The following is a 55,846-nucleotide window of genomic DNA, read 5'->3' as shown; positions in this document are numbered from 1 at the left end:
GAGGCGGTCGGCCAGCTCACCGGCGGCATCGCCCACGATTTCAACAACCTGCTCACGGTCATCGTCGGCAACCTGGAGGCCGCCGAGCGGCGCATCGGCGCCGACAATGCGCAGGCGCGCACCTTCCTGGACAATTGCCGCCAGGGCGCCATGCGCGCCGCCACCCTCACCCAGCGCCTGCTCGCCTTCTCGCGCCGCCAGCCGCTCGATCCCAAGCCGACCGACGTGAACCGCCTGGTGGTGGGCATGTCGCAGATGCTGCGCAGCGCGCTCGGCGAGCGCGTGACCTTGGAGACGGTGCTGTCGGGCGGGCTGTGGCCGACCGAGATCGACCGCAACCAGCTGGAGAATGGCATACTCAACCTCGCGGTGAACGCGCGCGACGCGATGCCGGACGGCGGCAAGCTGACCATCGAGACCGCCAACGCCTATCTCGATGACGCCTACGCCGAGGCCCACGACGCGGCGGCGGGACAATATGTGGCGATCTGCGTCAGCGACACCGGAACCGGCATGAGCGAGGCGGTGATGGCCCGGGTGTTCGAGCCGTTCTTCTCCACCAAGGGCCCGCGCGACGGCACCGGGCTCGGCCTCAGCCAGGTGTATGGCTTCGTCAAGCAGTCCGGCGGCCACGTGAAGATCTACAGCGAGGTCGGGGAGGGCACCACGGTCAAGCTCTATCTGCCCCGCCTCGAGCGGCCGGTGGACGAGACCGAGCACGCCGAGCGCCCGGCCGTCGCCGGCATCCGCACGGCCCGTGTCCTGGTGGTGGAGGACGATCCCCAGGCCCGCAGCCTCGCTGTCGCGGTCCTGCGGGAGGCGGGCCACGACGTGACGGAGGCGGAGACCGCCACGGCGGCGCTCGAGCTGCTGGGGGCGCGTGACCCGGCGCAGCGGCCCGAGGTCTTGTTCACCGACATTCGGCTTGGCGCGGGCATCGACGGCCCGGCCCTGGCCGAGCGCGCGCGGACCCTGGCGCCGCAAATTCGAGTGCTCTTCACCACCGGTTATGCGAGAAATGCGGTGCTGCGCCAGGGGCGCCTGGAGCGGGGGGTCAACCTGCTCACCAAGCCCTACACGCAGACGGAGCTGGTACGGAAGGTGACGAGCATCCTGGAGCAGACCACCGATCGGAAGGGCGCGGCGCTCCTGGTCGAGGACGAGCCCTACGTCGCCATGGTGGCGCAGCAGATCCTCGAGGACCACGGCTTCGAGGTGACGGTCGCCTCGCACGGTGCCGCGGCGCTCAGCCACGCCCGCGCCGCCCTCGACATGCCCGAGCGCGGGGCCTTCCGGCTGGCGGTGGTGGACCTCGGCCTGCCCGACATGCGCGGCGACGAGGTGGTGCGGGCGCTGCGCGCGCTGGTCCCGGACCTGGCCATCATGATCGCCACCGGCTACGGCACCGACGATCTGCAGGCCGAGTTCGGCGGGGTGGAGGGCGTGGCGCTGGTCGGCAAGCCCTATGACGGGGCAACCCTGCGCGCCGCCTTGCGCGGGCTCGGCTTCAACATTTCCGACTGAGGGGCGCGAGCGGCCTCACCGGAGGGCTTATGGGGGGAGGGGTGCCTCCGGAGCAGCCGCTCGCGAAGGCTCAACGCGCGCCGCGGCGCCGGGTTCCCGCGGCACGGCTTCCGCGCTGCGCGGATCCTGCCGCCGCTCCCGAGGGGACCGGCGACAGGATGGCCGAAGCGAAGGCCGCGGCGAATCAGCGCCGCAGCAGGACCTGCCCCAGCACCAGCCCGAGGCAGGCGGCGACGGCGCACGCGGTCAGGGGCTGGTCGCGGATGGTGCAGCGCAGCTGGAGGTACTGGTCCTCCGCCCAGTCGGACACCTCGCCCGCCGCCGCCTCGGCGCCGCCGGCCGCGTCCTTGGCACTGCGCTTCGCGGTCTTGCCGATGGTTTCGGCGAGGCGCGCGAAGTCCTGCTTCAGCGCATCGAGATCCTTGCGGATGTCCTCGATGGAGGGGTCGGCATTGAGGGTCATGGGCTTGTCGGCCATCGGCGCATCTCCGAATTCTTGTTTGCAACCTCAGGGAACGGCCACCCCTTTCGGGGCGCGCCGGCGCGGCACATTCCGCAGAAACCTAGAGCGCGGTCCGAGCAAAATGACTCAATTCGCGCGGTGAATCGCCTCTCATTTCGCGAATTAGGACGCGGCGGCCCGGGGTGCGGAAGCGCCCCGCGCGGCACTTTGCCTGCCGCGTCCGCCTGATCAACGCGCGAGAGCGCCTTCGTGATCCCTGCCGGCGTGCCGTTCCCGAAGGGAATGCCGCCGGGCCTCACGCCGCCGTGGGTTCGCTGCGGGCCTCGTGGAAGAACAGCGCCTGCGCCACCGTCGCCTTCACGGTCTCGCTCAGGAACGGCTTGGTGATGAGGTAGGTGGGCTCCGGCCGCTCGCCGGTCAAAAGGCGGTCCGGGAAGGCGGTGATGAAGATCACCGGCACGTTGAAGTGGGTGAGGATGTCGGTGACGGCGTCGATGCCCGAGGAGCCGTCGGCGAGCTGGATGTCCGCCAAGACCAGGCCGAAATCCCCGCCCCGGGCGAGCTCCACCGCCTTCTTGTGGGTGGGGGCGACGCCGATCACCTCGTGCCCCATCTCCGAGACCAGGGTCTTGAGGTCGAGCGCGATCACCCATTCGTCTTCGATGATGAGCACGCGCGTCGCGATCTGGCGGTCGATCTCCCGCTGCGCGGCGACCACCTGGGCCTCCACGTCGTCGACGGAGGTGGCGAGGATCGAGGCCACCTCCGCATAGGAGAAGCCCTCCATCGCGGTCAGCAGCAGCGCCACGCGCGCGCCCACGCCGAGCGCCTGGAGGCGCTCGTCGGCGCGCGAGGCGGCATCGCCGCCGGCGCCGGCGCGGCGCGTCCACACGCCGTGGAACGCCCGGTAGAGGGCGACCCGCGGCGAAACGCCGGGATCGATGCCGATCTTGCCGTCGAGGATGGCCTGGAGCGTCTCCTGCACCAGAAGATCGCCCGCCTTCTGGCTCCCGGAAAGGGCGCGCGCGTAGCGGCGCAGGAACGGCAGCTGCTTGACGATCGACTGATGGGGCATGCGCAATTTCCTCGCTTGCGGCGGGGCTGAGGTCCGACCGCGTGAAACGCCATCAGGAAGCGAAAGTTCCCGACTTTAGAGGGAACTTGCTGGCGAACGCTGGCATTATAGGGGGAACCGGCGCGCGCCGCATCGGCCCACGGCAGGGCCGCCGGCGGCTGCCGGGCGCAAGGGCAGGTCGGAGCAGGGGATGGAGCTGGTGCCAGAGGAAGCGGCGCGCGTCGATCCCCAGAAGCGTGCCGCCATTTTCGCGCTTGCCGCCGGGCAGCCGCGCGATCTGCTGGACAGCGTGCGCCGGCGCCTGCTGCTGGTGGCGCTGCTCGCCATCGCGCCGGTGGCTACCCTCAGCATGGTGCAGGGGCTGATGCACCTCAGCGGCGCCCAGGACGAGGCGCGCCAGCGCCTGCTGCAGCTCGCGGTCTCCGCCGCCTCCAGCCAGGCCAACATCATCGCCTCCGCCGAGAGCGTGCTCCAGACCCTCCAGACGGTGGAGGGCGTGCGCAGCGCGGGTCCCGCCTGCCAGGCGACATTGTACGGCGCCACGCTGAGCCTGCCCTTCGTGTCCAACATGGGGGTGATCGACCGCGAGGGGACCGTGGTCTGCAGCGCCATCGCCGGACCGCGCTCGGTGGCCGGCGAGGCCTGGTGGCGCAGCTTGAGCACGGGCCCGATGCGCCTCACCTTGAGCGATCGCATGGTGAGCCCGGCCACCCGGACCCAGATCATCGCCGTCCTGGAGCCGCTGCGCACCCCCGACGGCCGTTTCGACGGGGCGATGGCGCTCGGGCTCGACGCCGCCCGGCTCGACACCATGCTGCGGCAAGCGACGCTGGAGCCGGGTGGCGTCGCCGCGATCTTCGATGCCTCGGGCCGGGAACTGGTCTCCAATGCCCGCGCTCTGAGCGCCGATCTGTTCGACCCGCGGCGCATCGCCGGGTCGGGCAGCGAGCTGCGCGAGGTGGTCGACCCCTCGGGCCGCAGCTGGACCTATACCGTCGCGCCCCTCGACCGGCAGGGTCTGGTCGCCGCCTATGCGCTGCCGACCCAGGACCTGTTCGGCTGGACCCCCCTCGCCGTCGCGGCGAGCTTTGCCCTGCCGGGCCTCGTGGCGGTGCTGAGCCTTGTCGGCCTGTGGTTCGCCGTCGACCGCATGGTGCTGCGATGGCTGCATTATCTGCGCCGTGTCGCCTCGGTCTACGCGCAGGGCCATTACGGTTTCCGCCCGACCCGGCTCGAGACCGCGCCCAGCGAGTTCCGGGTGCTCGGGGCCGCGGTCGAGAACATGGCGCTCGCGGTGCGCCTGCGCGACGCCAAGCTGCGCGAGAACCTCGCCGAGAAGACCGCCTTGGTGCGCGAGATCCATCATCGCATCAAGAACTCGCTGCAGGTGGTGGTGAGCCTACTTAGCCTCTACGGGCTGGGCATCGGCCACGGCGAGGACCGCCGCCGCTTCGAGGAGCTGCGCACGCGCGTCAACACCCTCGCCGTGGTCCACCGCATCCTGCATGAGGCGAGCGAGGGGTCCGCGGTGAAGCTGCGCGAGCTGCTGCGCGAGCTCGCGGCGCTGCTCGAGGGCGTGCCCGACCGCAACCTGGCGGTGCGCATCAATGCCCCGGACCTGCTGCTGCCGGTCGACATGGCGGTGCCGTTCGCGCTCATGGTGGTGGAGATCGTGCACGGCCTCGCGATCCCCGACGCCCCCAGGCTCCTGCCCGTGACCGTGGGATGCGAGCAGGGGGACGGGCGCCTCAGCATCTGCATCGCGGCCGGGCCGGCGGCCCGCACCGGTGCCACCTACGGCCGGTTCGATCTCGACCAGGGGTTCGCGAACCAGCTCGGCGGGCAGCTCACCCGCACCGAGGAGGGCGATAATGTCCGCGTGACCGGGGACTTTCCGTTGCGCACGGGCGCCGCCCCGGGCGCGCCGCGCCAAGGCCAGGCGTAATCCGCGGCGCAAAATGGGGAACCGTAGCGGTTCTGCCTCGTTGTCCCCCGGTGAGTCCCTCAGTGCGACTCGACGGGCGTTCCGAGACTCGAGGATGAATCATGGACAAAGCGCGTTCGAAGGGCACCTCCAACCGCGGCTTCGCCGCCATGGACGCGGAGAAGCAGCGCGCCATCGCCCGCAAGGGGGGCGAGAGCGTTCCCGCCGAGAAGCGCAGCTTCTTCCAGAACCGAGCACTCGCCGCCGAGGCCGGCCGCAAGGGCGGCCAGAGCGTGGCGGACGAGGACCGTAGCTTCTCCCGCAACCGGGCGCTCGCCTCCCAGGCCGGCCAGAAGGGTGGCCAGAAGAGCGGCGCGCCGGCGGGCGGGCGGTCGTGACACCGGCGCGGCGATCCTAGGGGCCAAGCCCAGATTATCGTGGAGCGCTGGAGGCTTTGCGCCGACACTGGTCGGTTTCAGAGGGCCGCGGACGGCGGAGCGCAGGCCGCCGCGCGGTTTCGGCGCCAAGCGCGGCGGCGAGACCGGGAAGGCTCCAGCCCGCGGGCGTCCCGGGGGGCCGGGCCCGAGGCCGCGGAGCGCCGCCCACGGACGCTGCGCGGGGAGGACCAAGCGGGAGCGGATCAGGCTCGGGCGTTTGCCCCGGGGGCCGGTCCGGTCCGGAAGCAGGACGAGGCCGCTTAACGCGGGCTCATGGCCAGAGGTCGCGCGCCCCGCGCGCCCGCAAGAAGGTGCCCATGGATCTGCCGGACAAGTCCTCAGCAATGGACGCCGCCGCCCTCCAGCGGGAGGTGCTCGAATTCCTTCCGGCGCTACGGGCCTTCGCGCGCTCGCTGACGCGCGATCGCACCGAAGCCGACGACCTGGTGCAGGAGACCCTGCTCAAGGCGCTCTCCAACATCGACAAGTTCGACCCCGGCACCAATCTGCGCGCCTGGCTGTTCACCATCCTGCGCAACACCTACTACACCGAGATCCGCAAGCGGCGCCGCGAGAGCGACGGCCTCTCGGTGCTGGCCCAGCAGGATTCCAACATGGGTCCGGGCCAGGAATGGTCGGTGACGCTCAGCTCGCTGAAAGAGGCGCTCGCCCACCTGCCCGACGACCAGCGCGAGGCGCTGGTCCTGGTGGGGGCGGCGGGACTTTCCTACGAGGAGGCGGCGGAGGTGTGCGGCTGCGCGCTCGGCACCATCAAGAGCCGCGTCAATCGCGCTCGCACCAAGCTGCTCGCCCTCATGGGCGCGGAAGCCACCGCCGACGTGGTGGAGGGCGACGCGGTGGCGATCTCGGCCGCCCGCAGCTGATCCCGCCCCTTGCCGCAAGGCGCGGGGCGCGGCCTCACTCGGGCTCCCAGCCCGCCGGCGCCAGCTCGAACCCCGCGAACTCGAAGGCCGGTGCCACCGTGCAGCCCACGAGCGTCCACGCGCCGAGGCTCTCGGCCGCCTGCCACGCATGGGCCGGCACCACGCCCTGCGGGCGATGGCCCGCCGCGAGGTCCGGCCCCAGCACCTGATCGCGCGGTGCGGTGCCCGCCGCGGCGATGCGCAGCACCAGCGGCGCGCCGGCGTGCCAGTGCCACATCTCCACCGCGTCCACCTTGTGCCAGTGCGAGCGCTCGCCGGCACGCAGCAGGAAATAGATCGCCGTGGAGGCGCCGCGCCCGCCCGCCGTCCCCGGATCGCGGAAGGTCTCGCGGAAATGCCCGCCCTCCGGGTGCGGCGCGAGGCCGAGGAGGGCGATCACCGCCTCGGCCGCGAGGTCGTCGGCCACCGCGCCCATGGTCAGCCCCGGAACGCGCTCTTGCGGGCGCGCAGCTCGGTGAAGACCGCGCCCGGGTCGGCGCCGTCCACCCCGAGCATTTCGGCCATGGCGGGGTCGTCCGCGCGCAGGAAGGGATTGGCCGCCAGCTCGTCTTCCATGGCGGAGGGGATGGTCGGCGCGCCCCTGGCGCGCTTGTCCTGCGCCGCCGCCGCCTGGTCCTTCAGCGCCGCATTGTCCGGGTCCACGGAGAGCGCGAAGCGGGCGTTGGCAAGCGTGTATTCGTGGCCGCTATAGACCTGGAGGTCGCCCGGCAGCGCCTTCAGGCGCTGGAGCGAGGCCCACAGCACCGGCGGGTCGCATTCCAGCGGGCGCCCGCAGCCGAGCGTGAAGAGGGTGTCGCCCGCGAACAGCAGGCGCTCGGCCTCGAACAGATACGAGACATGGCCCGCGGTGTGGCCCGGCGTCTCCAGCACCCGTCCCACCAGCGAGCCGACCGCCACGGGATCGCCGTCCACCACGGCCACGTCGAGCCCCGGTATGGAATCGGCCTCCGCCTTGGGGCCGACCACGGTCGCCCCGTAGCGCGCCTTCAGCGCCGGCACGCCCTGCACGTGATCCTGGTGGTGATGGGTGACGAGGATGTGGGTGAGGTTCCAGCCCTCCTTCTCCAGCGCCGCGATGACCGGGGTCGGCTCGGGGACGTCCACCACGGCGGTCGCCTCGGTGACCGGATCGTGCAGCAGCACGGCGTAATTGTCCTCGAGGCACGGAATGATGCGGATCTCGGCCGGCAAGGTGGTCCTCCTGTCGCGCCTTTGACGAGCGTCGCGCGCAGTATGGCGCGATCCCATGTCGGAGAAATGAGGGCGGCGGCGAAGTCCCCCGTTTCCTTAGCGCCGCCCGGGACCCCAATCATAGCCCGATACCGCGCAGACGCCAGCGCGCGGCCGGCCTCGGCCGGGACGGCGCGCGCGGGCGGGTTGCACTGGGCGCGCGCCTGCCCCAAGAGAAGGCCGAGAGGGGACGCCTTCAAGGCGCCACCGGCTTCAGGCATTGGGCTCCCATGTTCCTCGACGTCGTCGACCTCCGCAACTTCTACGCCCAGCCGGTGGGCATCATGACGCGGCGCCTCCTGGGCCGGGCCATCCGCGGCCGCTTCGCCGATGTGACCGGCATGGCCGTGCTCGGCCTCGGCTATGCGACGCCCTATCTCGGCGTGTTCCGGGAGGAGGCGGAGCGCTGCCTCGCGGTCATGCCCGCGGCCCAGGGCGTGGTGCGCTGGCCCTCCGCCGCGCCGACGCTGGCGGCGCTCGCGGACGAGACCATGCTGCCGTTCCCGAGCGGCCGGTTCGACCGGGTGGTGGCGGTGCATGCGCTCGAGATGACGTCCAACGCCGCCGAGCTGCTCGGCGAGGTCTGGCGCGTGCTGGCGCCCGGCGGGCGGCTCCTGGCGGTGGTGCCCAACCGGCGCGGCGTGTGGGCCCGGCTCGACACCACGCCGTTCGGCAACGGGCGGCCGTTCTCGCGCGGGCAGGTGGTGTCGCTGCTGCGCGAGGCGCTGTTCACGCCGGTGGGCTGGAGCGAGGCGCTCTATGCGCCGCCCAGCCGCTGGTTCCTGCAGACCGCGGTGGCGTGGGAGCGGGTGGGCTCGCGGCTGTCTTTGCCGTTCTCGGGCGTGCTGGTGGTGGAGGCCACCAAGCAGCTCCACCGTCCGGCCCAGGTGCGTCGCCGCGCGGCGGTGATCGAGCCGGCGATGGAGCCGGTGCTGGTGCCCGGCGGGGTGCCGGCGGGCTGAGCCGCCGCGTGCCTCCCAAGCGAACACCCGAGCGACGCGGGCAGAACCACGTCCCGCGGCGACCGGGCCTGCGCCCGGCGGAACAGGACGCCAACCGCGCCGGTGCGCCGATTCGCGCCGGCTTTGTTCCGGCCCCGTTCGCGCCCGGCCCTTTCGCCGTCGCGCATCCGTCCCAATATGCTACACAGCCCTCCTCGAACGAGCGGATCCCCCACAGCCGATGGACGATGTGACGCAATGGGCCGTGCTGCCGCGCTCCGTCCGGGCGCGGGGGGTGAGCGCGGTCCTCGGCCCCACCAATACCGGCAAGACCCATCTCGCCATCGAGCGCATGCTCGGCCACGAGAGCGGCATCATCGGCTTGCCCCTGCGGCTGCTGGCGCGCGAGGTGTACCAGCGCATCGTCGAGCGCATCGGCCCGGACGAGGTCGCCCTCGTCACCGGCGAGGAGAAGATCAAGCCGAAGAATCCGCGCTACTGGGTGGCGACGGTGGAGGCCATGCCGCGCGACGTGGCCGCGTCCTTCGTCGCCATCGACGAGATCCAGCTCGCGAGCGACCTCGACCGCGGCCACGTCTTCACCGACCGCATCCTCAACCGGCGCGGCCGCCACGAGACCCTGCTGCTCGGCTCGGGCACCATGCGCCCGGTGGTGGAAAAGCTCATTCCCGGCGTCCACGTGCAGGTGCGCCCGCGCCTGTCCACGCTCGCCTTCGCCGGCGAGAAGAAGATCTCGCGCCTGCCGCGCCGCTCGGCGGTGGTCGCCTTCTCGGCCGAGGAGGTCTACGCCATCGCCGAGTTCATCCGCCGCCAGCGCGGCGGGGCGGCGGTGGTGATGGGCGCGCTCTCGCCGCGCACCCGCAACGCCCAGGTGGAGCTCTACCAGTCCGGCGACGTGGACTATCTGGTGGCCACCGACGCCATCGGCATGGGCCTCAACCTCGACGTGGACCATGTGGCGTTCGCCTCGGACCGCAAGTTTGACGGCTGGCAGTTCCGCCGCCTCAACCCTTCGGAGATGGCGCAGATCGCCGGGCGCGCCGGCCGGGCGACGCGCGACGGCACGTTCGGCTCCACCGGGCGCTGCGCGCCGTTCGAGCAGGAACTTGTGGAGCGGCTGGAGGCCCACGCCTTCGATGCCGTCAAGGTGTTGCAATGGCGCAACGGCACCCTGGACTTCGCCTCCATCCGGGCTCTGGTGGCGAGCCTCGCGGCGCCGCCGCGCGAGGAGGGCCTCACCCGCGCGCCCACGGCGGACGACGTCAAGGTGCTGGAGATCATGGGCGCGGACGGCGCCGTCACAGGCCGCGTCGGCTCTCCCGCCGAGGTGGAGCGGCTCTGGCAGGTGTGCCAGGTGCCGGACTATCGCAAGATCTCCCCGGGGGCCCATGCCGAGCTCGTGGCCACCCTTTTTGGCCATGTGGGGGCAGGTGGTCGCATCCCCGATGATTGGTTCGCGCGTCAAATCGCCTTGACCGATCGCCAAGAAGGCGACATCGACACGTTGTCGAGACGGATCGCGCAGGTGAGGACCCTCACCTTCGTGGCCAACCGGCCCGACTGGCTTGAGGACCCGCAGTACTGGCAAGGCGTCACGAGGGGGGTCGAGGACAAGCTGTCCGACGCACTGCACGAGAGGCTGGCGCAGCGTTTCGTGGACCGACGGACCAGCGTGCTCATGCGGCGCCTGCGAGAGAACACGATGCTTGAGACCGAGATCAGCAAGACCGGTGACGTGACCGTCGAAGGACATGTCATCGGCCACCTCCACGGCTTCCAGTTCGCCCCCGACCCCGCCGCCGGCGGCGAGGAGGCGAAGGCCCTGCGCGCGGCTGCGCAGAAGGCGCTGGCGGGCGAGATCGAGGCGCGCGCTTTGCGCGTCTCGCAGGCGGTGGACGAGGCGTTCGTCCTCACCAACGACGGCACCATCCGCTGGACCGGCGAGGCGGTGGCCAAGCTCATTCCCGGCGAGGAGGTCCTGAAGCCGCGCTTCAAGATCATCGCCGACGAGCATCTCACCGGCCCCGCCCGCGACCAGGTGGAGGCGCGCCTCACCTTGTGGGTCGCGGCCCATATCGACAAGCTGCTGGGCCCGCTGAACAAGCTCGCCGCCGCCGAGGACATCGCCGGGATCGCCCGCGGCATCGCCTTCCAGATCGTCGAGAGCCTCGGCGTGCTGGAGCGCGCCAAGGTGGCCGAGGAGATGAAGAGCCTCGACCAGGCGGCGCGCGCCACGCTGCGCGGCTACGGCGTGCGCTTCGGCGCCCACCACATCTATCTGCCCGGACTGCTGAAGCCCGCCCCGCGTTCGCTCGCGGCCGAGCTCTACGCGCTCAAGCACGGCGGCCTCGCCCAGAAGGGGCTCGACGAGCTGCCGCACCTCGCGGCGTCCGGACGCACCTCGATCCCGGTGGACCACGAGGTCCAGAAGGGGCTCTACCGCGCCGTGGGCTTCCGCGTGTGCGGCGAGCGGGCGGTGCGCGTGGACATCCTGGAGCGGCTCGCCGACCTGATCCGCCCGGCGCTCGCCTGGCGGCCCAATTCGCCCGGCCCCAAGCCGCCGGGCGCGGTGGACGGGCGCGGCTTCACCGTCACCGTGGGCATGACCTCGCTCGCCGGCTGCTCGGGCGAGGATTTCTCCTCGATCCTGAAGTCGCTCGGCTACCGCATGGAGCGCCGCGCGCCGCCGCCGCCCGAGCCGGTGGAAGCCGCCGCGGCTCCGGTTGTGGAAGCGGCACCCGCGCCCGCCTTCGCCCCGGTGCCGGAAGGCGCCATCGAGGCGGACCTGCTGTTCGACGCCCCCGCCGAGAGCGCCGGCGCGCCGGCCCAGGAAGCCCCTGCCGAAGAAGCCTCTGGCGAGGCTGACGGGATCGCGGCGTCCGAGGCTCCGGCTGCCGAAGCTGTGTCCCCCGAGGCCGCGGCGCCCGAGGCCGGCGCTGCCGACCACGCGGCCGCCGAGATTGCGGCGTCCGAAAGCCCCGTCGCCGAAATCCCCGCCGCCGACGAAGGCGAGGTCGACGCCCCCGCGGGCGATGACGCCGCCGATGCCGAAGCGGCCATCGAGGCCTTGGAGGCGACCGGCGATCCCACCGCCGCCGAGGTGGCGGCGGAGGTGGATGCCCCGGCCGCGCCCGGCGGTCCGGAAATGGTGGAGGGCGCGCCCGCCGAGCCCGAGATGATCGAAGTCTGGCGTCCCGGCCGCCCGCCGGGCGCGCCGCGCCGCGAGCGGCCGCAAGGCCACCGCCAAGGCGAGCGTCACGGGGAGCGGCCGCACGGCGAGCGCCCCGCCGACCGGTTCCAGGGCGACAGACCTCAAGGCGACAGGCCCCAGGGCGATCGCCGGCGCGACGGCCGCCCGCCGTTCCGCCGCAGCGAGGGCGCGCCGGAGGCCGGCGCCGAGGCCGAGCGCGGCCCGCGTCCGCCGCGTCCCGACCGTCCGCCGCGTGGTCCGCGCGAGGGCGGCGATCCGCCGCGCCCGCACCGCGCCGAGCACCGCCCGGTTCACCAGGACCGGCGGCGCGACAAGCCGGTGGACCCCGACAGCCCCTTCGCCGCCCTTGCGGCGCTGAAGGCGCGCATGGAGGCGGAGAAGAAGGGCTCCTGAGGCGTGAACCCGCCGGACGCGCGCCAGCGCATCGACCTGTGGCTCTGGCACGCGCGGGTGGTGCGCACCCGCAGCGCCGCCGCCGCTCTGGTGCGCGGCGGCCACGTGCGGGTCGACGGCCGCAAGGTGGACGCGGCGGGCCACGGCATACGGGCCGGGCAGGTGCTCACCGTCGCCCTTGAGCATCACGTCCGGTTGTTGCGAATCGTTGGCTTTTCGGAACGCCGCAAGGATGCTACTGCTGCTTCCGAGCTTTTCGAAGAAATCACAGACGAATGAAGTTTAATTCCGGGGCGCGATCCGAGCGAAAGGTCTCAATCTGCTCGGTGAATCGCTCTCCAACTCCGGTATGGAGAACGCGTTTTCCGATCTGCCGGCACCGCAGGCCGATCGGCGCGTGCTCCGAGCGCGTCGCCGTATCGCCTTGCCTGCGCCATTCCGGTGCGCTAGGCCGACGCGCGAAAGGGAACCCGCAATGACCTATGTCGTCACCGAGAACTGCATCCGCTGCAAGTACATGGACTGCGTGTCCGTGTGCCCGGTGGACTGTTTCTACGAGGGCGAGAACATGCTCGTCATCCACCCCGACGAATGCATCGACTGCGGGGTGTGCGAATCCGAGTGCCCGGCCGAGGCGATCAGCCCCGATTCCACGCCCGGCCTCGAGAAATGGCTCGCTTTGAACGCCGAATACGCGAAGGTTTGGCCCAACATCACCCTCAAGCGGGACGCGCCGTCGGACGCCAAGGAGTGGGACGGCAAGCCGGGCAAGGAAGAGCTGTTCTCCCCCGAGCCTGGCCAGGGCGACTGAACCCGCCGCGCGGTGCGCGCGATGGCGCCCCGCTTGGCGGGACCGTCGAGCCAAGGGCCGCGGGCGCTGATCGCCCCCCAGTTCGCGTCTGCCCCTCACGACCCTTAAGACCCGCCGACCCGTGGGCGATGCGCGCCGGTCGGCGCGCGCCTCACGGCACGGCGGCGAGCTGCTCGTACTGGGACAGGACCACCTTGCCGACCGCGTCCAGATAGGCCCGGCCGAATTTCGAGGCTTTCAGGTCCGGCAGGTTCTGGTAGATGGTGCCGCCGATGGGCGGATAGGCGTCGGGCGCCGCGCACGGCACTTCGAGGGACACCTTCTGACCCGGCTGGTAGGTGGTTCCGCGCTCCACCTTGGCGATCGTGCCGTCCACGGTGCAATTGCCGAACACCCGCTTCGGCGCCTTGACGGCCTCCACCGCGATCACGATCACGCTCGCCGCGTCGTCCCGCGCGGTCTGGTACACATAAGGCGGCATCAGCGCCAACGCCGCGCCAGGATGAAGCATCGCCGCTGCGAGCGCGGCCGAGAGGACGAGACCTGCGCCCCTGAAACGTGTCATGCCGAGCGGGCCCATGCGATTCTCCCTTCTCCCGTTCCGTGCGGAACGCTTTTTCTCTATATAGCCGCCATGCTCGAAACCACCCAGCCCATGCCGGCGGCTGCCGCCGAACTGCCCGATTTCGCCCGCCGGCGCACCTTCGCCATCATCTCCCATCCGGACGCCGGCAAGACGACGCTCACGGAAAAGCTCCTGCTCGCCTCCGGCGCCATCCGCATGGCCGGCCACGTGAAGGCGCGCGGCGAGCGGCGCCGCACCCGCTCCGACTGGATGGAGATCGAGCAGCAGCGCGGCATTTCGGTCACCTCGTCGGTGATGACCTTCGAGCGCGACGGCATCGTCTACAATCTGCTCGACACGCCCGGCCACTCCGATTTCTCGGAAGACACCTACCGCACGCTGTCCGCCGTGGACGCGGCGGTGATGGTGATCGACGCCGCCAAGGGCATCGAGAGCCAGACCCGCAAGCTGTTCGAGGTCTGCCGCCTGCGCGACATCCCCATCTTCACCTTCGTCAACAAGGTGGACCGGGAAAGCCTCGACCCCATCGCGCTGATGGACGAGGTGTCCTCCACCTTGGCGCTGGACCTCACCCCGCTCACCTGGCCCATCGGCATGGGCGTGGATTTCCGCGGCCTCATCGACATCGCCAACAAGCGCGCCTTGCTCGCCACCGAGCGCGGCGGCCCGCTGGTGCGCGAGGTGCCGTTCGAGACACCGGAGGATCTCATCGGCCTCGACGGGGTGGAGGAGCGCATCCTCAACGAGGCGGTGGAGAGCCTGACGCTGGCGCTGGGCGTGCTGCCGCCGTTCGATCTCGCCGCCTTCCGCGAGGGCCATCTGTCGCCGGTCTATTTCGGCTCGGCGCTGAAGGAGGCGGGGGTGGCGGAACTGCTGTTCGGCCTCGGCTCGGTCGGCCCGAGCCCGCTGCCGCGCGCCGCCGCCGGCGCGCGCATCGTGGCGCCGGCCGAGGATCTCGTCTCCGGCTTCGTCTTCAAGGTGCAGGCCAACATGGACCCCAACCACCGGGACCGCGTGGCCTTCGTGCGCCTGTGCTCGGGGCGCTTCAAGCGCGGCATGAAGCTGTTCAACCCGCGCGAGAAGCGCAACATGGCCATCGCCAACCCCATCTTCTTCTTCGCCCAGGAGCGCGAGACGGTGGACGAGGCGGTGGCCGGCGACATCATCGGCATTCCCAACCACGGCATGCTGCGCGTGGGCGATACGCTCTCCGAGGGCGAGAGCATCAAGTTCGAGGGCCTGCCGGACTTCGCCCCCGAAATCCTGCGCCGGGTGCTGCTCTCCGATCCCATGAAGGCCAAGCAGCTGCAGAAGGCGCTGCAGGACATGGCGGAAGAGGGCGTGGTCCAGGTGCTGAAGCCGGTCTCCGATCCCTCCCCCATCGTCGGCGTGGTCGGCACCCTCCAACTCGACGTGCTGGCGGCGCGGCTGGAGAAGGAATACGGCGTGCCGATCCGCTACGAGACCACCTCCTACGTCACGGCCCGGTGGATCATCGGCGAGCGCGCCGAGGTGGATCGTTTCCTGGAGGCCAACCGCTCCTCCACCGCGCGCGACCGCGACGACGCGCCGGTCTATCTCGCCCGCAGCCAGTGGGTGCTGGACCGCGCCATCGAGGAATGGCCCAAGCTGAAATTCGTCGCCGTGAAGGAACGCGGCTGACCGCGATCCCCGCCCATTTCGACAATGCCAGGGCCGCCCCGGAGCCGGCCCCAACGGAGGACCCGATGGCCGACCCCGCCCGCCTTGCCGAACTCTCCCGCATCATCGACGCCGCCTTCGAAAAGCGCGCCGAGATCGGCTTTTCCACCATGGGCGAGGTGCGCCTGGCGGTGGACGAGGCGCTCTCGCTGCTGGATTGCGGCAAGGCGCGGGTCGCCGAGAAGGGCGCCGACGGCGCCTGGGTGGTTCACCAGTGGCTCAAGAAGGCGGTGCTGCTCTCCTTCCGCCTCAACGACATGGAAGCCATCCCCGGCGGTCCGGGCGGTGCCCAATGGTGGGACAAGGTGCCCTCGAAGTTCCTGTCCTGGGGCGAGGCCGACTTCCGCGCCGCCGGCTTCCGCGCCGTGCCGGGGGCGATCGTGCGCCGCTCGGCCTACATCGCGCCGAACGTGGTGCTGATGCCCTCGTTCGTGAATCTCGGCGCCCATGTGGGCGAAGGCACCATGGTGGACACCTGGGTGACGGTGGGCTCCTGCGCGCAGATCGGCCGGAACGTGCATCTGTCGGGCGGGGTGGGCATCGGCGGCGTGCTGGAGCCGCTGCAGGCCGGCCCGGTCATCATCGAGGACGACTGCTTCATCGGCGCCCGCTCCGAGGTGGTGGAGGGCGTGGTGGTGCGGCGCGGCTGCGTGCTCTCCATGGGCGTGTTCATCTCCGCCTCCACCAAGATCGTCGACCGGCAGACCGGCGAAGTGTTCGTCGGCGAGGTGCCGGCCTATTCGGTGGTGGTGCCCGGCGCGCTCCCCGGCAAGCCGCTGCCCGACGGCACGCCCGGCCCCGCGCTCTATTGCGCGGTGATCGTGAAGCGCGTCGACGAGCAGACCCGCTCGAAGACCTCCATCAACGATTTGCTGCGCGACTGAGGCGCGCGGCGCCCGGGCGCCGGCGGCTGGCGGGCGCACCGCCCCGGCGGATGCGGGCGGCGGCCCGGCGCGGCGCGGGCGCCGTTTCCGGCGGGGCTTGTTCGGCGCCGGGCTCGGGGCGCCCGCGGGGGCCGAGAAAGCGGCTTGCGCGGCGGCGATCAGCTTGTATATTCCGCCGCCTCGCCTCGGGTGCGGCGCAAGTTCCGGCGCGGCACGATTTCTGACACCATCGGAAGCGACCGGGCGGGCCCTGTCCCAGACGGGACGGAGGGCAGAGCGAGTGGTTGAAGGCGCACAGACCGCCTTCGGCGGTCGTCTCTAGAAGTTCTGCGTGCGCCCTGCGCGCGCTGGGAGAGGGGCCGAGTGGTTGAAGGCGTACAGACCGCCTTCGGCGGTCGCCTTTTCTGAAGTTCTGCGTGCGCCCTGCGCGCGCTGGGAGAGGGGACCGAGTTGTTGAAGGCGCACAGACCGCCTTCGGCGGTCGCCTTTTCTGAAGTTCTGCGTGCGCCCTGCGCGCGCTGGGAGAGGTGGCCGAGTGGTTGAAGGCGCACAGACCGCCTTCGGCGGTCGCCTTTTCTGAAGTTCTGCGTGCGCCCTGCGCGCGCTGGGAGAGGTGGCCGAGTGGTTGAAGGCGCACGCCTGGAACGCGTGTATACGGGAAACCGTATCGAGGGTTCGAATCCCTCTCTCTCCGCCAGCCCTCAATCTCACCCCACCTCAGATCCTATCAGAAGCCTTGCCAGCGTTTGATTCGCACGCCATATCGGCTGCAGGGCGCCTCACGATATCGCGCTAAATCGCAGTCGATCCCGGGTAAAAACCGGGTAAGGCCGCCTCCGGAAACCGGGTAAAGGGGGAGGTCGCCCAATGTCGCTCACAGACATGCAGATCCGCAAAGCCAAGGCGGCCGAAAAGCCCTACAAGCTGACCGACGGCGGAGGTCTCCACCTCGCCATCTCTCCGGCAGGAGGCAAGGTCTGGCGCCTGCGTTAGGAGATCGCCGGCAAGGAGAAGCTCCTCACGATCGGGCCATATCCGGACATCAGCCTTCAGGAGGCCCGGGAGGCCCGCACAGCTCAGAAGAAGCGGCTTCGCGAAGGCAAGGACCCCTCTGCCGAGAAGGCCGATCGAAGGCGGGTGGCGACCGTACCGGCGAACGTAACTTTCGAGCACCTCGCCCGCGAATGGTACGGCCTGAACCAGCCACATTGGACATCGACCCATGCCTACGACGTGATCCACACGCTGGAGCGGGACGTGTTTCCGAAGCTGGGCGGCCGGGACATTCGCACAATCACCGTTCCGGAGGTCTTGGCCGTCCTGCGCGCGATCGAGAACCGCCCCGCTATTGAGACGGCCAAGCGCGTTCGCCAACGCATGTCGGCGGTGTTCGTCCATGCCATCGCATGCGGCATTGCGGACAACGATCCGGCAGCCATTGTCCAAAAGGCGCTGAAGCCCCTTAAGAAGGGACGCCAGCCTGCGATCACTGATCTGGATCAGGCCCGCGACATCATCAGGCGCGTGGACGAGACGCCCGCGAACCCCGCCACCAAGCTTGCCTTGCGCCTTCTCGCATTGACCGCCGTACGGCCCGGCACCCTCATCACGACGCCATGGTCCGAGTTCGCCGATCTGGACGCTGACAAGCCCATCTGGCGGATTCCTGCCGCGCGCATGAAACTCAAGCTCGCCTACAAGGACGACACCTCCCGGGACCACTTCGTGCCGCTGGCCAAGCAGGCCATTGAGACAATCGAGCTGCTGCGCTCACTTTCCGGCCGCGGGCCATACGTGCTCCCGAATGGGCGAAACGCCCACAAGCCTGCGAGCGAAAATGCTCTCGGGTATCTGCTGAACCGCGCCGGCTATCACCGGCAGCACGTCCCACACGGATGGCGCGCGACCTTCTCCTCGGTGATGAACGAGCGCTTCACGGCGGATCGCCAGATCATCGATCTCATGCTCGCCCATACCCCTAAGGACCGGGTGGAGAGCGCCTACAACCGCGCGGAACATCTGGAGAGACGGATCGAGCTCGCTCAGCTTTGGGCCGACCTCATCATGGAAGGGCAGATACCGGCTGCCGACCTCCTGGGCCGCCGCAGACGATCCGTGCCCGTCATGCCTGCCGCCAGCAACGGAACGACTGACGCCGATCCCGGGAAAGTTCCTCACGCGGCTCGCCGGTGAGACAGGGCGTATCAAATGAGCGAGTGGAAGCCTCTCTTCGATCAACGACGGTGGGATGAGATCGATGATCTCTGGCCCGCCCTTTCTCAGGCCGAACAACGCGACCTGTTTGCGGCTCTGCTTGAAGGCGTACCGAAAACGACCGTGATCGACGGATTGGAAAAAATGGAAAGGCACGTCCGACCGAAAGAGGCACCATCCGAGTGGAAGGGCGCCGCAAAAATCCTTGCGCTCGGCGAACTGGCGGCGGCAATCGAAGAAGATCCTCCTATCGCAAGCGCCTCATGGTCGTCGCTGCGAACGGAAGCGGAAAGCTATCTGCGTGAGACCGTTGCCGAGTGCGAAAAGAAGCCAAAGGCAGATCATGCCCCTGGCGAGCTGTCCCAAGAGCAGCATTGCCGCGATTCGCTTGAGCTGCTGGCGGCCATCGATAGAGCCACGAAGCTGATGTGTACCGAAATGGACAGCGACGCGGATCGAGAATGGCTTGAAGAGGTCATCGCCGAGATTGCGGAATATGCATTCGTCGCCGGCCGTCACATGCAGGAAGCCTGGGCTAAGCCGTTTGAAGGCCACGCTGTGCGCGGGATCAAGACCATCCAGTCCGCAGCCGAAGGTGGCCGGCAGAGGAAGGGCAAGCAGGCGCCGGAGACCGCTCAGATCATCTCGTACATGCGTGAATTGATGCAATCGGGCCATTCGAAGGCCCGGGCAGCGGAGCTCACCCATAAGAAGGGATTGGGTGTGTCTGCAGAGGCCAACAGCAAGTTATTCTATCGCATCACGAAACCATAAAAGTCAGGACATCCCCGGCCAAATGTCCTGACCTAGGGGTCCATGTCTCAGCGCGTTGCATGCCAGACGTGAGTTGAGCAGCCATGGACAAGTCGTCGCAAATCGGTCGGGAGACCGTCGCGGTGGTCGAGACCGATCACCTCGTTTCCGTGGATGTGGGAGCGGCGCTCCTGGGGATGAGTGTCGCCAGTTTCTGGCGTCGCGTTGCGGATGGCACCATCCCGGAGCCGTTGAAGCTGGGCCGTCTGTCACGCTGGCCTCGCTCAGAGCTCATTGCCGTCATCGAGAACGCGAAGGCCGCTCGTGCCTCGGGGGGCCGCCATGACTGAGCACCTCATGCTCCGCGGCGGGCTCGATGCCCGCCAGATGGTTGAAGCTCTCGGCGGGCGCTGGACTGGCCGTGGCGGCCTCTGCTTCTGCCCGGCCCATCCCAACAGCCGTACACCGGCCCTTTCGGTGTCTGTCGGCAAGTTCGGCACAGCGGTGTTCCATTGTCATGCCGGCTGCTCCTACGCGGACATCATGACGGCATTGCGTGATAGCGGCATCGTACATGGTGATGGGGCGGAGCCGCGCCGGCGCAATCCGGAGGCCACCGCGCAGGCCGTCCGCGAAGCGGAGCATCGGCGCATCAAGAACGCCCAGCGTGCCGTCTCGAAGTGGCATGCCGCTCGTCGCTGCGAGGGCAGCCCTGTTGAGATGTATCTCGTCAAGCGTGGCCTGCGCGGCCGCATCCCACAGAGCCTACGCTACCTTCCCCATGAATGGCATCCGCAGGGTACGTTCGGTGCCATGGTCGCTTGCGTGCAAGGCGTCTCCAGCCCGGCCCTCCATCTCACGTTCATCGACACGAACGGCGAGAAGGCTCCGGTCCAGCCCCAACGCCTCTTCATCGGCTCTGCCAATGGCGGCGGTGTTTGCCTCGCTTCTGGCCCGGGCCTTCTGGTCGTCGGCGAGGGCATCGAAAGTACCCTGAGCGCCGCCACAAAGCTGCCCGATCACGGCCCGGTCTGGGCATCTCTCAGCGCCTCAGGCATGGCCGCATTCGAACTCCCGCCGCAGCCCGGCGAACTGGTGATCGCCATTGATGCCGACCGGGCTGGGCGCAACGCCGGCCGGGCACTCGGACAACGCGCCACCTCGCAGGGATGGCGCGTCTTCTGGGCAGAACCGCCAGATGGTCTCGATTGGAACGATGTTCTGCAAGGCCAGCGGGAGGGCAGCCGATGAACACCGACATCATCACTGCGGTGCCGTTCGTCGGAACCTCCGCCCCATTGCTTGATCCCCAACCGATCGCCGCGGCCCTACCGGCGGTGGAGCTGTTGGTGCCCCAGATGTTGCCTCCGGTGGTCGGGGACTACGTCTTCGATGTTTCCGACCGCACCCAATGCCCTCCAGATTTTGTGGCGGTGGGTGCCCTGGTCGCTTGTTCAACCTTGATCGGCAACCGGGTTCGCATCCTTCCGAAGCAATTCGACAACTGGACGGTGGTCCCGAACCTGTGGGGCGCTGTCGTCGGGCCGCCCTCGGCGATGAAGAGCCCGGCCTTGAAATATGCGCTCTCGCCGCTCAACAAGATCGAGCGGGAGTGGCGAAAGGAATGGGAGAGCGAAAGCGCTCAGGCTGAGGCGGATGCCGAGGTCACAAAGCTCGCGCTTGAGGAAGCGCGGAAGGAGGCCAAGAAGAAGCTCAAGGATCATGACCGTGACGCCGCGAGGGAGATCATCGCTGAAGCGCAGGAGGCGGCTCTGGTTATCCCAAAGCGCAAACGGCTGACGGTCAACGACGCGACCGTTGAGAAGCTGGGTGAGCTCCTAAACCAGAACCCGCGCGGCTTGCTCGTCGTTCGCGATGAGTTGCCGGGCCTTCTTGCGAAGCTTGAGGATGAGGCGTTCCAGATCGACCGGGCCTTTTACCTTGAGGCGTTCAATGGCGATGCCAGCTTCAAGTATGACCGCATCGGTCGCGGCACTGTCGAAATCGAGATGGCCACCCTGTCCCTCGTGGGCGGTGTCCAGCCGGCGCGCATCGCGCCCATCGTCCGCGGCGCCGTCTCCGGCTCATCAGCGGACGGGCTCGTGCAGCGTCTTCAGCTGGCGGTGTGGCCGGACCTCTCCAAGGATTGGGAATGGCGCGACCGCCGTCCCGATCCCAATGCGGAGCGCGACTACGAGGCCGCCTTCCTCCGCCTCGAATGTCTGAACCTTGGCACGACGGAGGCGCCGGCTCTACGTCGCTTCACGAAGGACGCCCAAGGCCTCTTCATCGACTGGATGACCGACCTCCAACGCGAGGCCCGCGCAGGCGCCCAATCGGAGGCACTGGAGGCGCACCTGCTGAAGATGCCAAAGACCGTCGCTTCGCTCGCGCTGATTTTCCAGTTCCTATCGGGGGACAATGAAGCGATCGGCGATAGCGCCCTGCTCCACGCCCTCACTTGGGCGGACTATCTCCGCAGCCATGCCATCCGGCTATATGCAGCCGGCACCTACGCGGCGGAGGCGGGAGCCCACCTGATCCTCAATCGCCGAGAGGCCCTGCCTTCTCCTTTCCGCGCACGTGATGTTCACCAGAAGGGTTGGGCTGGCCTCTCGGACCGTGATGCGGTTGAGGCCGCACTCCAAATCCTGGTTTCAACTCACAACCTGGCTCTTCGAGAGGTCCCGACCGGCGCTGCCGGCGGTCGTCCCACCTTTGAGTATCTCTGGCACCCCAAGATCGCGGAGGGCGGACGATGAGCAGCAAGTGGCTTCAGCGACTCCTCGCCCACAAACAAGGCTTCCAAGCCGGTGAGGGCCCCACCCTCAAAACCCTCGAAACTACCGACGCCGAGGTTTTGAAGGTTTTGGAGGTTGCCGATCTGCCCGCGCGGCCAATTTTTCATCGCACTTCCCGCGTCACCGAACAGGCCCCACCGCTTCTTGCGGCCTACACTGATGCCCGGCAGCAGATGGAAGCCGAGATTCCGATGGGCGTCTCTACCCTTCATTGGGACCAAGCGCTGACGGACATAGACCGCTTTCTCGCCATCTGGGGCTCCGCTGCGGCCCACCTCGGCTGGCCGGTGGCAGACATCTTCGAACCGCCAAAGAACTGGGTTGGGGGCTTGGCCTGGGAACTGCGAGGCGGGGAAGTTGTCGCGTTCGCACGATCGAAAGCCACAATTGAACGGGAGGGGCAGCTGAGTTGGTTCTGCATTGCGAGCCACCAGCCTGTCTCGACCACCGAACTGTCTGCCTTTCGGCCCACGATGAAGCCTGCCCCGTGGCGTCGTCGCACCGGCTCAGACCGCCTCCTTTCTGATCGACGTTGCGCAAAAGGAGTGCCGTCGTGACCGGACTCACACGCAAGCAGCAGACGTTCGTCGCGGAGTATTTGCGCGATATGAACGCGACCGCCGCCGCCATTCGTGCCGGCTACAGCCGACACACCGCGCGCCAGATCGGTGCCGAGAACCTGTCAAAACCGTACATCGCAAAGGCAATCGCCGAGTCGATGGAGCGCCGGGCGGAGAAGACGGGGGTGGAAGCGGCGCGTGTCCTAAAGGAACTGGCCCTCATCGCCTTCGCGGATATCGGCCAGCTCTTTGACGCGGCAGGCAAGCTCAAGCCGTTGAACCAGCTCAATCCCGACGACCGGGCGGCTATTCGCTTTCTGCAAATCACCACCCGCGAACTGGGGGACGGAACGCTGGAGCGAAAGGTCGCATTGCAGATCTGGGACAAGCTCTCCGCCCTCGAAAAACTCGCGCGGCACTTGGGATTGTTTTCGGTTCATGCGCCGAAAGACGATAACTCAGCCGATCCGATGCAGAAACTGCTCGCAGAATTTCAGGAGCATCACCAATAAGGTTGGCTTCAGATGGTGTCGTCACACAATTCGATGCCACCCCGCGTGGCCCTTCGGCTGGCCCACGCCTCCATCCTTCGGCCGCGTCGGCAAACGTCAGCAGCCAGTGGGAGTTCAGGCATTCACTCCGAAAGCGCCGATTGCAGGCCTCGGTGGAGGAGTTGTCGGCGCGCAAGGGGGTGACAGCGCGGCGATTTCGAACTCCAATCCAGTTTGCGAGGATCAGATCAATTATCTACTCTCGTCTGCCAGAAACGATTGGGGCGCAGCTTTGTCGGTGAACTTCGACCATCTCCGGGAGATCAGCCCAGAGCTGCATCGCCTCGGCATTCTGGCCGAGCGTTTTTTTGCTGAAGACGCCAACACATCCCTGATCAAAAGCCGCCAGTTCGGCGAGTACATGGCCAAGGAGATTGCGGCCCTTTCCGGCGTTTATGATCCGGCCGCGCGCGAGACCACGCATGATCTCCTGCGGCGACTGGCAGCACAGCAGGTCTTGCCGCGGGAAGTCACGGACGTTTTCCATGCTGTCCGCAAAAGTGGCAACGCGGCAACCCATAGCTTGGCGGGCTCACCGGCGGAGGCTCTGGCGGCGCTTAAATTCTGCTGCGCCCTTGGCGTCTGGTATCGTCGCACCTACGGGCGTGATCCGAATTTCAAGCCAGGCCCGTTCGTGCCGCCCAAAGCCTCTGCGGAGATTGACCAGGGGACGCTGGCGGAGCTCGCGGCGCTGCGCGCTCAGGTCCGGGAAGCGGAAGAAAAGCTCGCTGCCGCTCATGCCTCAGCCGACGAACTCGCCAGGGCCCGGGCCGCGGCCGAAGAACTCGCCCGACAGGCCGCTTCCGACAGTGCCGTGTGGGAACAGACCGCGGTCGAAATGGAGGCCAATCAGGCCGCGCTCTCTCGCAAGCTCGCCGAGTTGCAGAAGGCTGCCGAGGCTCAGCCCGAGCAGCTGCAGATGCAGCTCAAACAGGCCGGCCAGCAGGCCGCACGCCGCCTGGAACTCGACGAACGGCAGACCCGCCGTCTGATCGACGTCCAGCTCGGTGATGCCGGCTGGGAGGCCGATAGCGACGGTTTGACCTACCAGAAGGGAGCACGGCCGGAAGAAGGCCGCAACCTAGCGATCGCCGAGTGGCCCTCCGAAGGTGGTCGCGCGGATTACGCGCTCTTCGTCGGCCTCGCCTGCGTCGGCGTCATCGAAGCGAAGCGCGAGAGTGTAGATGTGCCGTCCACGCTCCAGCAGGCCGAACGATACGCCCGCACACTTCTGCTGGCCCCGGAGCTAGCCTGCCCGCATGGCCCCTGGCAACATGGCCTGGATGATCCGTTCCGCGTGCCGTTCGTCTTCGCCACCAATGGACGACCCTACGTCCGCCAGTGGCTGACCAAATCCGGCATCTGGTATCGAGATGTGCGGCGGCAGATAAACCACGCCATTGCCATGACCAGCTGGTTCGCACCGAAGGACCTGCTGGACAAGCTCGCGACTGATGTCGACACCGCCGTACAAGGCCTTGCCGAGGAAAGCTTCGGCAAGGGAAAGATGCGTCCCTACCAGGAAGATGCGATCGCGGCGATCGAAAATGCCGTGGTCGCGGGGCAGCGGGACATTCTGGTGTCCATGGCGACCGGCACCGGAAAGACGCGCACGGCGATTGCGCTGATGTATCGCCTGCTCAAGCACAAGCGCTTCCGCCGTATCCTCTTCCTCGTCGACCGCAAAGCGCTCGGCAAGCAGACGAGCGACGCCCTGGAGACCACTGAGATCGAGGGCATGCTGAACTTCGCCCAGATCTACAAGGTGGCCGGGCTGGAGCAGAAGCTGCCGGAGGATGAGGACCAGGTGCAGGTCGCGACCGTCCAGTCGCTCATTGCCCGCATACTGAACGAGCCGGACCCGGCCAAGCGGCCCACGCCCGGCACCTTCGACTGCATCATCGTGGACGAGGCCCATCGCGGCTACACGCTGGATGCGGAGCTGCGCGAAAGTGACATCGGCTTCCGCAGCATCGACGATTATCAGTCCGCCTACCGCCAGGTCCTCGACTACTTCGATGCCGTGAAGGTGGCGCTGACGGCGACGCCCGCGCTGCACACCCGCGAGATCTTCGGCCATCCGGTCTTCCACTACGGCTATCGTCAGGCCGTCGTCGAAGGCTATCTCAACGACCACCTACCACCGAAGCGCATAACCACGGCACTCTCGGAGGCCGGCATCCACTTCGATGGCGGCGAGGAAGTCGAGATCATCGATCGCCGAACGGGCCAGATCGATCTCTTCGAGCTGCCGGACGATGTCTCGCTGGATTACGACCTCGCCGACTTCAACAAGCGCGTCTATTCGGAAGCCTTCAACCGCATCGTCTGCCGGGCCATCGCGACCGAGATCCCGCCGTCGAAGCCGGGCAAGACGCTGATCTTCGCCGCCCGCGACGCCCATGCCAACGACATCGTGCACCTCCTGGAGAAGGAGCTGCGGGAGGAGTACGGCAAGGAGGCCGTGCCCCACGGCATGGTCGTGAAGATCACCGGCACCGTCGAAAAGGCCGACGACCTGATCCTGAAGTTCAAGAACGACCCATATCCGAAATATGTCGTCACCGTGGATCTGCTCACCACCGGGGTCGACATCCCCTCCATCTGCAATCTCGTTTTCGTCCGTCGGGTGAAAAGCCGCATTCTCTATGACCAGATGATCGGCCGCGCCACGCGCCTCTGCCCGGAGATCGGCAAGGAGCATTTCCGCATCTTCGATGCCGTCGATCTTTATGCCGAGCTCCAGGAGATGACGGATATGCGCCCCGTCGTCGTGAAGCCGGACATCTCGCTCGGCCAATTGGTGACCGACCTGCAGAAGGCGGAAACGGTGGAGGACAAGAATTGGGTCGCCGGTCAGGTGATCGTGCGCATGCGCGCCATGGTCAAGCGCATGGATGCCGAGACCCGCGAAAGCTTCGAGCGCCACACGGGCGAGAGCCCGGACATGGCCCTGCAGCGGCTTGCCACCCGCTCCGGCGCCGAGCTTCAGGAGTGGCTCGGCGCCCATCCGCGCGCCGTGGAGCTATTGGAGCGCCGCCCGCTCAGCACGGGCAGGAACGATGGCGTTATCATCTCCAGCCACGAGGACGAGTTGCTCCGCATCGAGGAGATCTTCGGCAATAACACGACGCCGGAGGACTACATCACCGGCTTCGAGCGTTTCGTGCGCGAGAACATGAACCAGGTGCCGGCGCTGATCGCGGTCACCCAGCGCCCGCGCGATCTCACCCGCAAGGAGCTGTCCGAGCTGGCGGGCCTGCTGGACGAGAGGAACTATTCCGAAGCCATGTTGCGCGCCGCCTATGGCCGCGCCCGCAACGCGGATATCGCCGCCCATATCATCGGCTTCGTCCGCCAGGCCGCGCTGGGCGATCCGCTGATCCCCTATGCCACCCGCGTCGACAACGCGATCCGCAAGATCGAGGCCTCGCGCCCCTGGACGCCAAAACAGAAGGAGTGGCTGCGCCGCATCGGCCGGGCGCTCAAGGACAAGCCTGTGGCCGACCCGACCCTGCTCGACCAGGGCGTGTTCGCCGACAAGGGCGGCTTCCAACGCATCTCGCAGGAGTTTGATGGCGCGCTCGACGAGGTCCTGCATGCTTTTAACGAGGCCATCTGGGCGCCGCCCGCCGCCTGACGGGCCGACGCACGTTGACCAAGACCCCACGCCCGCTACAAGCGCAATCACGACCCCTGACCCTTAGAGACTCATGCCATGAACGCCAACGCCATCGTCCAGAAACTCTGGCGCCTCTGCACGGTCTTGCGCAAGGATGGCATCACCTATCAGCAATATGTCACCGAGCTGACCTATCTGCTGTTCCTCAAGATGATGGCCGAGCGTAACCGCGAGACGGGCACCCTGCCGAAAAGCATGCGCTGGGCGGATCTGGTGGCGGCGAACGGCCTCGCCAAGCTGGAGCATTATCGCAACGTCCTGGTCACCCTCGGTGCCACCAGCACCCGCCTCGGCAAGGATGATGCGCTCGTGCGCCCGCCAAGCGAGAATGCGACGCCCGAGGAGCGCAAGCGCTATGCGGATGCGCGGCCTCTGCCGGACATGGTGCAGAAGATCTTCGACAGCGCCTCCACCATCATCCGCGAGCCGCAGAATCTCGCCACGCTGGTCACCGCCATCGATGAATTGGACTGGTTCTCCGAGGAGCGCGACCAGTTCGGCGATCTCTATGAAGGCCTGCTGCAGAAGAACGCCGAGGAGACCAAGCGCGGTGCCGGGCAGTATTTCACGCCCCGCGTGCTGATCGACGTGATGGTGCGCCTTATGCAGCCCAAGCCCGGCGAGGTGATTCAGGACCCCGCCGCCGGCACCGGCGGCTTTCTGATTGCCGCCGACCGCTACATGAAGGCGCGCACGGACGGCTATTTCGATCTGCCCGACAGCGGTGCCTGGCAGAAGCGCAACGCCTTCCACGGCATGGAGAATGTGGCGGGTACGCTGCGCCTGCTGCTGATGAACCTTTATCTGCACGATCTGGAGAACGACCACGTCGATCTTGGCGACACGCTCTCCGACAAGGGCAAGGGGCTCGGCCGCGCCGACCTCATCCTCACCAACCCGCCCTTCGGCCCAGCCGGCGGGGCGCCGACGCGCGATGACCTCTCCGTCACCGCCGCCGTCTCCTCCTACCAGCTTCCCTTTGTGGAGCACTGCATCCGGGCGCTTCAGCCGGGCGGCCGCGCCGCCATCGTCGTGCCGGACAATGTGCTGTTCGAGGACGGGCGCGGAAAACAGCTGCGCCAGTTGATGATGGACTGGTGCGACCTGCATACCATTTTGCGCCTGCCCACCGGCATTTTCTATGCGCAGGGGGTCAAGACCAACGTCATCTTCCTGACCCGCGGCAAGACAGTGGCGGGTAACACCAAGGCCGTCTGGATCTATGACCTGCGCGCCCAGATGCCGAAATTCGGCAAGACCACGCCGCTGACGGCGGCCCATTTCGAAGGCTTCGAGCAGGCCTTCGGCAAGGATCGCTACGGCGCCGAGCGCGGCCCGGACGAAGGCGAGGCCGGCCGCTGGCGCAAATTCACCCGCGCGGAGATCGCCAAGCGCGGCGACAATCTCGACATCACCTGGCTACGCGAGGCGGAGGAAGAGGCGGAAGAGGGCCTCACCGAACCCGACGACATCGCCGCCGCCATCCTCGGCCATCTGCAGGCCGCCACGCTGGAGATCGAGGCGCTGATGGCCGAGCTGGGGGATGAGATGCCGGAGGCGGCGGAATGAGCGGGCTGCCGAAGGGGTGGATTGAGGCGATGCTGGGTCAAGTCACGACAAAAATCGGGAGCGGCGCCACTCCAACAGGAGGTGAACAATCCTATAGAGCTTCAGGCATCCCGCTTGTCCGCTCCCTCAACGTTCACTTTGATGGAGTTCGATCGGAAGGTCTGGCTTTCCTAGACGAACGGCAGGCTGCAAGGCTGGATAATGTTATCGTTGAGACAGAGGATGTTCTGCTCAACATCACGGGCGCCTCCATCGGACGCGTGGCGGTTGCGCCGAAGGCATATGCCGGTGCAAGGGTCAATCAACACGTCAGCATTGTTCGCCTCGCTCAAGGCGTCCTGCCGCAATACGTCCGTGGTTTCTTGGCATCCCCTGTCGCTCAAGAATTCATAAGGCGCGAAAATTACGGTGCTACACGGCAGGCACTTACCAAGTCGATGATTGAGAATTTCGCGTTTCCCCTTCCACCCCTGGCCGAGCAAAAGCGCATCGTGGCCAAGCTGGATGCGCTGAACGCGAAATCCGCCCGCGCCCGCACCGAACTCGCCCGCATCGAAACCCTCGTCTCCCGCTACAAGCAGGCCGTCCTCAGCAAGGCGTTCAGCGGGGATTTGACGCGGGAGTGGAGGGCTCGCGTGCAAGTCGCCGAGCCACGGACAGGCCAACTGGAAGAGCTGCTCTCTGTACCTGTCAGAAACGGCCTTTCCATCAAGGGTTCGGACACCCCACCGGGTTTTCCCGCCCTGAGACTAAGCGCTTTAAGAGAGCGCGAAGTTCGTCTCGACGATGTCCGTTACATTCCCGTCAATGATGACAAGGCGCGCCGCTTTTTGTTGGAGACCGGAGATGTTCTTGTCAGCCGTGGGAATGGAACGAGATCACTCGTCGGAATCGCATCGATTGTTCCGGCCATACCTCGCCCCACGATCTTTCCGGACACGGCTTTCCGTATCCGAGTAGATGGCACGAAAGCCCTGCCCTTGTGGCTGACCAGTCTCTGGAATGCGCCACAAGTCCGGTCTCAGATCGAAATCGTCGCAAAGACGACTGCTGGGATATGGAAGATCTCGCAGAAGGACCTGGCGACAATCCAACTTCCCATCCCATCAACCCTCGAAGAACAACACGAAATCGTCCGCCGCATCGAAGCCGCCTTCGCCAAGATCGACCGGCTCGCGGCGCAAGCCAGGCGCGCGCTGGAGCTGGTGGGCAAGCTGGACGAGGCGATCCTCGCCAAGGCCTTCCGCGGCGAGTTGGTACCCCAGGACGAAAACGACGAGCCCGCCGAACACCTGCTGATCCGCATCCGCGCCGAGCGGCAGGCGGCGCCGAAGGCCCGGCGCGGGCGGAGAGCCAAGGCATGACGACCTATGAAAGCCAACTGACCTCCGGCAATTTCGGCAAAGAGGGACAGTCGACGCACATCTACATCACGCCCTTCTACCGGAAGCTTCCGCTTGATGTGTTCGGCGGCACGAATGTCCACGCGCCGGCGCCGCGCCTGGTGCGCCTGGAGTTCGGAACCCTATGCACCGACACCTTCGTCCCGACGGACAAGAAGGGCCAGCCGCGGACCTTCTTCCAAGACCGGGCCTTCGTGCGCGAGGTCTTCGAGCGCACCGGGGCAAAGCCGGGCGATGTCGTACTGTTCGAGGAAGTCACGCCCTACCATTTCCGCCTGTCGCTCAGGACGGCGGCAGGAAAGGTGATTGCGGCATGAGCCCTATACCCGACTACCAGACCCTCATGCTCCCTGTCCTGCGCTTCGCCGCCGAGGGCGAGACACGCGTGGCCGACGTGGCGGAGCGGATTGCCGACGCTTTCGGGCTGAGTGAGGCCGACCGTGAGAAGCTCCTGCCGAGCGGACGCCAGCGTGTGCTGCACAATCGCATCCATTGGGCAAAATTCTACATGAGCAAGGCGGGGTTGATCACCTCGCCCGCGCGAGGCCGCTTTCTGGCGAGCGAAAAAGGCAAGGCGTTGCTGGCAACATCACCGGAACGCATCGACGTGGCTCTCCTGATGCAGGAGCCGGAGTTCCGCGAGTTCTACAGAAATGAGAGCACCGCGGCCGAACAGGACGCCGTCGATAGCAAGCCGGCCGACACGGGCTCCTCCCGGACCACACCGGAGGAGCAGATCGATGCGGCCCACGCAGCGCTTCAGGCGGCGCTCCGCGATGAACTGCTTCAGCGCATCCTCGCCAACAGCCCGGCCTTCTTCGAACAGCTGATCGTCGATCTCCTGGTGGCCATGGGCTATGGCGGCAGCCACAAGGACGCCGCCGCGCAGCTCGGCCGCTCCGGCGACGGCGGTGTCGATGGCATCGTCAACGAGGATCGCCTCGGCCTCGACCGGATCTATGTACAGGCCAAGCGCTACGCTCCCGGCAGCTCCGTCAGCCGCCCGGATGTGAATGGCTTCGTCGGAAGCCTCGTCGGCCTCGGCGCCACCAAGGGCGTCTTCGTCACCACCTCCACCTTCAGCCAGCCCGCGCGCGACTACGTCAAGCATCTGGCCCAACGGGTTATCCTGATCGACGGGCAGGAGCTGGCCGACCTGATGATCGAACACGGCGTCGGCGTCCGCAACTATCGCACTGTCGATTTCAAGCGGTTGGACGAGGACTTCTTCGGCGAGGAATAGGCCAGCCGCCTGTTAAAAGGTGATCTATCCGAAGCAACGCAAGTCATGGACGCAATCATTCGGAACGGCTGGTGGCGTCGCCCCCAGTTTGTATCCAGTGGTCGAGAGCTCCGGAACGCTGAAACGGATACTCCGGCGTCAACTCGCTTTCGCCGAATGTGGTCCATTCGTCCCGGAAGCGCTGCGGATCATCATCGTGGCAGGAGAGCCAGGCCCGATAGATCGAGCGCACCAGGGTGAGCCGGGGAAGAAGGACATCGAGTTCCCGTGTCGATGCGCTCGGCCAGCGCCTGACAATGCAGAAGCGAACGAACTCCGGCTCTGGATATTCCAAATGTTCGCGCTCTTTTAGGCGATCGCCGGAGAGCACCAGGAACTCTCTCCAAGAACACTCCTTCGCGAAGGTGATGCGGGGATATCCTCCGCGCGCGATCTCCTCCAACCACGGCACGATATGGGGTTCGGGGCCATAGAGGTTACTGATCCAGAAGCAGGCCATCCCGCCCGGACAAGCGACAGCAACAGCTCCTTTGATCCAGCCTGATTCCGGTGGCGCGAAGGACACCGCCAAGCCTTCGCAGACTTCTGGGCTGGAGGGCTCCCAAAAATCGGAGAACCGGCGCTCGTGCCAGACCCCGGTATTGAGATCCTTAAGCCAGCCCAGGTCCTGCGCCCGCCACTCGGCAACAAGGGTGCTCGCTTGGGCAAGAGGCTCACCGAGCTGGCGCACCTCTAGAACGACGTCGCCAGCCTGCGCGTGCCAGCGCTTTACGTCTTCGATCTGCCCTTGCAGAGCTCCGACATGCCAGCCGGGTCTCCCGCGGAGACGAGCGGCATAGATGATGAAAGGACGGCGTGTTAAGTTGTTGAGGATGGTCGCGAAGGTGGCTTCTCCTGAGAGAGCTGAACTACCTAACACAGGCGACGAGGGAGCTACATCGGCATTTTCCCGCACCGACAGGTTCGAATTCCGGGAACAAATGTGGCCGATTTCCGGGTATAATCCCGGGTACAACACCCCACACATACGCTGAAAAAGCATTATATTTCAATTATATAATACAAATAGATCGAACTCCTCTCTCTCCGCCACTTCAGTCCCTGAGTGGGCACTGAGTTTACGCCGTTTTTCGCGGTGAGCGCCTGAAGCAGCCGGGTCTTCGATCCCATGATCCGAACCTCGCCGTCTGCGACCTCGACGCGCTGGGCGAGCGCGCGGAGGTGGTCGCGGCGGTAGCCGCCGCCTTCAAGCCGGATGCGCTGGCGCGCGGTCTTGGCGAAGGTGCGGACCATCTGCGGCGTAATGGCCCTAGCGCCGGAATTATCAAGCATGGCTTGGGCGCGTTCGGCATCGACCTTGGCCTGATCGCGGATGGCTTTCAGGCCGTCAATGCGGTCCTTGAGCGCCGGGTCGTCAATGTCGGCGACGCCCGCCTCGATGGCATCGTAGAGGCGCTTGAGCCGTAGTTCCGATTCGGCTGCGCGTTTGTTCAGTTCGGCGATGTGCTCGCGGCGGCGTTCGGATTGCTCCTGCCTACGGTCGAGAACGCTGGCAAGAATCATTTCCAGCCGCTCGGGCTGGAGAAGCTGGTCTTCGAGGTGGCTGGCGACCAGATCGTCCAGCTTGTCCATCGGCACGGCCATGCCCTCGCAGGCGGTCGGCCCCTGCCGGGCTTTCATCGAGCAGGCATAATAGCGGTAGCGCCCGCCCTTGCCGGTGCGGATGGTCATGGCCCCGCCGCACTTGGCGCAATGGATCAGGCCGGTGAGCATGGTCGGGCCGCTGATGACGGCGGATGGCATGACTTTGGGGTTACGGGCCTTGAGCAACGCCTGCACGGTGTCGAACGTCTCGCGGTCGATGATCGGCGGGACCGGAACCGTGACGATCTCGCTGACCGGCTTCAACTCCTTGGTCTTGGATCGCTTGTTGAACTCGTGCTCGCCCATATAGGTGCGGCGCGTCAGGATGCGATGAACCTGCCCGATGCCCCAGCGCCCGCCGTCGCGGGTGAAGATGCGGCGGCTGTTGAGATAGGAGACGATATTCTTCACACCCATCTGGCCGGTGGTCCCGTCGCCTTCCAGCGCGAGGCGATAGATCAGCCGCACCGTGTCGGCGTGGAGCGGGTCGATCTCCAGCTTCTTCTTGGTCTTGGCCCCGCGCTGCTCGGCCGCGACGACACGGTAGCCGATAGGAGGAAGCGAGCCGTTCCAGAAGCCTTGGCGGGCGTTCTCCTTCAAGGCCCGCATGACGTGCTTGGCGTTTTCCTTCGACTGGTATTCGTCGAACAGCGCCATGATCTGCCGCATCATCTGATGCACCGGATCGTCGCCCATCTCCTGGGTGATGGAGACCAGCTTGACGCCGTTCTTCGCCAGCCTGCGGACGTAGAACTCCATATCGAAGGCGTCGCGAAAGAAGCGCGAGAAGCTGTGAACCACGACGACATCGAACGGCGCGGGCTTGGACGTGCCCGCTTCGATCATGCGCTGAAACTCTGGCCGGCGGTCATTAGTCGCCGACGCGCCGGGCTCCACATAGGTCTCGACCAATTGCAGGCCGCGCGCCTCGCAATAGGCTTCGCCCTGCCGCTTCTGGTCGGGGATGGAAACATCATGCTCGGCCTGCCGCGCCGTCGAGACGCGCAGGTAAAGGGCGGCGCGCAGGGGGATTGTGGAAGAGGCAGCGCTCATGCCGGGTCTCCTTGGGCAGCTGCCTCGTTCGGCGACAACACGGCGATACCGAATGGCACAAAATGCTTCGTGTTGCGGGTGATGATGACGAGTTCATGCGCCGCTGCGATGCCGGCGATCACGGCATCGGCCATGCCAGGATCATGGCCGGCCGTGAGCGCCTTCGCTTCCAATCGCCCACCGATCGCGGCAGCCTGCGCGTCGAAGCCAATGATCTTGTCATCGTATGTGGAGACGAGACCACCGAGCCATGCTTTCAGGCTCGCGGCCTTCGCCGTTGCCCCCTTGTGGTCGAGAAGCGCAATTCCCTTCTCGATTTCATGGATGGAGACAACCGACAAGAATAACCGGCCGTCGCCGTCCATGCGATCCAACCAGTCGAGAAAATCAGCTGACGCTTCCACCCTCGACGGCGCCAACATGGAGACGACGTTGGTGTCGAGAAGGAAGCCGCTCAAAGCTCGACATCCCGCGATGGTTTGCGGTTACGCGGGAACTCTCCGCCTGGGAATGTCCTGAGATAGCTGACAAGACCCGCCCGTTTGCGTTCGAGCGCCTTGCGCGCGATCTCCGCCGCCTCGACCGAAACCAGGGCCGCAACGGGCTTACCATGACGGGTAATGGTCACGATCTCTCCTTTGACGGCTTCATCGACAAGGCTGGAAAATCCAGCCTTGGCGTCTCTGAGGTTGATGGTCAGCATGTTGCGCCCTCACATATGTAGCCATATGTGACTACAAGTAATCTATTGGAAGGCGGATTTCAACGCCGATTTCAAATCCCCGAAGTGTCAGCCCTCGGGGCCGAACAGTTCATCGAACAGGTCGCCGAACCATTGCTCGAACACCTCGATCTCGGCGTGCGTGACCGGAACGGGGCGCGGCCAATCATCGGTGACGGTCCATGTGGACAGGTCGTGTTTGGGCGGTCGGCCCATAGGGACATGGTATCCCAACAACTCGTCCAACTGCTCCGACGCCGTGGGCGGCCTGATGCGCCGGGCGCGGGCGCGGGAGCGCGCGCTACGATCAGACGCCATCGAGGTCGCGCCCGCTTCCGGGCCGCCACGCCACGGGGTTGGCCACCCATCGGTTGATGTTGGATTCCCGCCATCCCGCGCCGTTGACGCTGATCCTGATCTGGGGCGGGAACGTGCCCTCGGCGATCTTGCGGTAGATGGTGGACCGCGACAGGCCGGTGCGATCGAGTACGGTGTTCAGGCGGATGATACGGTCTGGTTGGCGCACGGCCGCGATGCCTCCTGCTGGCTGTTTCCGGGAACTGCCAGGACAGGCAAAGGCAAGGATTTGTTGTTGTGCAATAGATTGTTAGGTTTCGTAGGGCTGTGGCGAAGAGGCGGCGGCAAATAGGATGGTTCTACAGCCCGAGACCCCGGCCCCGGCCGAGGCCGAACGTGAGGGTGAGGTCGCGGCCGACGCCCATCCCCGAATCAAATGAGATGCCGAGTTCGCGCTTGCGACCCGCCAGAAGGGACTCCATCTGCGGGTCGCGTTCCAGGCTGTGCGCCATGTTCCCCATTTCCGCCCGCGCGGCCCTGTGACCGGCATAGTCGCCCGCCGCATACCGTTCGTCGCTGGCCCTATGGAGATTTTGCCAGCGTTCCACGAAACGGTCGGTGCGCAGGCCGGGATCGGTGCGCAGCTCGGTTTCCAGTTGCAGGGCACGGATTGCGCGCCGGGCGTCGCCGGATGCTGCCTCCGCCGCAAGCTCCGGGTTTTTCTTGTAGGCTGCTTCGGCGTCATGCGAGCCGTAAGGGCGCACCTCCTCGAACCGCTGGCGCGCCTCCTGCAATTCCCTGATCTGATCGGGGCTGGCCCTGCCGTCCTGGTCCTGCGCCGTGAAGATCGCATCGACGGCGCGGGCATGGCGGACGAGCGCCCGGCCACGGGCGTGGCGCAACGCCGCCTCCGGGTCTTCCGCCACCTTCCTTTCCGGCCCCTGTCCGCCCTCGGCGGGCAGCCGCAGCCCGTCGAAGATGCCGCGCACCTTTTCGGGAACTTGGCGGACGATCTCGACAACCCGTTCCACCCGCTCGCGGAAGGTGATGCCGCGCCGTTCGGCATAGTCACGGGCGGGTTGGTAGTCGCTCGCCATGTCCTTGGCCCGGTCGCGCGACAGGGTGTTGATGAGTTTGTCCTGACTGGCGAAGTCGTCGCGGCCATAGTGCAGGTCCAGACGCGAGCGGTGGCGCGAGAGGGCGACATAGCTGCCGTGGGCGTCCATGCCCGGCGTCGCCAGCACACGGGTGCGGTCCACGGTCATGCCCTGCGCCTTGTGGATCGTGGCGGCATAGCCGTGGTCGATCTTGTTGTAGTCCTTCAAGTCGAATGCGACATCGCGGCCATCATCGGTGCGCACGATCATGCTATGCGCGCTGACCTGCTCGACGGTTCCGAGCGTGCCGTTCTTCACGCCAAGGCTGCGCTCGTTTTGCAGGAACATGATGCGGTCGCCGGGTGCGAAGGTCCGCGCGCCCCGTTCGGCGGCGACATGCACGTCCGCGCCAAGTTCGCCTGCGCCACGCATCCGGTCGCGGGCCGCCTCGTTCAATTCCCGCACCTCGGCATTGGTGTGGGTGAGGATGATGCGGGTTGCATCCGGGTTCGCCTGCCGGTCGCGGTTCCAACGGTCGATCAATTCGCCACGCGCCTGTTCTCGCGTCGGGGCGGCATGGACCATGCCGTGACGTTCATAGACATGGATCGCATCGCCAGTTCGGCCGGTCGCCAGGTCGCGCGTGGCGTCGCGCTGCCAGTCCTCGCGCTGGCGGCGCACCTCGCTGATCTCAGCGCCGCCGTGGCGCTCGTGGATCGAGCGGAACGCCGCGCCGGCCTCGATGGATTGCAACTGCTGCGGATCGCCGACCAGCACCACTTTGGCCCCGGCCTCGGCGGCATGGGACAGCACGCGCTCCAACTGCCGCGTGCCGACCATGCCCGCCTCGTCGATCACGAGAACGTCGCGCGACGTGAGCATGTCGCGGCCCTGCGCCCAACCGTGTTCCATGCTGGCGATGGTGCGGGACGCGATACCCGATCCGCCTTCGAGATTTTCCGCCGAGATGCCGGAAAGAGCAACGCCCCGGACCTCGTAGCCCGCAGCTTCCCAGGCTTCGCGCGCCACACCCAGCATCGCGCTCTTCCCCGTCCCGGCATAGCCGACGACAATGCCAAGATCGCGCCGGTCCGTGACATGCGCCAGCGCGTCCGCCTGCTCGCCGGACAGGACAAGGCCGTGCGCTTCCGCACGCGCCAGCGCCGCCCGTCTGTCCACGTCGTTCATCTCATGGCGTTCCCGTTCCGCCATCAGTTCGGCGGCGCGATGCAGGCGCTGTTCCGCCTCGATCATGTCGCGGGTGGTGAAGCGATCCTGCCCGGCATCGTCCTTGCCGAGTTCGACCAGATCGGGCGCGCTGCGCATCGCGTCCATGACCTCGTTGAACTGGTCGATTCCGTCGCTGTGCCGGTGCGCGAACATCGCCATGTCGCGGCGCGTGAAGGTCGATTGCTGCTGCGTGATCGCGTCCAGGGCGGAAGATGGATCGGCGACGATCCGCGCGCCATTCTCTCGGGCGATGCGCCGGTGATCCTCGGCGCGGTCGGCCTCGATCCCGGCAGCCTCGATGCGCTGCGCCGGTGCGCCGATCTTCGTCTGCGGCTCCAGCGCGACGCCCTGCGCCTCAAGGCTGCGATGGTCGATCCGCGCGTCGATGTCGAGTTCCGCCAGCCGCTCGTTGACGTGATCGGCCCAGCGTTCGCGCCAACGCTCCACCATCTCCGTGCGGTTCCACTCCCGCGCCTTCGGGCCGAAACCGTTCTCATCAACCGACCGCATGGTGAGCATGACATGGGCATGGGGCTTGGGCAGTCCGTCAGCGCCAGCGTCCCAATGCACATTGAGGTCGGCGATCATGCCCTGATCGACGAACTCCGCCTGCACGAAGTCCCGGGCGAGTTCGATGCCCTGCGCCTGTGTCATCTCGCGCGGAATGGCAAACTCCACCTCGCGGCAAAGCTGCGCATCCTTCCGCTTCTCGAACGCCTCGACAGCGTTCCAAAGGTGCTCGCGGTCGGACCATTCCTCGGGCGCGTTCTCCGGCAGCATGACCTCGGAGTGGACAACGCCCGGTTTGTTGGAGAAGTCCTGATCGCGGCCCAGCCGGTCGTCATGCAGCCGCGAGGCCGAACGGTAGGCGGCGGCAGCGACCGCGCTGCGGCCCGCCGCGCGTCCGATGACCTGAACGGAGAAATGGTAGATCGCCACGGCGATCGACCAGATACTGCCCTCAAGCGCACGTCGGAACGACGTATAAGCGCGCCATCGAAACTAATTTCTCGGGACCTCTCGCGCCGTTTCAGCCCGTCCCGGCAACCTTACAGCATTGCGGTAGGCGCTCAACTATCATCGTTCCATCGACAGCTTATGGAGACGACGATGCGCAAGCCACGAGACTTCGATGCGGAACTGAAGTCACTGGAAGACAAGGCGCGGGACCTGAAAACTCGCAAGGTGCAGCAACTCGGCGAACTGGTCATCTCGACCGGCGCCGACGCGCTCACCGCCGACGAACTGGCGGGTGCGCTGGTCGTGCTGGCGGAAACGACCGATGCCGGAAAGAAGGAGGCGTGGGCCAAGCGCGGCGCTGCGTTCTTTCGCGGCAGATCGCGGCGATCTGCGCCAGCGCCTGACCGCAACACTGGCGGCACTCCGACGCAACCGGGCGGCGCGCAATCGGCATCAGGCGGCACGGACGCGTCATGACATGCGCATCTGGCAGGTCGAGCGCCGCAAGCGCACGCGGCATCTGATCGAACTCGGCGGGTTCGTCGTCAAGGCCGGGGTCGTGGACCTGACCGGCGATGATCGCGCCACCATCCTCGGCGCGCTGCTCTGGATGGCCGACAAGCTTCGAAGCGATCAGAGTGTACAGGCCCGCACGCTCTGGTCCGAAAAAGGGAAAGAGGCGTTCGCAGCGGAACGGAAAGAAGAGACGCCCATCGTCTCGTAGGCCCAACGCGATCAGGCATGACCGATGGCGGGCGGCGCGGAGACCCCAAATATTGCAGCGCTGCCCGCCATCGCGCGGCTTGCCGCGCAAATGCTTGCCGCTGCTTCATAAAATATTGGTCGCAAAACTTTGTCGGGGGTTCGGGAGTTTCGTGGCGAGATTATTTCGGCTCATGACACATAATTGTCGAAGAGGTAGACAACAAAGTATGGCTTGGAGGACGCGCCGTAGCCGCGCAGGTCGGAACAAACCACGGTGAAATTGGCTGCGAGTCTTGGAGCGACTCTCGCCCACATCTCCTTTGATTGCGGGAATCCGTGCAACAGAAGAGCTGGAGGGCCGTCGCCGCCAATCACGCAGGCAATGTCAACGCCGTCCACGCGCACGACTTCATTCTGAAATCCCTCAAACATGTCATGCCCCTTGGCGGTTTCCTGCCAGCGACCCGGTCCAATCGCGGATGCTGAACGTCAAATTGAACGTGTGGCTTTCGCGTGTTTCCAGCGTTCGCGCTTTTCGTTCGCGCGCTGAGCGAAGCGCTGAAGGTCTATAATGGCGCGGGTGTGGGTCCCCTCACCGATCAAGCCGGCCTCGTCTCGGCAAGAGACCGTGAAAAGCAGCGAGTTGCCTTTGATCTCCACGAGTTTGACATCAGCTTCAAAACTCATGCCAACGGGCGTGGGCGCGAGGTGACTGACGTTGACGTGCGTGCCGACGGTTCGTTGCTGAGACCGGAGATAAGGACGAAGCGCTTCGATACAGGTTTGTTCAACGAAGCCGATCATCATCGCGGTGGCAAGAACCGGAGGCATGTCGCGGAAGCCGGGCCAGGTGTCATCCAACTCCGGTACGGTGTGGAAAGGAGCAACGGTGAGGCTCTCTCGTGCTCCTATCCCCACTTCAAGTGGCAGGCACTCATTGAACTCGTTCATATGATCCCCACGCGCATGTTTATGGGCCAGAGCACGGGCCGCCTCTTTTCAGGATCTCCCCAGATCAGGTGAAGATCGTGCACGAAGGCTTCGAGAATATCGTCTCGACCAGCTTCGTTGACCCGGCGCACGGCGGACCATGTCGAGAGATAGCTGAGAAAATCACTCTGATCCCAGGCGCGGTCGATCTCCATTCCGGGAGTCGGTCGTTCCTCAAACGGGAATTCGAGATCGGCGTAGCCTGACTCGACCAGCTTGCGCTCCGGCGGCCAGTAGCAACCAATTTCCTCCCAGTAGAAGCGCCTAAAACGGGCGTCCAGGTCGGACGGCGCCAAGCGCGGGACGCCGTAGCTTACCAACGCAATCACGGCGCCGCTCACGGCCACCCGGCGGACCTCGTCGTAGAAGGCCGCGAGATCAAACCAATGGGCGGATTGCGCAGCGGTAACAAGGCTGACGCTGCGATCGGGCAGCGGTAGATTTTCGGCCGGTGCGCAAACATACTCGACACGCTCATGCGGCAGGGCGTTGCCAATCTGTTCGGCGCTCGGATCCACACCCATCACGGATTGGAAGAAGTCGGCGAGCTGATGGGTGAGCTGTCCTGTGCCGCAGCCGACGTCTACGGCTCTCTGCGTATCGGGTGCCGCCTCCGCCAAGAAACGGGACAAGGAGGCGGGATACACAGGTCGGAAGGAAGCATAGCTGCGGCCGTCGCGATCAAACCAGTTTCTTGCGGATTTCTGTTCAGCTTTCATTGGCGTCCTTCCGGTGGCTGGCAGCCTCCTTGAGTCGCTCTCCAAAACCCTGTCGCTCGAGTGCCTGAGCGGTGTCGGTGAGAATTTGAAGAAGCGGATGCCCAACTTCCGCCTCCAAGCCTCTAATGGCCGAAAACGTGACCGCCCAGTGGGGCTCAAGTCTCTTCAGCAGGTCCTTCCCTTTTCGGGTCAGGTGCAGTCCGGTCTTGCGCCCGTCCTCCAATTGGTGACGTGCCAGAATGCCATCCTTCAGCATCAGTGAAACGGTCTGGCTGATCGCTCCCTGCGTCAGGGTACTGCGCACTGTTATGTCGGTCACGGTTTCGGCGCCCGCTCCGAGCGCGCGCAGGACCGGGGTGTACCGTGGGCGGTATTCAAGGCCCATAGCACGGTACTGTTCCTCTGCGCCCTGATCGACCAACTCGCCGACGTAGCGGAGCAATTCGCCCAAACCGGGCGTCACTTTCGAATTCATAGACATCCAATTACATTAGTGCTAATGCAATTGCAAGAGCCTTGAGAACGCACATGACGTTGCCCCCCAAGTTTTATCCAGCGTCACGTTCGTTCTGGCGGGTGGTTGCCCAAGCGCTGGATCGTCGAACGATCGATCGCTTGGCTCAATCGCTGCCGCCGGCTCGCCAAGGATTGGGAAAACCTCAATGCGACAGGCCTCGCCTTCCTGCGCTTGGCCTCCATTCGCCTCATGCTACGAAAACGCTATAATCCTTGAAAAACTTTTGGGACCGACTCTAAAATCCATTGCATTTAGCTCTACCTTGAGAAGGCATCGAACCCTATAGGGCTATAGCGTAAACGTAGTGCTCATCACTATCGGGCGTGGCCCGCCAGACCTGTGTAGCCCCGCTTCTCTTAGCCCCGGTTCTGCGGGGCTTTCATCCCTGCCCAGCCCACCCGCTGCCGGCGGGATTTTTCAAGGACGCGGCTTGCGCTAAGTCCCGTCCGAAAAAGGGCGGCAGGATGAGCCTCGCCAAGCAGGATCACGTGAGCGCCTCCGGCGAATGGCGCAAGCACCTCCGCCCGTCGTTCGAGCCGGCCGTCCGGAAGAGGCCCGGGTCCGTGGAAGAGATCGCAAAAGCGCCCTGGCAAGTCCTTGCTCACGAGGCCGCGGCTCGCGCTTGTTCGGCAGGCGGGTCCGCAGGGGGCGCGTTCGCCCCCTCCTCATAGGAAAAGCCGAGCGCGCGAATTGAGCTTGCCAGCCCGCCAAGCACGAGCTGGCGCGCAAAGCTGTTGCGCGCTCATGCCCAAGATGACGCAGGTTTCGCGCGCGGCGGAACCACTTACCGTCTTCCGCGCGGCTCTTGCATCATCTTTCGGCAGGTGGCGCGAAGGCGCACGAAAATTTCAATTCGCCACACTATCGCACTACTTCGATCACAAAATCGTGCATAGTGACCCTGCGGGACGGCAGCGCCAGGAGCGGCATATGCCCAGGGTTTCCATACGAGCCGGCGCCGTCGCATTCCTCCTGCTCGCGCTGACCGCGCCAGCGGTCGCACAAGCCCCGCCGCCGCCGCTGATCAGTCTCGGCGATGCGGTGGTGACCGGCTTTTCCGGAACCATTGAGCCGGACCCCGCGCAGCCGCGCCCACCGGGCAAGAGCCGCGCCGACCTCATTTTCATCGATCCCGAGGGCGCCGCCGCGCGCATCCTCGACGTCGGCCGCCCCGGCGCGCCCTGGAATGCGGCCGTGATGGACGCGCCGAGCCGGCTCGATCTGCCGGCGAAGACCATCGGCCAGGTGTTCGGCGTCGCGCTCGACGACGCGCCGGCGCCCAACGCCTATCTCGCCGCCACCTCGGCGTTCGGCCTCGCCATCGTCGGCCGCGGGCCGGACGGGATGCCGGAGCGCCGCCGCCAAGGCGGGCCGGGCACCTCGTGGATGGCCGGCCAGTTCGGCCTCGATTTGTCGGGCGGTCCGGGCAGCATCTACCGCGTGGACGGCACCAGCGGCGAGGTGACTTTGTTCGCCGAGGTGATGCTGAACGGCGCTGCCAATCCCGCCCCGGCGCTCGGCAATCTCGCCTACGACGGCGCGCACCGGCAGCTTCTGGTCTCGGACCTGCACACCGGCATGGTCCACCGCTTCTCGGTGGACGACGGCACCGAGCGCGGGCCGCCCTTCGACCATGGCGTCCAGGGCCGCACGGCGGCGCGGCTGCCGCCGGTGGCCTTCGCCCCGGCGAACCGGCCCAACATCGCCAGCGCGCGCTTCAAGGCGGACGACCCGGGCACCTGGGGCTTCGCCCCGCCGGCGCGGCGGGTGTTCGCGCTCGCGGTCCAGGACGGGCGCCTGTTCTATTCGGTGAACAACGGCGCGCCGGCCGAGCCGCCGCAGGTCTGGTCGGTGGGCTTCACCCCGGACGGCGGCTTCGCCGGCGACGCGCGGTTCGAGCTCGCCGTGCCGGCCGCGCCCGGTCCCTATCCGGTCACGGACATGGTGTTCTCGCACACCGGCGTCATGATCCTCGCCCAGCGCGCGCCGCAGGCCGCGAGCTGGGACTTCGCCGCTTTCACCCGGCCCGGCGAGCCGCGCGTGCTGCGCTACAGGCTCGAGACCCCGGACGATCCGAGGACGGCGGGCCGCTGGATCCCGCAGCCCGAGGAATATGCCGTCGGCTTCGCCGGCGCCTACCGCAACGCCAATGGCGGCGTCGATCTCGGCTACGGCTACGGGCCGGACAATCTTCTCGTCACCGGCGCCGGCTGCGAATCCACGCTGTGGGCCACCGGCCAGAAGCTCAGGGATGCGCCGGCGCTGAGGACCCGGCTGGAGGCGGGCGGCCCGCTTCTCGTGGACGGCCTGCAGGCGAGCCCGTCCGGCCCGGCGCGCAGCTTCAACGCGCCGCCCGAGACCAGCTATTTCGTCGACTATGACGGCCAGCCGGCGGACCCGCGGGCCGCCGGCCACATGGGCGGCGTGCGCATCCGCAAGGCGCCCTGCGTCCCGCCGGTCGCCTGGTATGGCGGGCCGGGCTATCCCTCCGCGCCGCCTTATGTGGTGGTGGTCTCCGACCCGCCCGGCGGCTGCCCGTGGGGCGCGGGCTTCGGCGGCGGCTGCGGCGAGGTCACCGGCGGCTGCCTGTGGGGCCTCGGCCCGAACGGCATCTGCGGCCCGGTGGTGATCGACTGCATCCTCAATCCCGACCCCAGGCTCTGCCCGCTTCCGCCGGTCGACCTGACGCTCGAGAAGACCGTCTCCGGCGAACCGAAATACGACCCCAAGACCGGGCTGTGGACCCTCACCTTCACCCTCACGGTGACCAATGCCGGGATCCCCTTCCCGCCCGGCGCCAGCATCGCCATCTCCGATCCCGTGCCGCCCGGCATGACCTTCATCAGCGCCGCCGGCACCGGCTGGCTGTGCCTGCCGGCGCCGCCACTGTCCTCCGGCAACCTCAACTGCCGGCACAATTTCGGCCCCGGCATCCTCGGCACCGGCGCGAGCGCCAACCCGCTCACCGTCACCGCGACCGTGAAGGAGCCCGGCAAGTACAAGAATTGCGGCACGGTGGGCCTGTGGCCCGGCGCGCCCTTCTATGAGACCGACCTCGCCAACAACACGGCCTGCGCCGAGGTGGAGGTGAAGAAGCTGCCGGTCGACATCGCCATCAAGAAGACCGGAAAGACCACGGCCGGCGGCGGGGGGCCGGTGGGCGAAGGCGCGGGCGGCCTGAGCTACACCCTCGCCGTCACCAACGTGGGACCCGGCTTCGCCGGCGCGGGCGCGATCACGGTCACCGACGTGGTGCCGGCCGGCGTCACCTTCACCACCATCACCGCGCCGTCGGACTGGACCTGCACCCCGGCCCCCATCGCCGCGGGCGGCACGCTCACCTGCACCTATAACGGCACCGGTCCGGCAGCGCCCGGCGACGCGCTGGGCGCGATCGGCATCACCGCAACCGCCACCGGCAACGGTCCGTGGGAGAATTGCACCAACGCGGCGATCGCCCCCGCCGCCGGGACGGACGCCAATCTCGACGACAACAAATCCTGCGTGACGCTCGAGAAAGAGGACGAGTTCGACGATCCGGACGACCCGCCGCCGGTGCCGAAGATGTGCGGCGTCAACGTGATCTTCGTGGTGGACGAATCCGGCAGCGTCGGCAGCTCGGCGGGACAGGTCACCTCGGCGCTCTCCAGCGCCGCCGCGATCCTCAACACCAACGGCGCCCAGGCGGCGGTGATCCACTTCTCGGACGCCGCGCAGCTGGTTCAGCCCATGTCCACGTCCACCTGGGGCTCGATCGCCTCGGGCTACGCGCCCGTGGGCGGCACCAATTGGGAGGCGGGGCTCGCCGCGGCCGCCGCGCTCCTGCCCGGGCCGCCGCCGGGCACCATCGTGGTGTTCATCACCGACGGGGTGCCCAATGCCGCCCTCGATGGCTCCGGCAGCACCTTCTACACCGACTCCGTCACCGCCACGAACGAGGCCATTCCGGTGGTGAACCAGATCTATGCCGCCGGGGTGCCGGTGATCGGCATCGGCATCGGCAGCGTGTCGACCCACCTCAACGCGCTGCTCGGCGGCAACGTGCAGATGACGAACTTCGGCGGCCTCTCGGGGGCCCTGACCGGGCTCGCCAAGCAGCTGTGCCCCTCGCTCTATCTGTCGAAGGCCATCTCGCCCTCCTTCATCAACTTCCATGACACGCCGAACGTCACCGAGGTGACGGTGACGCTGAACCTCACCAACACCGCGGGCAACCTCACCAATGTGGTGGTGGAGGACAATCTGCCGGCCCAGCTCACCGGCGCCACCATCGTGTCCACCTCCGCGAGCCCGCCCTCCAGCGCGGTGGCGGGCGATCCGGTGGTGTGGACCATCCCGGCGATGGCGCAGGGGGACACGGCGACGCTCACCTTCAAGGTGACGCTCGCGCCCTCCGCGCCCATCCCCACCGACGGGTCGTGGCTGTGCTACAACAACTTCGCCCAGGTGACGGCGGTGGGATCGGGCACCGTCGGCTCGGTGCCGAACAACATGGCCAATGCCGAGACCGGCCCGGTGCACGAGCCCGACGAGGCGCGCGCCCGGGTGTGCCTGCGCAATTACGACCCGCCGGATCCGGTGCCCTGCACCACGCCCTATCTGTGGGTGAAGAAGACGCCGCTGAACGAAGTCTGCCGCCCGCCCGTCCAGGGCGTGGAAAGCGCCCTGCCGTGCAAGTTCACGGTGACGGTGACGGCGCAATGCACCGACTTCAACGGGCCGGTGCTGTTCGGCGACGGGCTGTTCTCCGGCTCCTCGCCCAACCCGCTGCCCATTGCCTCCATCACGTCGAACCCGCCGGTGGCCTGCACCTGGAGCTCGGGCTCGCCCTCCACGTGCCCGGCGTCCAATCTCAGCCTGCCCCTGGGCCAGACCATCACCTTCACGGTGACCCTGGGCGCGCCCATCCCCGCCGGCACCTACACGAACTGCTTCCTGGCCGACGGCAAGACGCCGGTGCCCACGGACTATCCCACCGCTTATGCGGACGTGACCCCGTCCACCGGCGGCAGCGGCGACCAGTGGGGCCACTGCGCCAATTTTGTGGTGGCGGAACCCGCCCCCGCCATCGCCGGCTGCCCCCAGGGCCAGATCCTGGCGGACGGCAAGTGCGTCAGGCGCCCGCCGCCGCCGCCGCCTCCGGTCCTCTGCCCGGCCGGCACCCGGCTGCGCTTCGGCGCCTGCGTCAAGGAGGACGTCTGCCCGCCGCCCAAGGTGCCGACCCCCAGGGGCACCTGCGAATGCCCGCCGGGCACGATGGAGCGCGGGCGTGAATGCGTGAAGGCGCCCGCCTGCGCCCCGCCGAAGGTGCTCACCCCCAAGGGCACCTGCGAATGCCCGCCGGGCACGATGGAGCGCGGGCGTGCATGCGTGAAGGTGCCCGCTTGCGCCCCGCCGAAGGTGCTCGGCCCGCGGGGCACCTGCGAATGCCCGCCGGGTCTGGTGGAGCGCGGGCGTGCATGCGTGAAGGTGCCCGCTTGCGCCCCGCCGAAGGTGCTCGGCCCGCGGGGGTCCTGCGATTGCCCGCCGGGTCTGGTGGAGCGGGGCAGAAGCTGCGTGAAGCCGCCGCCGAAGCCGGCGCCGCTAAGCTGCATCCCGCCGGCCTTTCCCGATCGCGCCGGCACCCACTGCCTCTGCCCGCAGGGGATGCGCGTCTCCGGCCGCACCTGCGTGCCGGCACAGCGGCGGCCGGACGCCGATCCGCGCAAGCCGAGCACCTCGGCGCCACCGTTCCCGCGTCAGGACCAGCGCGGCCGCACGGGGGCGCCGGGCGGCTGACGCGCCGCCTCGGCGCCAGGGCACCCGGTGGCATCCGGGCGCCAGCGGCCCCCGGCGGTGGCGTCGGGGCGCCGTCGCGCGATCGTCCTCATCCCGCCGCAAGGGCGCTCGGCGCCGGCCGCGACCGGCCGGACCCGGCGGAACGGGCGCCGCTTGCGCCCTGGCGCATCCCTGCTTCGCCGCCCCGTCGCCCGCGAGGCGGTGCGCGCCGTCACGCCCCGCCGCCGCGCGTCGGTCGCCCTGGCATTCCTGGCGTGCGTGATCGAGGCCTGCACCCTTCCCACGGAATGGACATGCCTCCCTCAAACTGGGGACGCCTTTCGTCGCTAGTCAGGCGATGAACACGCGGCGCCGCGCCTTCGTCACGCGGCCCGGCCAGGTGGCGGCAGCCCATGCGGCCGCCTGGCCCGTGATCTGACGCGCTGCAGGAAGAAGATTTCCCGCCATGGCGGTCGTCTGGGCGATCGCGCGCAGCGGGACCGGCACAAGGAGAACAGGCCGATGTCGACCGCCCATCTCTCTCCGCTCCAGGTCACCCGCGACGGATCGACCCTGGTCCTGCGCACCATGGGGGAGGCCGTGGACTTCATCCGCACGCTGCCGGTGGCGGGCCATGCCGGAATGCTCATCGACGTCATGGAGGCGGCGGACGAGCCCGAGCTCGAGCGGCGCGCCTGGCGGGCGTTCGAGACCTTCGCCTCGGCGATGCGCATTCCGGTCCATTCCGCCGGCCCCTGACGCCGCGCCAAGCTGCCCGGATCGGGCTCTAAGCTGCGGAAAATGCGGGTCCACCGCCGGCAGGGACCCGCTTGGCCCCGTCAATGGGGGCAGATCGGCCCGCGCCGGTCACCGGCGGTACGACCAAGGCGGGGGTCGCGGCGGGCCGGCCACGGCCTTGGCGCCACCCGACGGGGCACCGGGCTCGAGCGCGCGCTCCGGCCCGGAACCAGATGCGGTGCCCGCGCCCGTCTGCGGCGGGTCGGACGGCGCGGGTGGGGCGGCCGCGGGGCGCCGATCGGGGCTGTAGGCCGGCACGTTCGGGGCCGCTTCGACGAAGCGCTTGAAGTGGGCGAGGGCGTCCGCGGCCGCTTCCTCGCATTCCCAGATGTAGCGATGGCGTAGCGCAATGGGACTGCCCGGCATCGACCGGACCGTGATCCAGGGCCATCCCGCCTTTGGCGGCGGATAGAGCGCCAGGAAGGGCTCGCCCCGGCTGGGCGCCGAGGTGACGAGATCCGGGCCGGCGCGGAAGTCGGGGACGCCGTTGGCGAAGCGGGCTGGCCGGTCCAGCATCTGATCGAGCGCCCTGCGTTCCCCGGGCGTGTCGACAAACCAGATTTTCCAGCGCTTTGCCGCGCTGCGCGCGTAGATCGCAGGCCACTCCCCCACGCAAATGTCCGGCAAATTGGACGAATAACGATCGTACCAAACGATGGGCATCCACGCGCGGATGGCACGGGAATCGTCTCGTCTCATTCAGGGTCCCCAAACTACCTGGTCACCGATAACGCCGGCTAGGCGGATTTGGTTCCCGTAGAGGCAGGTTGTTTTTGCGGCGGATCCCAGGAGGTCCCTGCGGACCTCAAGGCCGGGCCCGCAGCGCGCGCCGCGTGCCTTCGCCCTCGTACCAGCCCTTCGAGCGGTTCACGATCCAGACCACCGAGAGCATCACCGGCACCTCGATCAGCACGCCGACGACGGTGGCGAGCGCGGCGCCGGAGTTGAAGCCGAACAGGCTGATCGCCGCGGCGACCGCCAGCTCGAAGAAGTTGGAGGCGCCGATGAGAGCGGACGGGCCGGCCACGCAATGCTGCTCGCCGGCGAGCCGGTTGAGCAGATAGGCGAGGCCGGCGTTGAAATAGACCTGGATGAGGATCGGCACCGCGAGCAAGGCGATGATCAGAGGCTGGGCGATGATCTGCTCGCCCTGGAAGCCGAACAGGAGCACGAGCGTCGCCAGCAGCGCGACGAGCGAGATCGGCCCGAGCGTTCCGAGCAGGCGGTCGAGCGCGGCCTGGCCGCCGCTTGCCAGCAGCCGGCGCCGCAGCAGCTGGGCGATGATGACCGGGATCACGATGTAGAGCGCCACCGACAGAACCAGCGTCCCCCAGGGCACGGTGATGGCGGAGAGGCCGAGCAGCAGGCCGACGATCGGCGCGAACGCCACCACCATGATCGCGTCGTTGAGCGCGACCTGGCTCAGCGTGAAGTGCGGCTCGCCCTTGGTCAGGTTCGACCACACGAAGACCATGGCCGTGCAGGGGGCGGCGGCGAGGATGATCAGGCCGGCGATGTAGCTGTCGATCTGGTCCGCCGGCAGCAGCGGCCGAAACAGCCAGCCGATGAACAGCCAGCCGAGCAGCGCCATGGAGAACGGCTTCACCGCCCAGTTGATGAACAGCGTGACGCCGATGCCGCGCCAGTGCCGCCCCACCGCGCCGAGGGCGGAGAAGTCGATCTTGAGCAGCATGGGAATGACCATCAGCCAGATCAGCGCCGCCACCGGCAGGTTGACCCGGGCGATCTCGGCCGCGCCGATGGCCTGGAACACGCCCGGCAGGAAATGGCCGAGCGCGATGCCGGCGACGATGCACAGCGCGACCCAGAGGGTGAGATAGCGTTCAAAGGTGGTCATGGATGCTCCTCAGGGCGCCGCCACGCGGCGGCCGAATTCGTCGACGACGGGCGCGCCATCCTCCTTGGCGAACGCGGCCCGTTGCGGCGGCAGCAAATCGAGCACCTGTTCCGAAGGCCGGCACAGCCTCACCCCCTTCGGGCTGACGACGATCGGCCGGTTGATCAGGATCGGGTGGGCCATCATCGCGTCCAGAAGCTGCGCGTCGGTGAGCGCCGGATCGCCAAGGCCGAGCTCCGCGTAAGGGGTGCCCTTTTCGCGCAGCAAAGCGCGGAGCGGGACGCCCATGCGCGCGACGAGCTCAACGAGCATGGTCCGCGAGGGCGGCGTCTTCAAATATTCGATCACATGCGGCTCGATGCCGGAATTGCGGATCATCGCCAGCGTGTTGCGCGAGGTGCCGCACTGCGGGTTGTGGTAGATCACGACGTCCATGGTCCCCCCTCGCGCTGTGCCGAGCCGGGGCGCGGATGCGCCTCCAGCGCGCCGATCGCACCGCGCTTCGCGCTGCGGCAGGCGAACGTGCCGCTCAGGAGGAGCCGGGCGTCGAAGACGCAGCCGGACCGGCCGTGCTCAGGCATTGCGGGCGCCTTTCGCCGGTTCGCAGCAGGCGGACAGCGCGGCGACGGCCGGATCGCAGACCTCGGGATGGCCCTGGCAGCAGTCGCTCATGAGGAAGCCGACGAGGCGGGCCAGGCCCGGAATGGCGGCGCAGTAGATGATCGAGCGCCCGGCGCGGCGCGAGGTCACGAGCCCGGCCTGTTCGAGCTGGGCGAGATGGAACGACATGCGCGAGGAGGACGCGCCGTCCATGGCCGCGCCGATGGCGCCGGCCGGCAGCCCGTCCGGTCCGGCCGTCACCAGGAGGCGCACGATCCGCAGCCGGGTTTCCTGCGAGAGCGCCGCGAAGGCATCGAGGGCCTGCTTCTCGTCCATCATCTCAATATCTCAAGAATCATTTAGGTATTGAGTAGCCCAACTTCCCCGGAATGGCCAGCCCCCGGCGCCGACATTTTCGCCCCGGGCGCTGCCGGTCAGGCCGCGCTGCTGTTGCTGCAGGGCGCAAGGCGCGCCGCGGCCGCCAGCAGGTCGCGATCGAGGAATGGCTTCTCCAGCACCGCCACCCAGTCGAACGCGCGCGGCAGGTTGGCCCGCCCGTAGCCGCTCACGAAAAGGAATGGCACCTTGCGCCGCGACAGCGCCTCCGCCACCTCTTCCACCGGCTCGCCGCGCACATTGCCGTCGAGGAAGGTGCCGCCGCAGCAGATGGACCGCCTGACCGTGCTCGGCGATGCCGGCACCCTGCGGCTCGAGGGTCCCGAGCTTTCGCTGTCGGGCGCGCAGGAGGAGCGGATCGCCTACGATCCGGACGCCACCTATCTCGGCTCCTATGCCGCCGCCATCGCGCACTTCGTAGCCGGCCTGCGCAGCGGCGCACCGTTCGAGACCTCGCCCGAGGACAATCTTGAAACCCTGCGGCTGGTGGAGGATTGCTACCGTCTGTCCGGCTTCGAAACGGGCAACAGGAACGCCGCATGACCGAGCCATCGCTGTCCGCGACCCGCGCCGACGAACAGGCGGAAGTCCTGCGGCGCCTGGAGGACGACATCATCTTCGGCCGGCTCGCGCCGGGCGCGCGGCTGGTGGAAGACACGCTCACGGCCCGCTACGGCGCCTCGCCGCACGATATCCGCCAGGCCTTGGTGCAGCTCGAGCGCACCGGCGTCGTGCGCCGCGAGAAGAATGTGGGCGCGACGGTCAGCTCGTATTCGCCCGAGGAGGTGCGCCAGATCTACGAGGTGCGCGAGATGCTGACGCGCCAGGCGGCGCTGAAGATCGCGCTGCCCGCGTCGCCCGACTTCATCGCCCGGCTGAAGGAGATCCAGGCGGACTATGGCCGCCATGCCGACGCGGGAGACCTGCGCGGCATCCACGAGACCAACGATTTGTTCCACGTGGTGCTGTTCTCGGGCTGCGGCAATCCCGATCTGGTGCGCTCGCTCCAGGACCATATGGGCCTCACCTTGGTGATGCGCGCCAAGAACCTCGCCGACAAGGAGGGCCTCGCGCTCTCGCGCCGGCAGCACGACATTATGATCGAGCTGCTGCAGGGCACCGACCATTGGGCGTTGGCGCAGCTCTGCGTCGATCATATGCAGTACAGCAAGGCCGACTACCTGGAGCGCAGCGCCAACAGCGCCTCCAAGGGCCGGTTCGAGTTCGCCGACTGATCCGGGCATCGCGCCCGGAGCAAGCGTCACGAAGGACACTCCCATGGATCTTGGACTGGACGGAAAGGTCGCGCTGGTGCTCGGCGCGGGCGGCGGGCTCGGCAGCGCCATCGCCACCACGCTGGCGCGCGAGGGCGCCAAGGTCGCGCTTGGCGACATCGACGCGGCGGCGCTGGAGCGCACGGCGTCCGCCATCGCCGACGCCGGCGGCACCGCGCTCGCCTTGCCGTGGGACCTTGGGGACCTCGCCGTCATCGAGGCGCGCTTCGCCGCCATCGAGGACCGGCTCGGTGCCGTCGACGTGCTGGTGAACAATACCGGCGGCCCGCCGCCCACCCCGGCCGGCGGCCAGCCGCCGGAACTGTGGAGCAAGAGCTTCCAGCAGATGGTGCTGTCGGTGATCGCCGTCACCGATCGCGCGCTGCCCGGCATGCGGGCGCGCAAATGGGGCCGCATCGTCACCTCGACCTCCTCCGGCGTGGTGGCGCCGATCCCGAACCTCGGCATCTCGAACGCGCTGCGGCTGTCGCTGGTCGGCTGGTCGAAGACGCTGGCCCGCGAGGTGGCGCGCGACGGCATCACCGCCAACATCGTATTGCCCGGCCGGATCGCCACCGACCGCATCAAGTTCCTCGACGCCAAGAAGGCCGAGCGCGAGGGCCGCGCGGTGGAGGAGATCTCCGCCGAAAGCACCGGCTCGATCCCCGTGGGCCGCTATGGCGACCCGCAGGAATATGCCAGCGTGGTGGCCTTCCTCGCCAGCGCGCCCGCCTCCTACGTCACCGGCTCGGTCATCCGCGTGGATGGCGGCCTCATCGCCAGCATCTGACAGCAGGGTCATCATGCGTCTCGACGCCACCGCCTCCGGGCTCTTCCCCATCGCGCCCACGCCGTTCACGCCCGACGGGCGTGTCGATGAGAGCTCGCTCGACACGCTGATCGCGAACTATCTGGAGGCGGGGGCCACCGGCGTGACCGTGCTCGGCATCATGGGCGAGGCGCCCAAGCTCGAGCCGGAGGAATCGCTCAACATCGCCGCTCGCTTCGTCGCCGGCATGACGGGCCTGCCGGTCATCGTCGGCGTGTCGGCGCCGGGCTTTGCCGCCATGCGCTGGCTGGCCCGCGCCGTCATGGACAAGGGCGCGGCCGGGGTGATGATCGCGCCGCCGCCGGCGCTGCGCACCGACGACCAGATCACCGGCTATTATCGCCAGGCGACCGAAGCCATCGGCGCCGACATCCCGTTCGTGATCCAGGACTATCCGCTGACCCTGACGGTGCAGATGACGCCCCGGGTCATCCGCCAGATCGTCGAGGAGAACCCCTCCTGCGTGATGCTGAAGCACGAGGACTGGCCCGGGCTCGACAAGATCTCGGCGCTGCGGGCGTTCCAGAAGGACGGGTCCATGCGGCCGATCTCCATCCTCACCGGCAATGGCGGCCTGTTCCTCGACTTCGAGATGGAACGCGGCGCCGACGGCGCGATGACCGGCTACGCCTTCCCGGAGATGCTGGCGGACGTGGTGCGCCTGCAGAAGAAGGGGGAGCGGGACGCGGCGCACGATCTATTCGACGCCCACCTGCCGCTGCTGCGCTACGAGCAGCAGCAGGGGGTCGGGCTCGCGGTCCGCAAATACGTGATGATGCGGCGCGGCTTCATCGCCTGCGACGCGCAGCGCAAGCCCGGCGGGGTGCTCAACGCCGCCGCCCGCGCCGAGGTGGACTATCTGCTCGCCCGCCTCGCCGCCACCGACCCGCGCGCCCGGCTCTGAGCCGGCGCGCGCCGAGGCGCGCCTGTTGGATGCGTCGCCGGCGGGTTCCAGGAATCTCGGGACGGGGGTGTCGGCGCGGCCGCGCCGTCGCCGTCCTTGGTGCGGGGATCGGCCCCCGCTGAGGATGAAGACATGCCCGACACCGCACGCCCCGACCAAGCGAAGGCAAGCGCCAAGAACGTGATCCCCAAGAACGCGATCTGCCTGTGGTACGACACCGACGCCGAAGCCGCGGCGCGGTTCTACACCCAGACCTTTCCCGACAGCATCATGGGTCCGGTCTACCGCGCCCCGTCCGATTATCCGTCAGGCAAAGAGGGCGACGTGCTCATGGTCGAGTTCACCGTCGCCGGTATCCCTTGCCTTGGTCTCAATGGCGGCCCCGCATTCAAGCACAGCGAGGCCTTCTCGTTCCAGATCCTCACCGAGGATCAGCAGGAGACCGACCGCTATTGGGACGCGATCGTCGGCCAGGGCGGCCAGGAGAGCGCCTGCGGCTGGTGCAAGGACCGCTGGGGCCTGTCCTGGCAGATCACGCCGCGGGTGCTGATCGAGGCGATGGCGGCCGGCGGCGCGGAGGCAAAGCGGGCCTTCGCCGCCATGATGACCATGACGAAGATCGACGTCGCCGCGATCGCCGCGGCGCGGCGCGGCTGAGCCTGCGGCCGGCGCCCCCGATCGCCTGCCGCGTCCGCAATCCCGCGAGCGGCGCCGGCGACGCTCCCGACGATGCCGCGCACCGATGTCCCCGAAGGCGCCGCAGACCCGCTGCCGCGACGCCGCTCACCGCCTTGGCCCGCTTCCTCAGCCCCCACGCCTTTTCATCGGGGGCCTCCCGCGTCATAAGTCGATGAAGGGCAAACAGGGGGAGGCACGTCAACGGCACCGGGGAGGGGACCATTCCCGAGGCGGCCGGATCGTGCACGTGTAGAGACAAATGGCGCTGACGCTTTCGCGAACGGACTCCTGCCGCTCCCTCCTTGCCTTCGACCGGGTGCGGCGGCGGACCCGATGCCCCCTGGGGGCGACGCGTTCGGCGGCGGCGCGATGAATGGGCTCTCCCTCCTTTCGCCGCGGCTTCTGGTCGCGGCGATCTGCGTCATCGAAGCTGCCGGGATGCTCGCCGGGCGCTTCGGCGGCACGCACCAGCTGGGCGTCATTTTGGTGTGCGGGGCGACCATGGCGCTCTTTGCCACCCGGGTTCTACCGGAATACCTCTCGGCGCTCATGTTCTTCGTGGCGTCCATCGTCGGCGGACTGGCGCCGTCGATGACGGTTCTATCCGGCTTCACCGGGCCGGCGGTCTGGCTGGTGATCGCCGGTGCCGTCATGGGCGTGGCGCTGCGCCATACCGGCCTTGCCCGGCGGCTGGGCCAGGCATTGGTCGGGCGGCGGCCCGTGAGCTTTCCGCTCTTTCTGGCCCGGGTCGTGATGTTCGGCGCCGGCCTGATTTTCCTGATGCCGTCGGCGATGGGGCGCATCCTGCTCCTGTTGCCGATGCTGGAGGCGACGATCGCCGCGGCCGGCCTGAATGCCAGGGACCGCCGCGCCGTCGCGATCATGCTGGCGGGGATGGCCGGGACCTTCTTTCCCGCCATGGCGGTGCTGCCCGCCAATGTGCCGAACAACGTTCTCGCCGGCCTGCTCGAGACGACCGGCATCGGCGCGCCGACGTTCGCCGGGTATCTGGCGCTGCACTTTCCGGTCCTCGGTCTGGTCAAGCTTGGGCTGGTCATCGCCATGCTGGCGCTGGCCTACCGGGGCGAGGCGGCCATGCCGGGCCGGCCGGACGCGGCCGGCGGGGGGCGCTTTTCGGCCGCGGAGATCCGCCTCCTGGTCCTGCTGGCGATCACCATCCTGCTCTGGCTGAGCGACGGCTGGCACCACGTCTCCCCCGCCTGGGTCGGCATGGCGGCGGCGGTGATCTGCCTCTGGCCGGGCGCCGGCCTGATGCCGAACGAGGCGCTGCGCGCCGTCGGCCTTGATCCGGTCTTCTATGTGGCCGGCGTGGTGGGTGTCGGCGCGGTTCTCGAAGCCTCCGGCATCGGCGGGGAACTGGCGGCGCTGGTCGGGCATCTGGTCGCCTGGGGCGGCACCGATCCGGTGATGACCTTCGTCATCCTGATCGCCATTTCCGCCGCCCTCGGGCTCCTCGTCACCATCGTCGCGGTCCCGGCCATCCTGACGCCCATCGCGCCGGGCCTCGCCGCCATGACCGGCCTGCCGGTCGACGCCGTGGCGATGTCCCAGGTCGTGGGCTTCTCGACGGTGTTCTTTCCCTACCAGGCGCCGCCGCTGGCGGTCGCCATGCAGGTCTACCCGACCATCGGCCCGCAGCTGGTGCGCTTCTGCCTTCGCCTGGCGCTTCTCTCCGTGCTCCTGATCTGGCCGCTCAACCTCCTGTGGTGGCGCATTCTCGGATGGCTGCCCTGAGCGCGCCCGCCGATCGCCATGGGCCAAATACGCCGTCCGCGCCTTTGCCTTGCCCCCTCACCAAAGCTGCGCGGACCGCCTGCCGGCGCCGGGCCAGAGCCAAGCCGCAGTCCCGGAATCATTCCGGATAGGTTCCGCCGTCC

General features: G+C 67.5%; 54 protein-coding genes, 1 tRNA gene and 2 pseudogenes (2 of these 57 cut by a window edge). 35 read left to right on the top strand and 22 right to left on the bottom strand.

Annotated features, from left to right (window positions below; translation table 11 throughout):
- Positions 1-1,524 carry the 3' portion of a response regulator gene (locus tag ABLE88_RS13930; RefSeq protein ID WP_348832292.1) on the top strand. Its footprint begins 1,323 nt before the window's first position, so 1,524 of the gene's 2,847 nt are visible here — the last part of the coding sequence; its start codon lies beyond the left edge, outside the window; its stop codon occupies positions 1,522-1,524.
- A 184-nt stretch (positions 1,525-1,708) separates the two neighbouring features.
- Here the strand turns inward: ABLE88_RS13930 and ABLE88_RS13925 are convergent, their stop codons facing one another.
- Together ABLE88_RS13925 and ABLE88_RS13920 are read right to left on the bottom strand one after the other, a co-directional pair.
- Positions 1,709-2,002: a hypothetical protein gene (locus ABLE88_RS13925; RefSeq protein ID WP_348832291.1), complete on the bottom strand. Its 294-nt coding sequence runs from the start codon at positions 2,000-2,002 to the stop codon at positions 1,709-1,711.
- A 280-nt stretch (positions 2,003-2,282) separates the two neighbouring features.
- Complete coding sequence (locus tag ABLE88_RS13920) at positions 2,283-3,062, bottom strand: response regulator (protein WP_348832290.1); 780 nt, start codon at positions 3,060-3,062, stop codon at positions 2,283-2,285.
- 190 nt (positions 3,063-3,252) lie between these two features.
- Here ABLE88_RS13920 and ABLE88_RS13915 point away from each other — a divergent pair, with 190 nt between their 5' ends.
- From ABLE88_RS13915 to ABLE88_RS13905, 3 genes are all read left to right on the top strand, one after another.
- Complete coding sequence (locus ABLE88_RS13915) at positions 3,253-5,007, top strand: sensor histidine kinase (RefSeq protein ID WP_348832289.1); 1,755 nt, start codon at positions 3,253-3,255, stop codon at positions 5,005-5,007.
- A 101-nt stretch (positions 5,008-5,108) separates the two neighbouring features.
- Positions 5,109-5,384, top strand: a complete 276-nt coding sequence (locus ABLE88_RS13910; protein ID WP_348832288.1) for a con-10 family general stress protein — start codon at positions 5,109-5,111, stop codon at positions 5,382-5,384.
- A gap of 356 nt (positions 5,385-5,740) precedes the next feature.
- A complete protein-coding gene (locus ABLE88_RS13905; RefSeq protein WP_348832287.1) occupies positions 5,741-6,307 on the top strand; it encodes a sigma-70 family RNA polymerase sigma factor in 567 nt (188 codons plus the stop codon).
- Positions 6,308-6,341: 34 nt separating this feature from the next.
- On the opposite strand, the gene ABLE88_RS13900 is transcribed toward ABLE88_RS13905, so the two are convergent.
- Both ABLE88_RS13900 and gloB read right to left on the bottom strand, forming a co-directional pair.
- Positions 6,342-6,782 (bottom strand): cupin domain-containing protein, encoded by a 441-nt coding sequence (locus tag ABLE88_RS13900; protein ID WP_348832286.1) that lies wholly within the window; start codon positions 6,780-6,782, stop codon positions 6,342-6,344.
- Between the two features lie 2 nt (positions 6,783-6,784).
- Positions 6,785-7,558, bottom strand: coding sequence for a hydroxyacylglutathione hydrolase (gene gloB / locus ABLE88_RS13895; RefSeq protein ID WP_348832285.1), 774 nt, complete (start codon positions 7,556-7,558; stop codon positions 6,785-6,787).
- A 269-nt stretch (positions 7,559-7,827) separates the two neighbouring features.
- Between gloB and ABLE88_RS13890 the strand changes: the two genes are divergently transcribed.
- The 4 genes from ABLE88_RS13890 to fdxA all read left to right on the top strand — a co-directional run bounded on the left by ABLE88_RS13890 (position 7,828) and on the right by fdxA (position 12,974).
- Positions 7,828-8,559: a class I SAM-dependent methyltransferase gene (locus ABLE88_RS13890; protein WP_348832284.1), complete on the top strand. Its 732-nt coding sequence runs from the start codon at positions 7,828-7,830 to the stop codon at positions 8,557-8,559.
- 220 nt (positions 8,560-8,779) lie between these two features.
- Positions 8,780-12,163 (top strand): helicase-related protein, encoded by a 3,384-nt coding sequence (locus tag ABLE88_RS13885; RefSeq protein WP_348832283.1) that lies wholly within the window; start codon positions 8,780-8,782, stop codon positions 12,161-12,163.
- Between the two features lie 3 nt (positions 12,164-12,166).
- Positions 12,167-12,442, top strand: a complete 276-nt coding sequence (locus tag ABLE88_RS13880) for an RNA-binding S4 domain-containing protein (protein WP_348832282.1) — start codon at positions 12,167-12,169, stop codon at positions 12,440-12,442.
- Between the two features lie 196 nt (positions 12,443-12,638).
- Positions 12,639-12,974 carry a ferredoxin FdxA gene (gene fdxA / locus ABLE88_RS13875; RefSeq protein WP_348832281.1) on the top strand — a complete coding sequence of 112 codons (336 nt, stop codon included), beginning with the start codon at positions 12,639-12,641 and terminating at the stop codon, positions 12,972-12,974.
- 151 nt (positions 12,975-13,125) lie between these two features.
- Here fdxA and ABLE88_RS13870 read toward each other — a convergent pair whose 3' ends face one another.
- On the bottom strand, positions 13,126-13,554 hold the full coding sequence (locus tag ABLE88_RS13870) for a hypothetical protein (protein ID WP_348832280.1): 429 nt from the start codon (positions 13,552-13,554) through the stop codon (positions 13,126-13,128).
- Positions 13,555-13,608: 54 nt separating this feature from the next.
- Between ABLE88_RS13870 and ABLE88_RS13865 the strand changes: the two genes are divergently transcribed.
- The 16 genes and pseudogenes from ABLE88_RS13865 (at position 13,609) to ABLE88_RS13790 (ending at position 30,921) form a co-directional block, all read left to right on the top strand.
- Positions 13,609-15,222 carry a peptide chain release factor 3 gene (locus ABLE88_RS13865; protein ID WP_348832279.1) on the top strand — a complete coding sequence of 538 codons (1,614 nt, stop codon included), beginning with the start codon at positions 13,609-13,611 and terminating at the stop codon, positions 15,220-15,222.
- Positions 15,223-15,287: 65 nt separating this feature from the next.
- Complete coding sequence (dapD, locus tag ABLE88_RS13860) at positions 15,288-16,145, top strand: 2,3,4,5-tetrahydropyridine-2,6-dicarboxylate N-succinyltransferase (protein ID WP_348832278.1); 858 nt, start codon at positions 15,288-15,290, stop codon at positions 16,143-16,145.
- Between the two features lie 607 nt (positions 16,146-16,752).
- Positions 16,753-16,842: transfer RNA gene (locus ABLE88_RS13855), tRNA-Ser, on the top strand.
- A gap of 170 nt (positions 16,843-17,012) precedes the next feature.
- Positions 17,013-17,258 (top strand): annotated as a pseudogene (locus tag ABLE88_RS13850) (Arm DNA-binding domain-containing protein); the annotation flags it as partial.
- Positions 17,259-17,282: 24 nt separating this feature from the next.
- A complete protein-coding gene (locus ABLE88_RS13845; RefSeq protein ID WP_348832558.1) occupies positions 17,283-18,338 on the top strand; it encodes a tyrosine-type recombinase/integrase in 1,056 nt (351 codons plus the stop codon).
- 15 nt (positions 18,339-18,353) lie between these two features.
- Positions 18,354-19,133 (top strand): hypothetical protein, encoded by a 780-nt coding sequence (locus ABLE88_RS13840; RefSeq protein WP_348832277.1) that lies wholly within the window; start codon positions 18,354-18,356, stop codon positions 19,131-19,133.
- Between the two features lie 83 nt (positions 19,134-19,216).
- Positions 19,217-19,462 carry a helix-turn-helix transcriptional regulator gene (locus tag ABLE88_RS13835; protein WP_510182899.1) on the top strand — a complete coding sequence of 82 codons (246 nt, stop codon included), beginning with the start codon at positions 19,217-19,219 and terminating at the stop codon, positions 19,460-19,462.
- A complete protein-coding gene (locus ABLE88_RS13830) occupies positions 19,455-20,363 on the top strand; it encodes a DUF7146 domain-containing protein (protein ID WP_348832276.1) in 909 nt (302 codons plus the stop codon). Before ABLE88_RS13835 ends, ABLE88_RS13830 begins: the two co-directional genes overlap by 8 nt.
- A complete protein-coding gene (locus ABLE88_RS13825; RefSeq protein WP_348832275.1) occupies positions 20,360-21,874 on the top strand; it encodes a YfjI family protein in 1,515 nt (504 codons plus the stop codon). Before ABLE88_RS13830 ends, ABLE88_RS13825 begins: the two co-directional genes overlap by 4 nt.
- The gene (locus ABLE88_RS13820; RefSeq protein WP_348832274.1) at positions 21,871-22,470 is read left to right on the top strand and encodes a hypothetical protein; all 600 of its coding nucleotides are present in this window, start codon (positions 21,871-21,873) and stop codon (positions 22,468-22,470) included. The genes ABLE88_RS13825 and ABLE88_RS13820 overlap by 4 nt, the downstream gene beginning before the upstream one ends.
- Positions 22,467-22,985, top strand: a complete 519-nt coding sequence (locus ABLE88_RS13815; protein ID WP_348832273.1) for a terminase small subunit — start codon at positions 22,467-22,469, stop codon at positions 22,983-22,985. Before ABLE88_RS13820 ends, ABLE88_RS13815 begins: the two co-directional genes overlap by 4 nt.
- A gap of 277 nt (positions 22,986-23,262) precedes the next feature.
- Positions 23,263-26,664: a type I restriction-modification system endonuclease gene (hsdR, locus tag ABLE88_RS13810; RefSeq protein WP_348832272.1), complete on the top strand. Its 3,402-nt coding sequence runs from the start codon at positions 23,263-23,265 to the stop codon at positions 26,662-26,664.
- 78 nt (positions 26,665-26,742) lie between these two features.
- Positions 26,743-28,275, top strand: coding sequence for a class I SAM-dependent DNA methyltransferase (locus tag ABLE88_RS13805; RefSeq protein ID WP_348832271.1), 1,533 nt, complete (start codon positions 26,743-26,745; stop codon positions 28,273-28,275).
- Positions 28,272-29,639: a restriction endonuclease subunit S gene (locus ABLE88_RS13800; protein ID WP_348832270.1), complete on the top strand. Its 1,368-nt coding sequence runs from the start codon at positions 28,272-28,274 to the stop codon at positions 29,637-29,639. Before ABLE88_RS13805 ends, ABLE88_RS13800 begins: the two co-directional genes overlap by 4 nt.
- Positions 29,636-29,995 (top strand): hypothetical protein, encoded by a 360-nt coding sequence (locus ABLE88_RS13795; RefSeq protein WP_348832269.1) that lies wholly within the window; start codon positions 29,636-29,638, stop codon positions 29,993-29,995. The genes ABLE88_RS13800 and ABLE88_RS13795 overlap by 4 nt, the downstream gene beginning before the upstream one ends.
- On the top strand, positions 29,992-30,921 hold the full coding sequence (locus ABLE88_RS13790) for a restriction endonuclease (RefSeq protein ID WP_348832268.1): 930 nt from the start codon (positions 29,992-29,994) through the stop codon (positions 30,919-30,921). Before ABLE88_RS13795 ends, ABLE88_RS13790 begins: the two co-directional genes overlap by 4 nt.
- Before the next feature lie 55 nt (positions 30,922-30,976).
- On the opposite strand, the gene ABLE88_RS13785 is transcribed toward ABLE88_RS13790, so the two are convergent.
- The 7 genes from ABLE88_RS13785 to traA form a co-directional block, all read right to left on the bottom strand.
- Positions 30,977-31,963 carry a hypothetical protein gene (locus ABLE88_RS13785; RefSeq protein ID WP_348832267.1) on the bottom strand — a complete coding sequence of 329 codons (987 nt, stop codon included), beginning with the start codon at positions 31,961-31,963 and terminating at the stop codon, positions 30,977-30,979.
- A complete protein-coding gene (locus ABLE88_RS13780; protein ID WP_348832266.1) occupies positions 31,963-33,618 on the bottom strand; it encodes a recombinase family protein in 1,656 nt (551 codons plus the stop codon). Before ABLE88_RS13780 ends, ABLE88_RS13785 begins: the two co-directional genes overlap by 1 nt.
- On the bottom strand, positions 33,615-34,076 hold the full coding sequence (locus ABLE88_RS13775; protein WP_348832265.1) for a type II toxin-antitoxin system VapC family toxin: 462 nt from the start codon (positions 34,074-34,076) through the stop codon (positions 33,615-33,617). The genes ABLE88_RS13780 and ABLE88_RS13775 overlap by 4 nt, the downstream gene beginning before the upstream one ends.
- Positions 34,073-34,321: a type II toxin-antitoxin system Phd/YefM family antitoxin gene (locus tag ABLE88_RS13770; RefSeq protein ID WP_082772848.1), complete on the bottom strand. Its 249-nt coding sequence runs from the start codon at positions 34,319-34,321 to the stop codon at positions 34,073-34,075. The genes ABLE88_RS13775 and ABLE88_RS13770 overlap by 4 nt, the downstream gene beginning before the upstream one ends.
- A gap of 87 nt (positions 34,322-34,408) precedes the next feature.
- Entirely contained in the window at positions 34,409-34,585 is a 177-nt protein-coding gene (locus tag ABLE88_RS13765; RefSeq protein ID WP_348832264.1) for a hypothetical protein, read from the bottom strand.
- A gap of 61 nt (positions 34,586-34,646) precedes the next feature.
- Entirely contained in the window at positions 34,647-34,865 is a 219-nt protein-coding gene (locus ABLE88_RS13760; protein WP_348832263.1) for a helix-turn-helix transcriptional regulator, read from the bottom strand.
- Between the two features lie 130 nt (positions 34,866-34,995).
- Complete coding sequence (traA, locus tag ABLE88_RS13755) at positions 34,996-37,902, bottom strand: Ti-type conjugative transfer relaxase TraA (RefSeq protein ID WP_348832262.1); 2,907 nt, start codon at positions 37,900-37,902, stop codon at positions 34,996-34,998.
- A 171-nt stretch (positions 37,903-38,073) separates the two neighbouring features.
- Here traA and ABLE88_RS13750 point away from each other — a divergent pair, with 171 nt between their 5' ends.
- A complete protein-coding gene (locus ABLE88_RS13750) occupies positions 38,074-38,400 on the top strand; it encodes a conjugal transfer protein TraD (protein WP_348832261.1) in 327 nt (108 codons plus the stop codon).
- A 1-nt stretch (position 38,401) separates the two neighbouring features.
- The gene (locus ABLE88_RS13745) at positions 38,402-38,647 is read left to right on the top strand and encodes a conjugal transfer protein TraD (RefSeq protein ID WP_348832260.1); all 246 of its coding nucleotides are present in this window, start codon (positions 38,402-38,404) and stop codon (positions 38,645-38,647) included.
- Between the two features lie 170 nt (positions 38,648-38,817).
- Here ABLE88_RS13745 and ABLE88_RS13740 read toward each other — a convergent pair whose 3' ends face one another.
- From ABLE88_RS13740 to ABLE88_RS13725, 4 genes are read right to left on the bottom strand one after another with little or no spacing between them, the layout of a single operon-like run.
- Complete coding sequence (locus tag ABLE88_RS13740) at positions 38,818-39,060, bottom strand: alpha/beta fold hydrolase (protein ID WP_348832259.1); 243 nt, start codon at positions 39,058-39,060, stop codon at positions 38,818-38,820.
- Between the two features lie 57 nt (positions 39,061-39,117).
- Entirely contained in the window at positions 39,118-39,579 is a 462-nt protein-coding gene (locus ABLE88_RS13735; RefSeq protein WP_348832258.1) for a thioesterase family protein, read from the bottom strand.
- On the bottom strand, positions 39,576-40,337 hold the full coding sequence (locus tag ABLE88_RS13730; protein WP_348832257.1) for a class I SAM-dependent methyltransferase: 762 nt from the start codon (positions 40,335-40,337) through the stop codon (positions 39,576-39,578). Before ABLE88_RS13730 ends, ABLE88_RS13735 begins: the two co-directional genes overlap by 4 nt.
- Positions 40,327-40,812 carry a winged helix DNA-binding protein gene (locus ABLE88_RS13725; protein WP_348832256.1) on the bottom strand — a complete coding sequence of 162 codons (486 nt, stop codon included), beginning with the start codon at positions 40,810-40,812 and terminating at the stop codon, positions 40,327-40,329. Before ABLE88_RS13725 ends, ABLE88_RS13730 begins: the two co-directional genes overlap by 11 nt.
- A gap of 105 nt (positions 40,813-40,917) precedes the next feature.
- Here ABLE88_RS13725 and ABLE88_RS13720 point away from each other — a divergent pair.
- From ABLE88_RS13720 to ABLE88_RS13710, 3 genes and pseudogenes are all read left to right on the top strand, one after another.
- A pseudogene (locus tag ABLE88_RS13720) lies at positions 40,918-41,070 on the top strand (transposase); the annotation flags it as partial.
- A 714-nt stretch (positions 41,071-41,784) separates the two neighbouring features.
- A complete protein-coding gene (locus ABLE88_RS13715; RefSeq protein WP_348832255.1) occupies positions 41,785-46,632 on the top strand; it encodes a VWA domain-containing protein in 4,848 nt (1,615 codons plus the stop codon).
- A 501-nt stretch (positions 46,633-47,133) separates the two neighbouring features.
- Positions 47,134-47,370: a hypothetical protein gene (locus tag ABLE88_RS13710; RefSeq protein ID WP_348832254.1), complete on the top strand. Its 237-nt coding sequence runs from the start codon at positions 47,134-47,136 to the stop codon at positions 47,368-47,370.
- Positions 47,371-47,478: 108 nt separating this feature from the next.
- Here ABLE88_RS13710 and ABLE88_RS13705 read toward each other — a convergent pair whose 3' ends face one another.
- The 5 genes from ABLE88_RS13705 to ABLE88_RS13685 all read right to left on the bottom strand — a co-directional run bounded on the left by ABLE88_RS13705 (position 47,479) and on the right by ABLE88_RS13685 (position 50,568).
- Positions 47,479-48,108, bottom strand: a complete 630-nt coding sequence (locus tag ABLE88_RS13705) for a hypothetical protein (RefSeq protein ID WP_348832253.1) — start codon at positions 48,106-48,108, stop codon at positions 47,479-47,481.
- 106 nt (positions 48,109-48,214) lie between these two features.
- The gene (gene arsB / locus ABLE88_RS13700; protein ID WP_348832252.1) at positions 48,215-49,267 is read right to left on the bottom strand and encodes an ACR3 family arsenite efflux transporter; all 1,053 of its coding nucleotides are present in this window, start codon (positions 49,265-49,267) and stop codon (positions 48,215-48,217) included.
- A 9-nt stretch (positions 49,268-49,276) separates the two neighbouring features.
- Positions 49,277-49,702, bottom strand: a complete 426-nt coding sequence (gene arsC / locus ABLE88_RS13695) for an arsenate reductase (glutaredoxin) (protein ID WP_348832251.1) — start codon at positions 49,700-49,702, stop codon at positions 49,277-49,279.
- 138 nt (positions 49,703-49,840) lie between these two features.
- Positions 49,841-50,203: an ArsR/SmtB family transcription factor gene (locus ABLE88_RS13690; protein ID WP_348832556.1), complete on the bottom strand. Its 363-nt coding sequence runs from the start codon at positions 50,201-50,203 to the stop codon at positions 49,841-49,843.
- A 98-nt stretch (positions 50,204-50,301) separates the two neighbouring features.
- Positions 50,302-50,568, bottom strand: coding sequence for a response regulator (locus ABLE88_RS13685; RefSeq protein ID WP_348832250.1), 267 nt, complete (start codon positions 50,566-50,568; stop codon positions 50,302-50,304).
- Here ABLE88_RS13685 and ABLE88_RS13680 point away from each other — a divergent pair.
- From ABLE88_RS13680 to ABLE88_RS13655, 6 genes are all read left to right on the top strand, one after another.
- Positions 50,534-50,806 (top strand): hypothetical protein, encoded by a 273-nt coding sequence (locus ABLE88_RS13680; RefSeq protein ID WP_348832249.1) that lies wholly within the window; start codon positions 50,534-50,536, stop codon positions 50,804-50,806. The two genes, ABLE88_RS13685 and ABLE88_RS13680, sit on opposite strands and share 35 nt — an antisense overlap.
- Entirely contained in the window at positions 50,803-51,498 is a 696-nt protein-coding gene (locus tag ABLE88_RS13675) for a GntR family transcriptional regulator (RefSeq protein WP_348832248.1), read from the top strand. The genes ABLE88_RS13680 and ABLE88_RS13675 overlap by 4 nt, the downstream gene beginning before the upstream one ends.
- Positions 51,499-51,541: 43 nt before the next feature.
- A complete protein-coding gene (locus ABLE88_RS13670) occupies positions 51,542-52,327 on the top strand; it encodes an SDR family oxidoreductase (RefSeq protein WP_348832247.1) in 786 nt (261 codons plus the stop codon).
- 13 nt (positions 52,328-52,340) lie between these two features.
- Complete coding sequence (locus tag ABLE88_RS13665) at positions 52,341-53,270, top strand: dihydrodipicolinate synthase family protein (RefSeq protein WP_348832246.1); 930 nt, start codon at positions 52,341-52,343, stop codon at positions 53,268-53,270.
- A 132-nt stretch (positions 53,271-53,402) separates the two neighbouring features.
- Entirely contained in the window at positions 53,403-53,927 is a 525-nt protein-coding gene (locus ABLE88_RS13660) for a VOC family protein (protein ID WP_348832245.1), read from the top strand.
- 354 nt (positions 53,928-54,281) lie between these two features.
- Positions 54,282-55,703, top strand: a complete 1,422-nt coding sequence (locus ABLE88_RS13655; protein WP_348832244.1) for an SLC13 family permease — start codon at positions 54,282-54,284, stop codon at positions 55,701-55,703.
- A 118-nt stretch (positions 55,704-55,821) separates the two neighbouring features.
- Here the strand turns inward: ABLE88_RS13655 and ABLE88_RS13650 are convergent, their stop codons facing one another.
- Positions 55,822-55,846: the final stretch of a M14 family metallopeptidase gene (locus ABLE88_RS13650; protein ID WP_348832555.1), read on the bottom strand. Its footprint extends 1,205 nt past the window's final position; 25 of the gene's 1,230 nt are visible here — the last part of the coding sequence; the start codon falls outside the window, past its right edge; the stop codon is at positions 55,822-55,824.

The organism is Xanthobacter luteus (assembly GCF_040049235.1).
Lineage (GTDB): Bacteria > Pseudomonadota > Alphaproteobacteria > Rhizobiales > Xanthobacteraceae > Xanthobacter.
The sequence above is the reverse complement of the archived record's forward strand: the minus strand, read 5'-3'. Positions and strand labels throughout refer to the sequence as shown.

What these genes read in the sequence shown, in the direction of transcription:
- ABLE88_RS13925 (WP_348832291.1), bottom strand. Translation starts at nt 2,002, where the DNA reads ATGGCCGACAAGCCCATGACCCTCAATGCCGACCCCTCCATCGAGGAC.
- ABLE88_RS13920 (WP_348832290.1), bottom strand. Translation starts at nt 3,062, where the DNA reads ATGCCCCATCAGTCGATCGTCAAGCAGCTGCCGTTCCTGCGCCGCTAC.
- ABLE88_RS13915 (WP_348832289.1), top strand. Translation starts at nt 3,253, where the DNA reads ATGGAGCTGGTGCCAGAGGAAGCGGCGCGCGTCGATCCCCAGAAGCGT.
- ABLE88_RS13910 (WP_348832288.1), top strand. Translation starts at nt 5,109, where the DNA reads ATGGACAAAGCGCGTTCGAAGGGCACCTCCAACCGCGGCTTCGCCGCC.
- ABLE88_RS13905 (WP_348832287.1), top strand. Translation starts at nt 5,741, where the DNA reads ATGGATCTGCCGGACAAGTCCTCAGCAATGGACGCCGCCGCCCTCCAG.
- ABLE88_RS13900 (WP_348832286.1), bottom strand. Translation starts at nt 6,782, where the DNA reads ATGGGCGCGGTGGCCGACGACCTCGCGGCCGAGGCGGTGATCGCCCTC.
- ABLE88_RS13890 (WP_348832284.1), top strand. Translation starts at nt 7,828, where the DNA reads ATGTTCCTCGACGTCGTCGACCTCCGCAACTTCTACGCCCAGCCGGTG.
- ABLE88_RS13885 (WP_348832283.1), top strand. Translation starts at nt 8,780, where the DNA reads ATGGACGATGTGACGCAATGGGCCGTGCTGCCGCGCTCCGTCCGGGCG.
- fdxA (WP_348832281.1), top strand. Translation starts at nt 12,639, where the DNA reads ATGACCTATGTCGTCACCGAGAACTGCATCCGCTGCAAGTACATGGAC.
- ABLE88_RS13870 (WP_348832280.1), bottom strand. Translation starts at nt 13,554, where the DNA reads ATGGGCCCGCTCGGCATGACACGTTTCAGGGGCGCAGGTCTCGTCCTC.
- ABLE88_RS13865 (WP_348832279.1), top strand. Translation starts at nt 13,609, where the DNA reads ATGCTCGAAACCACCCAGCCCATGCCGGCGGCTGCCGCCGAACTGCCC.
- dapD (WP_348832278.1), top strand. Translation starts at nt 15,288, where the DNA reads ATGGCCGACCCCGCCCGCCTTGCCGAACTCTCCCGCATCATCGACGCC.
- ABLE88_RS13840 (WP_348832277.1), top strand. Translation starts at nt 18,354, where the DNA reads ATGAGCGAGTGGAAGCCTCTCTTCGATCAACGACGGTGGGATGAGATC.
- ABLE88_RS13835 (WP_510182899.1), top strand. Translation starts at nt 19,217, where the DNA reads ATGGACAAGTCGTCGCAAATCGGTCGGGAGACCGTCGCGGTGGTCGAG.
- ABLE88_RS13830 (WP_348832276.1), top strand. Translation starts at nt 19,455, where the DNA reads ATGACTGAGCACCTCATGCTCCGCGGCGGGCTCGATGCCCGCCAGATG.
- ABLE88_RS13825 (WP_348832275.1), top strand. Translation starts at nt 20,360, where the DNA reads ATGAACACCGACATCATCACTGCGGTGCCGTTCGTCGGAACCTCCGCC.
- ABLE88_RS13820 (WP_348832274.1), top strand. Translation starts at nt 21,871, where the DNA reads ATGAGCAGCAAGTGGCTTCAGCGACTCCTCGCCCACAAACAAGGCTTC.
- ABLE88_RS13805 (WP_348832271.1), top strand. Translation starts at nt 26,743, where the DNA reads ATGAACGCCAACGCCATCGTCCAGAAACTCTGGCGCCTCTGCACGGTC.
- ABLE88_RS13800 (WP_348832270.1), top strand. Translation starts at nt 28,272, where the DNA reads ATGAGCGGGCTGCCGAAGGGGTGGATTGAGGCGATGCTGGGTCAAGTC.
- ABLE88_RS13795 (WP_348832269.1), top strand. Translation starts at nt 29,636, where the DNA reads ATGACGACCTATGAAAGCCAACTGACCTCCGGCAATTTCGGCAAAGAG.
- ABLE88_RS13790 (WP_348832268.1), top strand. Translation starts at nt 29,992, where the DNA reads ATGAGCCCTATACCCGACTACCAGACCCTCATGCTCCCTGTCCTGCGC.
- ABLE88_RS13785 (WP_348832267.1), bottom strand. Translation starts at nt 31,963, where the DNA reads ATGCTTTTTCAGCGTATGTGTGGGGTGTTGTACCCGGGATTATACCCG.
- ABLE88_RS13780 (WP_348832266.1), bottom strand. Translation starts at nt 33,618, where the DNA reads ATGAGCGCTGCCTCTTCCACAATCCCCCTGCGCGCCGCCCTTTACCTG.
- ABLE88_RS13770 (WP_082772848.1), bottom strand. Translation starts at nt 34,321, where the DNA reads ATGCTGACCATCAACCTCAGAGACGCCAAGGCTGGATTTTCCAGCCTT.
- ABLE88_RS13750 (WP_348832261.1), top strand. Translation starts at nt 38,074, where the DNA reads ATGCGCAAGCCACGAGACTTCGATGCGGAACTGAAGTCACTGGAAGAC.
- ABLE88_RS13745 (WP_348832260.1), top strand. Translation starts at nt 38,402, where the DNA reads ATGCGCATCTGGCAGGTCGAGCGCCGCAAGCGCACGCGGCATCTGATC.
- ABLE88_RS13740 (WP_348832259.1), bottom strand. Translation starts at nt 39,060, where the DNA reads ATGTTTGAGGGATTTCAGAATGAAGTCGTGCGCGTGGACGGCGTTGAC.
- ABLE88_RS13735 (WP_348832258.1), bottom strand. Translation starts at nt 39,579, where the DNA reads ATGAACGAGTTCAATGAGTGCCTGCCACTTGAAGTGGGGATAGGAGCA.
- ABLE88_RS13730 (WP_348832257.1), bottom strand. Translation starts at nt 40,337, where the DNA reads ATGAAAGCTGAACAGAAATCCGCAAGAAACTGGTTTGATCGCGACGGC.
- ABLE88_RS13725 (WP_348832256.1), bottom strand. Translation starts at nt 40,812, where the DNA reads ATGAATTCGAAAGTGACGCCCGGTTTGGGCGAATTGCTCCGCTACGTC.
- ABLE88_RS13715 (WP_348832255.1), top strand. Translation starts at nt 41,785, where the DNA reads ATGCCCAGGGTTTCCATACGAGCCGGCGCCGTCGCATTCCTCCTGCTC.
- ABLE88_RS13710 (WP_348832254.1), top strand. Translation starts at nt 47,134, where the DNA reads ATGTCGACCGCCCATCTCTCTCCGCTCCAGGTCACCCGCGACGGATCG.
- ABLE88_RS13705 (WP_348832253.1), bottom strand. Translation starts at nt 48,108, where the DNA reads ATGAGACGAGACGATTCCCGTGCCATCCGCGCGTGGATGCCCATCGTT.
- arsB (WP_348832252.1), bottom strand. Translation starts at nt 49,267, where the DNA reads ATGACCACCTTTGAACGCTATCTCACCCTCTGGGTCGCGCTGTGCATC.
- arsC (WP_348832251.1), bottom strand. Translation starts at nt 49,702, where the DNA reads ATGGACGTCGTGATCTACCACAACCCGCAGTGCGGCACCTCGCGCAAC.
- ABLE88_RS13690 (WP_348832556.1), bottom strand. Translation starts at nt 50,203, where the DNA reads ATGGACGAGAAGCAGGCCCTCGATGCCTTCGCGGCGCTCTCGCAGGAA.
- ABLE88_RS13680 (WP_348832249.1), top strand. Translation starts at nt 50,534, where the DNA reads ATGGACCGCCTGACCGTGCTCGGCGATGCCGGCACCCTGCGGCTCGAG.
- ABLE88_RS13675 (WP_348832248.1), top strand. Translation starts at nt 50,803, where the DNA reads ATGACCGAGCCATCGCTGTCCGCGACCCGCGCCGACGAACAGGCGGAA.
- ABLE88_RS13670 (WP_348832247.1), top strand. Translation starts at nt 51,542, where the DNA reads ATGGATCTTGGACTGGACGGAAAGGTCGCGCTGGTGCTCGGCGCGGGC.
- ABLE88_RS13665 (WP_348832246.1), top strand. Translation starts at nt 52,341, where the DNA reads ATGCGTCTCGACGCCACCGCCTCCGGGCTCTTCCCCATCGCGCCCACG.
- ABLE88_RS13660 (WP_348832245.1), top strand. Translation starts at nt 53,403, where the DNA reads ATGCCCGACACCGCACGCCCCGACCAAGCGAAGGCAAGCGCCAAGAAC.
- ABLE88_RS13655 (WP_348832244.1), top strand. Translation starts at nt 54,282, where the DNA reads ATGCCCCCTGGGGGCGACGCGTTCGGCGGCGGCGCGATGAATGGGCTC.